Raw genomic sequence first — 57,671 nt, 5'->3', positions numbered from 1 at the left:
AAGAAATAAGTCTTGTATCGGCTGAAAATAAGGAAATAAAACTTATTGTAAGAGGAATCTTTAAGACAGGATTTTTAGATTACGATTCAAATCTTGCAATTGTACCTTTGGAAACAATGCAAATTTTATCAGATCAAGGAAAAGTGGTAACAGAAATTGGAATCAAAGTTGAACATCCTGAAAAAGTTGAAGGAATATTAAGTCAAGTAAGAAATACCGTAAATCCCAAGGAATATAGTGTAATAAGCTGGAAAACAATTAATCAAAATTTATTAAAGGCATTACAATTTGAAAGGTTTGTATTAATTGCTATTTTAAGTTTACTATTGATTATTGCAAGTTTTGCTGTATCAGTAATTTTAAATATGATTGTAAGGGAAAAAATAAAGGATATTGGAATTTTAAAATCAATTGGTTATACAAATAATAATGTTCGGAAAATCTTTACAATAGAAGGTTTAATAATTGGTGTTTTTGGAATGATTTTAGCAAGCGGAATCTCGCCACTTGTTTTGATAGCTTTAAAAAGTTTGTTTAAGATGTATATGAAAGGTGGAACTTATTATTTGGAAGAATTGCCGCTGTATATTTCACAAAAGGAACTTTTGATTATTTATGGAGTAACATTTGTCGTTGTATTTCTATCAACAATTTTCCCGGCAGCAAGGGCAGCTAAACTAAAACCTGTGGAGGCATTGAAATATGAATAAAATAATAGAATTAAAAAATGTCAATAAAATTTATAAGACAAAAGTTGAAAATATCCATATTTTAAAAAATATAAATTTGGCTTTTAATAAAGGAGATTTTATTTCGATTCAAGGTAAATCTGGAAGTGGTAAGACTTCACTTTTGAATATATTAGGACTTTTAGATGAGCCGACTGATGGGGAAATTTATATTAATGGAGAAAAAATCCATTATAGGAATGAGAAGGCTAAAACAGCTATAAGAAATAAAAAAATAGGATTTGTGTTTCAGTTTCATTATCTCCTAAATGAGTTTACAGCGCTGGAAAATGTTATGATGCCTGCACTTATTAATAAAAATATGAATAAAAATGAAATAAAGAAAAAAGCAAAGGAACTGCTGGCACTTGTAGGGCTTGCAAAGCGGATAAAACATAAGCCAATGGAACTTTCAGGAGGAGAAAAGCAGCGAGTTGCAATAGCAAGGGCGATGATTAATGATCCTGATATAATACTAGCTGATGAGCCAACTGGAAATTTAGATACGGAAACAAGTAATATTATAAATAAACTGTTTATGAAGATAAATAAAGAGAGAAACCAATCAATAATAATAGTTACTCATAGTCTGGAACTAGCTAATTTAGCTACTTATAAATATAAAATTGAAAATGGTGAATTTAATATGATTCTGCCAACAATACAATTTTAATGTATTTTATATTATTTAAAATAATAGATTTAATATGCAAAAAGTTGAGACTATTTATTCAATATGTATACATAAAATTTTAAAATTTAAATAATAAATTTATTATGCAAGGGGTTAAGACCCCTTGTTTCCAAATAACAAGTATAGCTTTTATAGAGTTTAGTTTAGTGAAAAAAGATTTAGAGAATAAAAAATAATCAAAAAAGTAATAAAAAAGAAAATAATAATTTGATTTAAAGCAAAAAAAATGGTATTATTTTTATTGCAGAAGGAAATATTATTCGCTATATCATTTTAACGAATATTAACAAGAAATATCTGATTTTTACAAGTGGAGCAGTTTTTGCTGCAGTTAATAGGTAATATAAAAATGAGGCTAAAGTTCTTTGTTAAATGTTCAAGTATAGTGAAAAAATTGTAGGATAGTAGGAAAGAGAGGAAAAATTTATGAAAAAATTGTTGATTTTGGCAAGCACTTTGATGCTTATGGTTTTGAGTTGCGGGAATTCTGGAAGTGAGAGTAAGAGTAGCGGAAATGCTGGGACAGGCTCTAAGAAGTATAGAATTGGAATTACGCAGATTGTATCACATCCAGCACTTGATAGTGCGAGAGAAGGATTTAAAGCTGCATTTAAGGAAGCGGGTATTAATGCTGAATTTGATGAAAAAAATGCAAATGGAGAAACAACTAATTCAAATTTGATTGCTAATAATTTTGTCAGTTCAAAGGAAGATTTGATATTTGCGATTGCGACAAATGCGGCTCAATCGGCTTCACAAGCTACGAATGATATACCTGTGGTGTTTGCGGCAATTACAGATCCACAGTCTGCAGGGATTTTGAAGAATAATGTAACTGGTGTAAGTGATAGAATGGATGTAAAGCAGCAGCTTGAATTATTGAAAAAAATAGCTCCAAATACAAAAAATGTTGGTGTAATTTATAATTCATCAGAACAAAATTCAAAAATCCAAGTGGAAGATTTGAAAAAGGCTGCAAAGGAATTGGGATTGAATATTGTTGAAAAAAGTGTTGTACAAGCAAATGAAATACCTCAAGCAGTGGATAATTTAGTGAGAGAAGCAGATGCTATTTATTTGCCGACAGATAATCTTGTGGCTTCAGTTGTGAGTTTGATTACAGAAAAGGCAACTGCAGCTAAAAAAATAGTATTTGGTGCGGAAGCGGCTCACGTTAAAGGCGGAGCATTGATTACACAAGGTGTAAGTTATTATGAAATTGGAAAAGAAGCTGGTAAAATGGCGATTGAGATTTTGAAAAATGGTAAAAAGCCAAGCGAAATTAAATTTAAGACAATGCCTCTTAGTGAAATTGAAGTAAATGAAAAGACACTTGCGGCACTTGGAATTTCATTGCCTGAAGATGTGAAGTCTAAAGCTAAAATGATTCAATAAAATTAAAAAATATAATCATAAATTTAATAATTTATTCAAATTTTAAATTATAATGGCAAGGGGTTTTGAATTCTTGTCGAAAAAAGATTATCAAAATGCATTTTTGTAAAAGTGTAACTAAAGAAATGTAATTTGGAGAGAAAGGAAATAGAATGAAAAAAATACTGTTAATAATGATGAGCATGTTAATGTTGGCATGTGGAAACAGCAATGATACTGTTAATGGGAAAAAGGATTCAAAGGATTCTGAAAATAAGCAGGTTTATAAAATCGGGATAACTCAATTTATGGAACATCCATCGCTTAACTTGGCAAAGGAAGGATTCAAGGCTGCATTTAAGGAAGCAGGTATTAATGCTGAATTTGATGAAAAAAATGCAAATGGAGAAGTAACGAATGCAAATTTAATTGCTACAAATTATAAGGCAGATAAAAAAGATCTTGTATTTGGTATTGCTACGCCATCAGCACAAGCATTAGTAAATAATATTTCAGACATTCCAGTACTATTTTCAGCTGTAACTGATCCTGCAAGTGCAAAACTTTTAAATTCAAATGTTACAGGGACAAGTGATAAATTGGAAAACGTTGCAGCTCAACTTGACTTGCTGTTAAAAATAAAGCCTGGAGTTAAAAAAATTGGAGTTTTATATAATCCATCAGAACAAAATTCGGTAGTTCAAGTTCAAGAGATTCAAAAAATTGCTAAACAAAAAAATATAGAAGTTGTATTGCAAGGGATAAATAATTTTGGTGAACTGGCACAAGCTACTAAAAATCTATTAGGATCAACTGATGCATTGTATTTGCCAACAGATAATCTTGTAGTGTCTGGAATGAATTTGATTGCTTCAGAAGCTGTTAATGCAAAAAAACCTGTAGTTGTAAGTGAAAATTCTTCAGTAAAAGAAGGAGCGTTGTTTACAATGGGATTAGATTATTATGCACTTGGAAAACGTACTGGAGAAATGGCAATTGAAATTCTTAAAGGAAAACCTGTTTCTCAAATTCCTTTTGAAACTTCAAAACAAATGAAACTTTATGTAAATAGTAAAACAGCACAAGCATTGGGATTGGATGTAAAAAATCCTGCATTTAATGGAGCTGAGTTTGTAGGAAAATAAAATAAATACTGTTTAGCAAAAATTCCTAAAGAACTTATAATGAACCACTATTTATAGGGATAATAAAAAAGTTGCTAAATAGATTTAATAAATTTTTAGAGAAAGAGAGAAAAAGGTAGATGAATGAGTTATTAGTATTTTTACAGAGTCTTCCTGAGGCTTTTAAAACAGGATTTATATATTCAATAATGGTAATGGGAGTTTATTTAACTTATAAAATACTGGATTTTCCTGATATGTCAGTAGACGGAACGTTTCCGCTCGGTGGGTTTGTATTTGCTTCATTTGCACTTTCCAAAAATGGATTTTTTGGAATAACAAATCCTGTCATGGGATTAATTCTTGTTGTTATTTGTGGAATGGTTGCGGGATATGTGACTGGAGCATTACATGTTTATTTAAAAATTAATGGACTTCTTTCGGGTATTTTGGTAATGACAGGGCTGTATAGTATAAATTCCAGAATTGTTGGGATGCCGAATGTGTTTATTTCGCCAGACAGAAGTATATATGAAATAGTTTCATATAAAAAGGATTTTATACCCTTTGTAATTGCATTTTTAATTTTACTTATATTAAAAGGGCTCTATGACTATAAAATTAAAGAAAATAAATATATGATTAGAACACTTTCTGTCTATATAATTTTTACAATTGCATTGATAATTTATGTAGTAAAAACACAAGATGTAAAACTCATGCTTACAGTATTGATTGCATTTATTATAAAAATGGTAATTGATTATATTCTTACTTCTAAATTTGGATTTGCACTAAGGGCATTGGGAAATAATGAGCAGCTTGTAGTGAGTCTTGGGGTAAATGAAAAAAGATTGAAAATATTTGGACTAATGCTTGCAAATGGAGTTGTCGCATTGTCTGGGGCGTTATTTGCACAAAATATTAAAGTTGCGGATTTACAGTCGGGAGTTGGAACGATTGTTATTGGTCTTGCGGCTATAATTCTTGGACTTGGAGTATTAAAAAAATCTCGTGTAATAAATGAAGTTTCAATTGTTACGATAGGATCGCTTATGTATTACTTTATAATAAACTTGGCATTAATGTCAAATAGCTGGACAAGAAGTATTTATGAAAGTCTTCACTTTAGTGATAATGTTATAAAGATACTCGAAGTTAAGCCGACAGATGTTAAATTAATAACAGCGGTAATTTTGGCTGCAATTTTGTGGAATGAACTTATTAATAAATCTAAAAAAGGTAAGAAAAAGGTAAAATTAATTGAGAAGGGAGAAGCATAATAATGATAGAATTAAAAAATTTATATAAAACTTTCTTCTCTGAATTAGGAACAGAAAAGCAGGTATTTAAAGGATTAAACTTTACAATAAATGATGGGGATTTTATAACGATTATCGGAAGTAATGGTGCAGGAAAATCTACTCTTTTAAATGTATTAAACGGGCAAATTATCCCAGATGGCGGAAACGTGATTTTAAATGGAAATGATATAACAAATGTCGTTCAGCACAAAAGAGCAAAATGGATTTCACAAGTTTACCAAAACCCAACAATGGGAACAGCTCCCTCGATGACAGTGCTGGAAAATTTGTCAATGGCTAAAAATAAAGGTAAACGGTTCAATTTTACATTTGGACTGGATGTAAAGAATATAGAATTTTACAAAAAGCAGTTGGCAAGTTTAGGATTAGGACTAGAAAATCAGCTATTTACACAAGTAGGACTTCTATCAGGTGGTCAACGGCAATGTCTGTCATTAATAATGGCAACTTTAAACCGTCCAGATATATTACTGCTAGATGAACATACAGCGGCACTTGATCCTCAAACTTCTAAAATAATTCTTGAAAAAACAAAGGAAATTATTGAAAAGAATAACATAACAAGCCTAATGATAACACATAATATGCAAGATGCCATAACTTATGGAAATAGATTAATCATGCTTCATGCAGGAGAAGTGATTTTTGATATAAAAGGTGAAGAAAAGAAAAAATTGACAGTAGAAAAACTGCTTGAAATGTTTAGAACAAAAGATGCAAAACTGTCTGATAAGGATATATTTTAAAATAAGTGTTGGTTTATTTTGAAAATTTTTAGAAATTTGTTTAAATATGTTTATTATAGGAGGCTTTAATCTATTTTATTAAACATATTTATTTATCATAAAATATATTATAAAAAATTGAGGATGTCTCATAAATTAAAAATAATTTTACTACTATAAATAAATATTATATATTTTTAAAAATTAAAAAATATGATTTTTTTAGTTTTATAAAAATAATAAATATATATAATCTGGTAGTTTTAATACTAAATCCATTTAAAAAATAGAAATCATGTTTTATATTATTTGATAACAAGGGATCAAGACCCCTTGCAAAGAAATTATGACTGGTCTGCGGTTTAATGGAAAATAGTATAATATCTTAATGGGACAGCCTTTTTTTATTATTTAATATTAGTGAGATTAAGTGCAATAAAAATATAAAAATACTAAAAAAATTATAGTAAAGTGGGAAAAAGTATTTGCACTTTTAAAATGATATGGTATAATATTATCAGTGAGGTATAAAAAGTGATTAATTTTTTTTTATTTAAAGGAAATAAAATAATTTTTGTTATAATTTTGCTACTTTTCAGCCAAATGATATTCCCTATAACTTTTAAATACAATACGGGAGAAAATTTAGTAATAAAAAAAAAAGAGGAAGATGCGAGAGAAAAACAAATAAAATTGCTATTTGAGGCTATCCGAAAGCATAATAATAAATATGTGCAGTTTTATCTTGCAACGGAAAAAAATATTAGAACTCGTAAAATGTTGACAGATAAATATATAAATAGGTCTGCAGGAGTATACGGAGTAAACTTAAGTGAATCATCATTAATTGAGGGAGATGGCAGATTAGTTGATATAAATTCTAAGAGTCAGGATGGATATACGCCGATTGTTGTTGCTATTGAAGCAAAAAATCATGAAATCTTAAAGCTCTTGATTGAAAATGGAGCAAATTTATATGAAAGACATCCAATTTTTAATAGAACAACTGTCGGAACAGCTGCGTATTATGAAAATGAAGAAGCAGTGGAAATGCTTTTAAAAAAAGATCCTAAACTTGCAAATATTGGAAGTACGGTAGACGGATGGACTCCACTTGAAGATGCAACATTAAAAGCAAATGTAAAAATTGTGAAAATACTGTTACAGTATGGAGCTAATCCAACAATTACTGACAAGCATGGCGGGACTCCAATGGATATGGCGGTAAAATTTGGAAAAGGGGAAATCGTTAAAATATTGAGAGATCATATAAAAGCTAACCGAAGTAAGTATCATTAAAATTAAATATTATTAGCTTATCGGAAGCTATTTTAAATTTACTTAAAAAAATTTTATATATAAGGAGAAAAAAATGAAAAGAATGACAGGAATTGGTGCTTCTGAAGGAGTATCTATAGGTAAAGTATTACTTTTTATAACAGAGGAAATTGTTGTACCGGAAACTAAGGATGAAAATTCAACAATTGAAGCTGAACTTGCAAAATTGGAAAATGGATTAAAAAAATCTAAAACTCAGTTAATCGCAATTAGAGAAAAAGTAAAAGAGAAAATGGGTGAAGATAAAGCAGCAATTTTTGATGGTCATATTATGCTTCTTGAAGATGATGATTTGATTACGGAAGTTGAAGATAAAATTAAAGAAGATGGACTTCCAGCTGCAAAAGCATTGCATGATGGAATTAATGAATATTGTGATATGATTTCACAATTGGATGATCCATATTTAAGAGAAAGAGCTGCTGATTTGAAAGATATAGGTAAAAGATGGCTTAAAAATTTACTAGGTATGAAAATTCATGACTTAAGTAACTTGGAATCTGGAACAATTGTTGTAACTGAAGATTTGACTCCATCTGATACAGCTCAATTGGATTTAGAAAACTGTATTGGGTTTATTACAGAAGTTGGAGGAAAAACAGCTCACTCAGCAATTATGGCAAGATCACTTGAATTACCAGCAGTAGTTGGAGTAAAAGGGATTCTGAAAGAAGTTAAAGATGGAGAAATTGTTGTTATGGATGGAGAAACAGGAGAACTATACCTAGAACCATCTGATGAACTGGTTAATGAATATGTTAAAAAACAAGAAGCATTAAAAAAAGAAAAAGAAGAATTAAGAAAATTAATTCATGAAGATGCAATTACTCTTGATGGAAGAAAAGTTGATATTTGGGGAAATATTGGAAGTCCTAATGACGTTGATGCTGTAATTGAATCTGGAGCAACTGGAATTGGATTATACAGAACAGAATTCCTATTTATGAATTCTGATCACTTCCCAACTGAAGAAGAACAATATCAAGCATATAGAGTAGTTGCTGAAAAAATGCAAGGAAAGCCTGTAACAATAAGAACAATGGATATTGGTGGAGATAAGGAATTACCATATTTAGACTTGCCAAAAGAATTAAATCCATTCTTAGGATACAGAGCAATTAGAATCTCATTGGAAAACAAAGATATGTTCAAAACTCAGTTAAGAGCTATCTTGAGAGCATCTCAATATGGACAAATTAAAATTATGTATCCAATGATAAGTTCAATTAATGAAATCAGAAAAGCAAATGCCATTTTGGAAGAATGTAAGAAAGAACTTGATGAAATCGGAAAAATTTACGATAGAAACATAAAAGTTGGAATAATGGTTGAAACTCCTTCAACAGCTATTATTGCTTATAAATTTGCAAAAGAAGTTGACTTTTTCTCAATTGGAACAAATGACTTGACTCAATATTTCTTAGCAGTAGACAGAGGAAATGAAATGGTTTCAAATTTATATAATTCATTTAACCCTGCTGTATTGGAAGCAATTCAAAAGGTAATTGATGCTGCACATGGAGCTCATATAAGTGTAAGTATGTGCGGAGAATTTGCAGGAGATAAGAGAGCAACTAAATTACTTTTAGGAATGGGGCTTGATTCATTCAGTATGAGTGCTTCATCTGGTTTAACTGTTAAAAAAATAATTAGAAATAGTAGTTACGCTGATGCACAAAAATTTAGAGATTTAATTTTGCAACAAGATACACCTGAAGGTGTTATAGAAAAATTAGTTTAATAGATAAAAAAAGGCTAGTGATACATTTATTAGCCTTTTTTGTCTTTATAATTTTATTTGTTTTTTTAAATAAAAATTATTAATGTTATTTTTTATTAATAAATTTTTATAATTTTTTGTTAAGAAGTAAAACTTATTGTCATCAAATAAATTAAATAATACAATGAAGGAGTGAAAAATATTATGAAAGAAAAAAAAGTTGCAGTATTTTTAGCAAATGGATTTGAAGAAATTGAGGCAATAACACCTGTTGATTTGCTTCAAAGAGCTGGAATTGATGTGGATACGGTTTCAATTACAGATGATAATCTTGTGGAAAGCGCAAGAAAAGTGAGAATACTAGTTGATAAAGTTATTGGAGAAATTGAGTTTTCAGACTATGATATGCTTGTAATGCCTGGTGGACCAGGAACGGAAAATTATTTTAAATCACAGCTTCTTTTGGATAATATTTTGAAATTTTCAAAAGATACTGAAAATAAAAGAGTTGCTGCTATTTGTGCTGCTCCAACAGTGTTATCGAACCTTGGAATTTTGGAAGGAAAAAATGCGGTGTGCTTCCCAGCTTGTGAAGATGATTTGTTAAAGGGGAAGGCATTATTGAAAAATGAAAGAGCTGTTGTGGATGGGAACATTATAACTAGTAGAAGTGCTGGGACTGCAATGGATTTTTCACTTGTGATTATTAACGAACTTTTAGGGAAAGAAGCGGCTGAAAGAATTGCAAAGGAAATTGTGCTTTAAAATAAAAAATAAAAAATTTAAAAAGTTATATGGAAAAAATAAGAAAAGTATGATAAAATGTTTCAGTAATTGTAAAAGAAATAAAATGCTTTGATAATTAACTAGATTACAAATTGCTAATTTAATTGCAATGTACAAAATTTGAAATTTTAAAAATATTAGGAGGGAGGAGTATATGGAATATCATAAGCCTGTGCTGTTTGACGAAGTAATGGACAATATAATAACAGATAGGGATGCAGTTTATGTTGATTGTACGCTTGGCGGCGGTGGGCATACACAAGGTATTCTAGAAAATTCTTCTGAAAATTCAAATGTTATTGCAATTGATCAAGATATGCAGGCTATTGAATTTGCTAAAACAAGACTAGAAAAATTTGGAAATAAACTTCAGATATTTCAGGATAATTTTAAAAATATTGATACGGCTGTTTATCTTGGAGGGTTTGAAAAAGTAGATCGAATACTGATGGATATAGGAGTTTCCTCAAATCAGCTGGATAACGCTAAAAGAGGTTTTTCATACAGATTCGAGGCAAGATTGGATATGCGGATGGATAGCAATTTAAAAATAAGTGCTTATGAAGTTGTCAATGAATTTTCTGAAAAAGAGATTGCTGATATTATTTACAAATATGGTGAAGAGCCAAAATCTCGACGAATTGCAAAAAAAATTGTAGAATATAGGAAAAATAAGCCTATTGAAACTACGACAGAACTTGTAGATATTGTTATAAAGTCAATAGGGAAAAGTATGAAACGGCATCCTGCTAAAAGAACGTTTCAGGCAATTAGAATTTTTGTAAATAAAGAACTTGAAGTCTTGAGTGAAACGTTGGATAAGGCAGTTAAATTACTTAATAAAAATGGCAGACTTTTGGTAATTACTTTTCATTCTTTGGAAGATAGGATTGTAAAAGAAAAATTTCGTAAATATGAAGATCCTTGTACTTGTCCAAAGGATATACCAATTTGTGTATGTAATAAAAAAAGTTTAGGAAAGATAATTACAAGAAAGCCGATAATTGCTAAGACATTAGAATTAGAAGAAAATAACAGGGCACATTCGGCAAAATTGAGAATTTTTGAAAGGAGTGAATAAAGGAGTATGAATGGTGTATCTAAAAATAAAAAAATGCATATGGAAATATTAAATGTTCCAAAAATTACAAATACAGCAAGATCACATGAAGAATCAAAAAGAAAAAAAATAGTAGCTCCTACAGAAGTTAAAAGAAAACTTTCCAGAACTGCAGGACTAGACAAAAAACTTATAAAGACCGTTATGTTTTATGTTATGATTGTAACAGCGGTAGCATTATTAAGATCTTTTGCAGGATATGATGTGGTAAGTTTAGGTAGAAAAATACAAAAAAAAGAAATTGAATTAAAGGAATTAAAAAAAGAAGTTGAAAGATTAGATAATAAATTTATCAATAGTGACGATTTGAAAAGTCAAGAACAGAAAGCAAAAGAAAAAGGTTTTTCTATTCCAAATAACCCAACATATATAGATTTACAAAAATAATAATTAAGAAAATATAACATAATAAATCGTGTTATATTTTTTTAATTACAGATTTGATGTAATCTAAGCATGAATAAAAATTTTAAAAATAGTGGGAAAGGTAATTATGATAAAAAAAATAAATACGAAAAGCGGGAAAACAATTTCTTATGTGTATAATTTAAAAGATGAAGATTATAGAATTGTGTCTGAAAGATTGGAGATGGATGAGGAAAAAATAAAAAATGTAATTGATGAAGAAATTTTTACTCCAAGGATCTCAAAATCAGACTGGGAAATTTATAAATTGTATTATCCGACTGTGAAGAAACCTGTGATAGATAAAGAGGTTACATCTTACGAAATTAATCCAATTGTAATTTGTATGAGAGAGAATAAGATTGTCATTTTAGATGATGATTATTATGAAGATTTTTATGATTTTGTTGAGGAATATGCTGAGTTAAGAGATGAGATTCTTGAAGAAAATCGTTTTTTTCTAAATATGCTTCATAAAGTTTCTCAAAGTTTGTATAAATATGTACGAATTTTAATTGGAGAACACGACAAGATTGAAACGGTTTTGAGGGAGCAGCAAAGTAATGAGAAACTGATTTCACTTTCGGAAGTGGAGCAAGGTTTTTATGTTTACAATATTGCAATGAGAAACTTGGATTATGTTGTTGAGAATTTGAAAGAAGATGAGCAATTTCAGCAATTTGAGGAATACATGACGAGAATTTTACAAGAAATAAATTTTACACTTGATTTGTCGTCTTCGTATTGTGAAATTTGTAAAACAACACGGGAAACATACTCTTCATACATTGGCAATAATATGAATATCACAATGAAAGTTTTAGCTGCAGCGACAATATTAATTACAGTTCCAAATATGATTTTTGGCTTTTATGGAATGAATGTGAAATTACCGCTTCAGGATACAGGATTTTGGGCATTAGTAATAATTTTTATAATAATGACAGTATTAATGATAGTTTTGTGGAAATATTTGAAAAAGAAAGTTTTGTAAAATATAAATGTAGTATAAAACAAAAAAATTTTCCCGCAATATTAAGATTTGTATTTAATTAGTGAAAAAATCTATAATGAAAATTTATTGTAAGATTAAATAAATGTTGAAAAAATAAGCTGCACCTAAAATTTTGGATATAAACAAGATTAGAGGTGCAGTCAAAAGAATAATATTTAGTTTAAATCAAGAATAGTCTATTTAAAAAACTGTACATTTAAACTAATAACATATTTTCAAGAAATATTTTAAATTAAATCAAAACAAATAACTTTATCAATCAAAGTATTCTTTTAAGAAAAAGTTTAAATAAGTTTATAATTGTGCTGTTGGATAAAGTGTGATTTCATTCATACTTACTTCTTCAGGCAAGTCAATCGCAAATTTTACAGCTTCGGCAACTATTATAGGATCTGCTCCAATTGTGTCGTAAAGAAATTCAATTCTTTCCTTGATTGCTTTGTTTGTGATACGTGTTGCAAGTTCAGTTTTAAATGCTCCTAAATATAATGTTGTTGTACGGACATTCATTTTTTCATTGGCACTTTCTTTTCTAAGCACTTCCATTAGAGCTTTTACACCATGTTTTGTGGCACAGTAAACTCCTGCTCCAAGATATGTATTTAATCCAGCAACAGAAGATGTGCTAATAACGTGTCCAGATTTTTGTTTTATAAAATGAGGAAGTACAGCTTCTATGCCGTTTAGGACACCTTTTAAATTTACATCAATCATCTCGTCCCATTCGCTATTCTTTAGTTCAGACAATGGTGCATTTGGCATTAATCCTGCATTATTGAAAATAACATCTATTTTTCCATATTTAGAAATTGTAAAATCAACCAATGCTTTTACTTCCTCTCTTTTTGACACATCTGTCACTTTGTAAGTGGCTTCTCCTCCTTTTTCCTTTATTTCAGCAACAACTTGCTGTAATTTTTCCTTATCTCTTGCAGCAAGTACGACTTTTGCTCCACTTTCCCCTAATAATTTTGCAGTAGCTTTTCCAATTCCTGAAGAAGCTCCTGTAACGATAACGACTTTGTTTTTAACAGCCATTTTAAATCATCTCCTTTGAGTAATTAATTTTTCTTACAAACTTATTATAACATATCTTTTTAAAAAGTCAATACATATATATAGATGTTTTAGAAAATGAAAAAGATATATTGTGGTTGTTATTTTAAATAAATTAAAGTATAATATATTAATTACTATGGAAAGGTATTGTGAAATGAGTAAATATAAGGAAGTTTATAAAAATATAAAAAAACAAATAAAAGATGGAAAATTAAAGTCAAAAGACTATCTAAAAAGTGAGGCTGATTTGGCGATAGATTATTCCTGTTCGGTGCTTACTGTGAGAAAGGCACTTGCATTATTGGAGTCTGAGGGATATATTCAAAAAATAAAGGGAAAAAAGTCGATTGTGCTGGAAAAAGGGGATTTGAAAAATATTTCGCTTACTTCGATACAGACGTTTCAGGAATTGAATAAGATAAAAAATATAGATGTCAAGGCAAATTTAGTTAGTCTATATATAGTACAAGGTGTCGAGGAACTGATGGAAAAATTTAATGTTTCTAAAACTGCTGATTTTTACAAAGTTGTACGTACTTATTCCTTAGATGGCGAAGTTGTGCAGTATGCCACTTCTTATTTTGATAGAAAAATAGTAACCTATCTCAATGATGAAATAGCCAGCAAATCTATTTATGAATATCTAGAAAATGAACTGAATTTAAAAATATCGTATTCAAGGCGGGAAATAAAGTTCAGAAGTGCAACAGATGAAGAAAGACGGTATATAAATCTGGAAAATATTGACAGAGTTGTAGTTATTGAAACTTACGCCTATTTATCCAACGGAAATCTTTTTCAATACGAAACAATAACTTATCATCCTGATAAATTTACTTTTACGGCAATTGCTAAAAGGTAGTTGCTAAAAGGTTAAAAAGTCGGTATACTTATAGTAGTAATGGAATAAAAACAACAAATAACAAATTAAAGAAAGGAAATGATAATAATGGAAATAAACAAATTTATCGATCACACAATTTTGAAGGCGAGTGCTACGAGAGAAGATGTAAAAAAATTATGTGAAGAGGCTAAAAAATATGGATTTTATTCAGTTTGCGTGAATGGGGCAAATGTTGAGTATGCTTTTAGTCAAGTTAAGGATAGTGATGTAAAGGTTGCAGCAGTAGTTGGGTTTCCTTTGGGGGCTATGGCGACTGATGTAAAGGTATTCGAGGCGAAAAAGGCGATTGAAGATGGTTCTTCAGAAATTGACATGGTTATTAATGTTGGAGCATTGAAAGATAAGGACTACGATTTGGTGGAAAACGAAATTAGAAGAATTAAAGAAGCGATTGGAAAAAATATCTTGAAAGTGATTATTGAAACTTGCTATTTGACTGATGAGGAAAAAGTGAAGGCGTGTGAATTGGCTGTTAATGCGAATGCTGATTTTGTGAAAACTTCGACAGGTTTTGGAACTGGAGGGGCTACATTTGATGATGTGGAACTTATGAAAAAAGCAGTTGGAGATAAAGCTAAGGTTAAGGCAAGTGGTGGAGTGAGAGACTTTGAAACTGCGAAAAAATATATTGAACTGGGTGCTGAAAGATTAGGAACAAGTTCTGGAATTGCGATTGTGACTGGGGCTGAGAACGAAGGTTCTGGATATTAAATTTTTGTATTTTCTTAAATAAAAAAAGAGGTGGGAAAGATGAAATTTAAAAATTATTTATTTTTTGTATTTTTACTATTAATTTCTGTAATTAGTTTTGGAAAAAATACGAATGCTCAAGAAATTTTATTGACTGATAACGATGTAATTTTGAATTTAAGAGGGATTTTTAAGATGGATTGGGATAAAAGTGATCCAGAGGTGCCTTGCTCGGGTACTGGATATGGCGAAATGCTGTTTTATCCTGAAAATAAGGATATTGTGAATGGGAAACCGTTAGTTTTGAGGCTTAGAGATTTTGACTATAATAATCCAGATGTGAATGTGGATTATGAAAAGGAAGCAGCTAAGGATGAGAAAATTATAACTGAAACATTGAAGAAAAGTTTTCCAGAAGAGTACAAAAAAATGCAAAAAATTAGTAAAGGGAAATTTGAAGTTCCAGCGACAGTTAAGATAAAAAAGGTTTTGCCGTATACAGAATGTGATTTTACGACTGTTTACGCTTATGCTACAGAATTAAAGAGAGTTGATGGTGCGAAATCGAAAATTACTGAAGTTAAAACGAAAAAATCAAAGGATTTGGAAGAAGAATTTACAGATCCGAATGAACCTTTTGATTTAAAAAAATATGAAGTGAGTTCAAAGGATGGATATGCGAATTTGCGTGAAAAACCGACAAAAGAATCAAAAATTGTTTCAAAAATGGATAATGGAACTGTTGTGAAATATATTACAAAATTTGGCGACTGGTATTATATTTTTGATGTTGAGTATCCTGATGAAAGTAATAAGCTCTCAAAAATAAAGGAATATCGAGGTTTTATTCATAAAAGTCAGTTGAAAAAATATATTGATTAAAAATTTGAAAATACAAAAATTTCATACAAAAATTTTATATTAAATATCATTTGAAAAATAGGAAAATATTTTATTTATTTTTTGCTAAGGAGTTTTAATCTCTCATTAAATAGAATTCCTATCTAATGGGAAATAGTATGGAAATATAAAAAAAGGAAGAGAAAAAATGACTTTTGAAGAAATAGAGAAATTTTATAAGAAAGACACTATTATGGTAGCAAAGGACTTACTTGGAAAAATTTTGATTTCAAAGAATAAAAATGAAATATTTGCTGGATACATTGTTGAAACAGAGGCGTATTTGGGTGAATTTGACAGAGCGGCTCACGGTTATGGGAAAAAACGGACTCCAAAAGTAGAAGCGTTATTTGAAAAAGCTGGAACTGTTTATATTCATTCGATACACTCTCATAAAATGTTAAATATTGTCACTTGTGAAAAAGGAAATCCGCAAAGTGTGTTAATTAGAGCGATAGAGCCAATTTTGAATGTCGAAAGAATGGAAGAAAATCGTGGGAAAAGTGGAATTTTAGTGAGTAATGGTCCGGGAAAATTTACAAAGGCATTTGGGATTGATGATAGATTTTATAAGATGAAAATTCAGATTATTGAGAAAAATATGTTTGAAATTGAAAATTTTTCTGAAAAATTAGAAAATAAAAATTTTGGAATTAAATATGACATTTCTAAAATAGATGAGAAATATTTGTATCTTGATTTTGAAAATGCTAAAAATCCTAAGAAAATAGGTACTTCTGCGAGAATTGGAGTTCCGAATAAAGGTGTTTGGACTGAGAAAAAGTTGCGATTTTTTGTGGAAGGAAATAGATTTGTTTCAGGGATGAGGAAAACGGAGATGAAAGATGATGTTTGGAAGTGAGATATTTTTATTGTAATTTTTGTTTGAAAAGAAATTTATAAAATTTTGGGTTTGAATCGAAAGGAGAATATGTGAAGAAAAATATCTTAAAAGTATTGTTATTTCTAGTTTTGGCAAATGTGGGTTTTGGAGATATTATTCAAATTTTAGGAGATAGTTATTCAATATACAAAGGAAATGTTTATTATGGAAATAAAATTTTGGAGGGAGCAAATCCGAAAACTGCTGAGTTGATAGGATTTTCTCTTTTAAAAGATGATAAGAATGTTTATTACATGGGTGAAAAAGTAAAAGATGTAAAAATTAAAAATTTTGAAAAATTAGGTAAAAATTATTGGAAAAATGATAATAAAATTTATTATCGGGATAAAAGAATAGAAAATGCTGATATTATGAGTTTTAAAGTTTTAAATGAATATTTTGCGAAAGATAAAAATAATGTGTATATAGGAAATAGCAGCATAGGACTTTGGAAACTTGATAAAATTGAAAATCCTGAAACATTCGAATTTTTATCAGATACTGTAAATACTGATTCATTTTATGGAAAAGACAAATATAATGTTTATTATGTAAATAGGATATTTTTAAGTAGTTTTGGTACATATACTTGGATAGGGTTTAAAGTAGAAGGGATTAATAAAGATAAAGTAAAATTCTTGAATAAAAAATTTATAAAAGATGATAAAAACATTTATTTTGAAGGTAAAATTCTAGAAGATGTTGATTACAATACATTTGCAGTGCTTCCAAATGGAAATGGAAAAGATAAAAATCGAAGTTATGAATATTTGACTAAAGATGAATGGAAATGGTTTTAATCAAGAAAAAATTAATTATTTATATAAATAAAATAAAAAGGATAGGAAATAAAAAATGGAATTTAGAATAATGACTTATAATATTTATGGAGCAAGGCTTGCGGATGGCAAGAAATTGGCAAAAAGCATAAAAAAATACAAGCCTGATTTTGTTGCATTGCAGGAAGTTGATAAAAATACGAAAAGAAGTAATTTTCGTGACGTAACCCAGGATTTTGCACTTGAACTTGGGTATAATTATTATTATTTTCAAAAGGCAATAGATTTTGACAAAGGGGAGTTTGGAATTGCGTTTGTTTCAAAATATGATGTGAAAAATATATATGTTCACGAGCTACCATCTGCTGGAAATGAAAAAAGACAGGTTTTGGCAGCACAAATTAACAGTTCAAAATATAAAAAACATATTTTGGTTATAAATACTCATCTAGATTATGAGCTTGCAGTAAAAAGTACCCAAATTGACGATTTGGTGACAGTTATAGATTATTTTAAGGGAGATATAAAATTTCTATGTGGTGATTTTAACCTTTTGCCAACAACAGAGCATTATTGGGAAATTTGTAAAAACTGGAATGACACTTATTTTGAAGGCAAGGACTTGGAAAATAAATCAAATCTTGAAAACAGAAATCTTGAAACACAGAGAATTGATTATATAATGGCAAAAAAAGGTGAAAATTACAGAACTAAGCAAAGTTTTTTTATAAATGATGATTCGCAGGAATGGACAAAACTGTCGGATCATTTGCCGTATATGGCGGTTTTGGAGATTTAATGAGAGAGGAAAGTGAAAAAATTGGAATTATCAAAAGGTGAAAAAAGTTTTTTGAAAAATGTTGTAGAAGATTTAAGAGAACTTGGAAAATTTTCAATTAAATACAAAGAAATATATGAATTTGAAGATGAAAATTTAAGTTTAGTATGTAGTTCTTTTCAAAATTGGTTGAATAATATTTTTAGATATATGAATAGTCAATTACAATCTAGGTATTTTCATGCAGATGATTCAAGAGAGTTTATAAGTTTAGATAGTGAAATAGATATTTTTATTTCTAATTTGTATAGTCAAAAAATAGAACTACAGAAAGAATATAAAGATAAAATAGCAGAAATAAATGTATTTATCTGTAAATCTGGTGGAACATCTGTTCCAGAGACTTTTTCGAAAATTAATATAATAGAAACAGAACCAATATTTTATTTTAACGAAACAATAATCAAAAAAAATAAAAGTATAAAATTGCAGCCTGTTGGTGAAGGTTCATATGCTAAAGTGTATAAATATTATGATGAGGATTATGAGGAATGGTTTGCAGTGAAAAAATTAAAAGGTGAAGATTCAAAAGAGATAGAACGCTTTAGAAGAGAATTTAGTACAATGAAAAGATTAAATTCGCCTTTTATAGTCAAAGTATATAAATATTTAGCATCTGAAAATAAATATATTATGGAGTATTTAGATATAACATTATTTGATTATATTCAAAAAACTAAACCAAATATGGAAAAAATTAAGCAAATAATTCACCAAATTTTAGGATGTTTTTTATATTTATCACAAAATGATATTTTGCATAGAGATATAAGCCCGTATAATATATTAATTAAAAAATATGATAATAATGTTTTGATAAAAGTAAGTGATTTTGGATTAGTGAAAACAGAAGAAAGCTTTTTAACTTCAACAAATACAGATATAAAAGGTTCATTAAATGATCCTCAGTTAAAGGTGGTAGGATTTAAAAATTATGAAATAAGGCATGAAACATATGCTTTAAGTCAATTAATAACATTCTTATTAACTGGAAAAAGAAATTTTTCCAATATAAAGAATAAAAAAATTAGAGCTTTTTTAGAAAAAGGAATAAGTGATATAGAAAATAGATTTCAAAATATGGAAGAATTTTCTACAGAAGTAAAAAAATTATTAAGAGAATTAAATTAATTGTACTAGAAGCATAGTAACAAGAGAATTGTTGGAGTACCATTTGAAAGACCGTTTTTAAACTACCAAAATTGATTTTCAGATTCAACAGCAAGAAGATTTTTAAATAAACTTGTAAAAGGTGGGATTTTGAAACCGATTGGAGAGAAGAAAGGGAGAAAATATAGAAAGAAATAGTAAAATTTGGAGATAAATTATATGGAAATAAAATATTCAAAGTTTGAAATTAATATGTGGGATATATTTTTTCTAGTAATATATTTAAGTCATTTATTAGGAGGAATTGATATTTTATTTAATAAAAAAGAAAAGGTTGGAATAATTTTTTTGGTTATTGGAATAAGTTATTTAGTATACAGATTTCTTTTGGTAATGATTATTAAAAGCAAGATGAAATTTGATTTTTCTGATTATAAAGTGAAAATAAAAGGTCTATTTTTTGAGAAAACTATTGCATATAATGATATAAAAACTTTGACAGTGAGAAAAAATATATTAGGATCGTATGATATTCTTTTAAATTTTGACAGCTCAATAAATATTTATAAGTATTTCTGTAATTTAATAATGGATGTTTCAATAGAAAATAATCATGAGAAAAGTTATATTTTTTGTGACATAAAAAATAAAGACGAAATTTTGGAATATTTGTTGGAGAAAATAGGTTATCCAAAAAAAGAAATTCGTGAAAAAGTAAATGTAGAAAAATTATATGTGAAATATTCAATTTTTGAAAAGCATTATATGATGTGTTTTGCAGTATTTTGTATAATAGTAATTTTTTCAGTTGGAATTGCTTGGGGGTATTTAGAATTAATGATTGAATTATTTGTAATAATAATATTATTACTAGTGATGACTATGATAAAATTTTTTAGAAAAGATTATATTATGAAAAGATACAATAATTACAGTATATCAATATCTGAAAAGAAAAAAGAAATTTATATTATGGATGATTTTTTTGAAACAGATAAAAAAGTAATAATTAATTATGAAAATACAAATTTTGATAGTGTAAAATTTAATTTCTATTATGTTCAGAATAATGTTATGCCTAAAAATTATAAAAAATATACTAATTTAGAAAAATAAAATGAAAAATTTTAAAATTAATTGCTTTTAAAACAGATAAAAGATATAATTAACTAAAAAAGAAAGGAAGATAAAAAAATGAAAAAAATAGAAAGAATAACAATAATAGTTTTAGATAGTGTTGGAGCAGGAGAATTGCCTGATGCGAATTTGTTTGATGACTGTGGATCGAATACTTTAGGGAATATGGCGAAAGCTCATGGTGGAATGAGTTTGCCTAATATGGGTAAATTAGGACTTGGAAATATTACTGAGATTGAAGGGACTCCAGCTGTGGAAAGTGCTGAAGGGGCCTATGGAAGAGCGATTGAGGTATCGCATGGGAAAGATTCTACGACTGGGCATTGGGAAATTGCTGGTGTGCCGCTAGAAAGACCATTTCCAAATTACCAAAATGGATTTTCAGATGAGGTTATAAAGGAATTTGAAGAGAAAACAGGAAGAAAAGCTATGTTGAATAAGCCAATTTCAGGGACTGTAGCGATTGACCAATATGGAGAAGAACAAATTAAAACTGGAAATTGGATAGTTTACGGTTCAGCGGACCCTGTGTTTCAAATTGCTGCAAATGAAGAAATTATACCATTAGAAGAACTTTACAAAGCATGTGAAATTGCACTTGAAATTTGTAATGAAAAATCGCCTGTGGCAAGGGTAATTGCAAGACCTTATGTTGGTAAAAAAGTTGGAGAATTTAAAAGAACTGCAAACAGACACGACTTTTCGATTGATCCGCCAAAAGAAACAATGCTTGAAAGATTGGAAAAAGCTGGACTTGATGTAGTTGGAATTGGAAAAACAAGCGACTTGTTCAATGGAAAAGGAATTACAGATAATAGAAAAGCTAACCAGGATAATTTGGATGGAATTAAGAAAACAATTGTGGCATTGAAAGAAGATACAAAAGGATTGATTTTCACTAATTTGGTTGACTTTGATGCAGTTTATGGGCATAGAAGAAATGTGGAAGGTTATGTAAACGCTTTGATTGAATTTGACAACTGGCTGCCTGAAATTGAGAAAAACTTGAAAGATGATGAAATCTTGATTATCACTGCCGATCACGGAAATGACCCTACTTATAAAGGAACTGATCACACAAGAGAGTACATTCCAATATTGATTTACGGTAAAAATGTTAAAAAGAATGTAAATATTGGAACTAGAAAAACTTTTGCTGATATTGCGGCAACTGTTGAGGAAATTTTGTTGGGGACTGAAAATGAGGGGAGTTTTGCGAAAGAGGTTTTGGAAGACTAGGAAAAATAGGAAAGGAGATTAACTATGAATTGTCAAGCCCTTTTTAAAAAAGAAAAAATGAGGAAATTATGCTATTCTTTATTGTACATTATTGTTGGAATTTAGGTTATTTTATCATTATTTTTTTCTAAGAGTTTAGACATAAATTTTACTTTTATAATTACTTTAAAGATTATAGATTGGATAATATTGTTTCCAATAGTATTATTAGTTCCATTAATGTTTTTTATACAAATTAAAGAAAGTAAAATAAACAAACCCAAGAATAATAAATTAATAGGGATTAAAGAAATTGTTTTGATTAGTGGATTTAGCGTTGCATTTGTTATAAAAATGATGTTACCTCTGTGTCCAAAATTACAATTGATATTCATTATTATAATTATATGTATGATGTTTTATGTATATATAATATTACCAATTTTATGGATAAAAAAGAATGGATGCGAGAAAGCAGCAGTATTGGTTTTAACTGTTGTATCTCTTATTGTGGTAAAATTTTTGGATTCTGATTTTAATCAAAAATCAAATTTAGAAATTTTAAATTTATTTAATGTAATAATAACTATTTTAGAACAATTTTATTTATATTTTTTAGTAGAATTTTTTCTAAAGAAAAAAAAGACAATCCAATCAATTAATCAGTTAATGATTTTTTTGATTGTAATTATAGATATTCGTATAATATTAAGTGCTATAATTTGGAAGGAAAATCCGAAAGTTTTATCAAAAGAAATAATAATAAAACTAATTACAACAATAATATTTTATTTTATAAAAGAACGCCTTTGGAATCCAAAGAGTAATGTAAAAAAAATATTAGAGACTCAAACTAACCTTATTATAACTGAAAAACCAGAAACTTGGAAAAAATTAAAAGATTATTTCAAAAGATTAAAGAAAGAAGACAAAAAAATGTATAAAAATAGGAAATTAAAATTTTTAAAATATGAATCATGTTTATTAGAATCAAATGAAGAAAACTTTAATGAAAGTGAGATATTGTTATCAATTTGTGAATATAATAAACTTTTTAAAAATAAAAATTTTCGTATTTTTGTATTTGATACTGATAATTTAGAAATGGAGGAAAGATTTAAGGATAAATTTGATAGTAATAATTATTGTAAATTAGGAAATAATGTATATGTAGTAAGATATTCTGTTAAAAATAATGATAAAGAGTTTTTTGATATTTTAAGTGAGATATTAAAAGAAAAAAAATGATTAGACAGCTAGATATGAGAAATAAATAAAATTTTAAGAGGGGGGATTTTATGGAGAAAAAAGCAATACCCATAGAAATTGAAAACTTTGAAGATATTATAAAAGATAATTATTATTATGTAGATAAGTCAATGTTAATAGAAGATATTCTTGTAAATAGAGCTGCTGTGACACTTTTTACAAGGCCGAGAAGGTTTGGGAAAACGCTTAATATATCGATGATTAAGTATTTTTTTGATGTGAGAAATAAAGATGAGAATAGGAAACTTTTTGAGGGATTGAAGATATTTGGTAGCGAATATATGAAAGAGCAAGGGAAATATCCTGTTATTTTTGTTTCGTTGAAGGATTTAAGGGCGGATACTTGGGAAGGTACTTTTGAAAATTTAAAATCTTTTATTTCTGATTTGTATGCTGAATTTGAAGATATGAGAGAAATAATGAATAAGCGAGATAAAATAAAATTTGATAAAATATTTTATGAAGAGGAAAAAGGTGATTATGAAACTGCTTTAAAATTATTATCAAATTATATTTATAAGTATTATGGAAAAAAAGTAATAATTTTAATTGACGAATATGATGCACCAATAATTAATGCTTTTGATAAAGGTTATTACAATGAAGCAATAAATTTTTTTCAAGTATTTTATAGTTCGGCATTAAAAACTAATGATTCTTTGAAATATGGGATTTTGACTGGAATAACTCGGATTATAAAGGAAGGGATTTTTTCTGGTTTGAATAACCTTTATGTGAACACGATACTTAGTAAAAATTATTCAGAATATTTTGGTCTTCTTGAAAATGAAGTGATTGAAATGCTGGATTATTTTCAAATGAAGTATAAAACAAAGGAAGTTAAAGATTGGTACAATGGATATCGATTTGGAGATAAGGAAATTTATAATCCTTGGTCAATTATTAATTACATAAAAGAGAAAGAATTGAAAGCATATTGGGCAAATGTTTCTGGGAACACGCTTTTAGAAAATATGTTGGATCATGCGGGAGAAGATGTTTATACAGATTTGAAGCGATTTACTGATGGAGAAAGTATTGAAAAGTATATTTCAGATGGGACAACGATAAAAAGTCTTTTGGGTAATGAGGATGAAATATGGCAATTGTTTTTGTATAGCGGATATTTGACGAAGGCGAAAGAGCAAATTGAAATTGATGAAACTTTAGAATATACAAATATTTATAATTTAAAAATTCCAAATAAGGAAATTAGAAAATATTTTGGAAATATGTTTTTAAATAGATTTTTTGGAACAGAATTGAAAACAAGTATTTTGATAAAAGCATTGGAAAGTGGAGATATTAAGAAATTTGAAAAGACATTAGGTGAAATAATGGTAAATATGCTTAGTCATTTTGATTTGGATAGTGAAATGGAGAAAATTTATCAAGTGTTTATGATAGGACTTGTAGGATTTTTAATGGGAAAATATGAAATTATTTCAAATAATGAGAGTGGATATGGAAGATATGATCTTGCGATGATTCCAATAAAAAGCAATGAAAAAGCGTATTTAATGGAATTTAAAATTTCTAAAACGGAAAATAGGATGACTTTAAAGGCAGAAGAAGCTCTAAAACAGATTGATGAGAAAAAATATGACACGAGATTAAAGGCTAGAGGAATAAAAAATATTTTAAAGATAGGGATAGCATTTTATGGGAAAAAAGTGAAAGTTTTTAGTAAATAAATTAGATATTTGTAAAAATATTGAAGAATAACAGTTAATTAATAACTTTAAAACAGTAGGTGATAATCAGTGAATAAAAATGAAGAAGAAGAACAAAAATGGCTAGACTGGGCAATTGAACTTCAAAGTCTAGCACAAGCAGGACTTGCTTATGGGAAAGATAAATTTGATATTGAGCGGTTTGAGAGAATTAGGGAAATTTCGGCAGAAATGGTGGCACACAAAACTGAGATTTCGGTGGAAAAGGTAAAGGATTTATTTTGTAATGAAGGTGGGTATCAGACGCCTAAGATTGATGTGAGAGGCGTGATTTTTGAAAATGATAAAGTTCTTTTAATTCAGGAAAGTAATGGAAAATGGGCATTGCCAGGTGGATGGGCGGATGTTTATCTTTCTGTGAAGGAAAATGTGTTGAAGGAAGTTAAGGAAGAAGCTGGGATTGAGGCTAGTGCTGAGATGATTATAGCTTTGCTTGATGTTACAAAAAATCAAGGCAAAAAGATACCGTACGGTATAACGAAAGTATTTGTTTTGTGTGAATATGTGAGTGGAAAATTTGAGAAAAATATTGAAACGGTTGACAGCAGATATTTTGGGATTGATGAATTGCCTGAACTGGAAACAAAGAAAATCACAGCTGAGCAAATAAAAATGTGCTTTGAGGCGAATAGAAATAGGGATGAATGGAAGGTTGTCTTTGATTAGAAGTATCTAAAATTAGATAGAACATTTTATAAGTTAAAAATTTTTTAGAAACAGGGATATTGATTATTTTGAAAAAAATATTAATTTTGTAAATCTTGAGAGTACTTAAATTTTTTTTAAGTTGTATACTATTTAAATTAAGATAGTTTTTTGATTATTCAGAAAAATTTAAAATCTCTTAATAAAAAAAAATTTTAGGCAATTGTAAAAGTAAAAGCGATAAATATTGAACAACAGCAGTATTTGTGATTGCAAGGGGTCAAGACCCCTTGTCAGGAAGCGGAGAAAAACAAGAAAAATCAAGCATAAAAAATACTGTGTTTATTGCATTTTTAGACTTTTACAAATGGCTATAAAAAAATTAGAAAAGGAAAAATAAAGAATGAAAATTAGAAAAGCGACAATTAATGATTTGGAAGAATTGACGAAAATAGAGGCAGAATGTTTTCCAGCTGCAGAGGCGGCAACTGAAGAGAGTTTTCGTGGGAGATTGGAAATTTATCCAGATTTTTTTTGGATTTTGGAAAATGAGGATGGTAAAATTGTTTCGTTTGTAAATGGAATGGCTACGAATGATTATATTTTGACTGATGAAATGTTTGAAAATCCTAATTTACATGATGAAAATGGCGATTGGCAGATGATTTTTGGAGTGAATACGATTCCAGAATTTCGACATAGAGGCTATGCTGAAAAGGTTTTGAGAAAAGTTTTGGAAGATGCGAAAAACGATGGGAGAAAGGGTGTTGTATTGACTTGTAAAGATAGGCTTGTTCCGTTTTATGGGAAGATTGGGTTTATGAATGAAGGGTTATCGGAGTCGACTCATGGGGATGCGGTTTGGTATAATATGAGGATTATTTTTTAAAAAATTGAGAAATAAAAAAGTAGTATCGCTAAAAAATAGTTAATGTGATATAATAGGTTATAAAATAAAAAAGAACGGAGATAAGAAATGACAACAGGAGGAATAGAGACTTTTATAACATTTGGAGTATATTTACTATTTCTGATGGCGATAGGAGTATATTTTTATGTAAAGACAGATACTCATGAAGAATATATTTTAGGCGGAAGAGGTGTAGGATACTGGGTAACAGCAATGTCAGCTCAAGCAAGCGACATGAGTGGATGGCTGCTCTTAGGATTGCCGGGAGCTGTTTATTTATCAGGATTAAAGCAAATTTGGGTTATAATAGGGCTAACTATAGGAACTTATATAAATTGGAAATTGGTAGCACCGAGATTAAGAATGCAAACAGAAGAACACGAAGCATTAACAATTCCGACATTTATATCGAGGAAGTCAAATGATACGAAAGGTTATGTAAAAACTTTTTCAGCAATTGTAATTTTATTTTTCTTTACAATTTATTCAGCTTCAGGTTTAGTTTCTAATGGTAAGTTATTTGAATCGCTTTTAGGAATTGATTATCGGCTAGGAGTACTGATAGGTGGAGGGACAATAATATTCTATACATTTTTAGGTGGATATCTGGCGGGTGTTTGGACAGATTTTTTTCAAGGGATATTGATGTTTTTTGCGATTATAATTGTCCCAGTTGTGGCATATTTTGCAGTTGGAGGAAGTGGTGCGATTGATGTTGCGATGACTCAAAAAAATATTTCAATTAATTTGCTGAAATATCCGGAAGCACTTAGCATACCAGTAATTATTTCTGGATTAGGGTGGGGGCTTGGATATTTTGGGCAGCCACATATAATTGTAAAATTTATGAGCATAAAAAGTGTAGATGAATTATGGAAAGCTAGATTGATTGCAATGGTTTGGGTTGTTATTTCACTGATTGGTTCAATTGCGATAGGTCTTACAGGAATTGCTCTTTATAAAACAGTTCAAGATCCAGAAAAAATCTTCATCTACATGATAGGGAAATTATTCAATCCTTGGGTAGCAGGTGTTTTATATGCCGCAATTTTATCAGCGATAATGTCAACAATTTCAGCACAGCTATTGGTTGCTTCAAACACATTAACTGAAGATTTTTATAAATATATTGTAAAAAGGGAAAAGTCAAATAAAGAACTTATCTGGGTTGGAAGAATTTGTATAATAATAATTTTTGTGATTGCAACATTACTTGCAATGAATCCCAATTCAGAAGTACTATCGCTTGTGTCTTATGCATGGGCTGGATTTGGAGCTGTCTTTTCTCCAGTGATTTTATTTGTTTTATACAAAAAAGAAATATACTGGAAGAATATTTTAATTTCGATGACAGTTGCTACAGTTACAGTAATTTTATGGAATCAAAGCGGACTTGGTAAAATAATTTATGAAATTGTACCAGGATTTTTGATGAATGTGATAGTTTTATATATTTTGGAAAAGATTAATAAAGATAAAAAATAAAAAATTTAAAAAAGACTAATTTTAAAATCTAAAATAGTCTTTTTTTATATATCAAGGTTTATTTGTTCTTAAAGTATTTATTTTTTAGATATAAGATTAACGAGTACCTTTTTTATTGTGGTCTTTTTGTTTTTCTTTATACTTTCTAACTTGTCTTTCTAGTCTGTCTGATAAGTCATCAATTGCTGCGTATAAGTCTTTATTTTCAGCTTCTATTTTTATTTTTGTACCACTTGCAAAAACTAATCCGTCAGCTTTGTGAACTGGACCTTCAGATTTTGTATCTTCAACAGTCAGAACAACATCGACTTCTGTGATAGCATCTGAATACTTGGAAATTCGGCTTATTTTTTCTTCAGCGTAAGTTTTAATTGCATCTGTGACTTTAAGTTGTTTTCCACTAATAATGATTTTCATAAATCATCACATCCTTTCATCTATGTCAATAATATTGTACCTTGAAAATTCAAAATGTCAATAGTAAAAATAAAATAATTAAAATTTTTTAGTAAAATATTATAAATAATATTATAAAATTCTATTAAATTAAAGAAAAAATAGTAAAATAAGAAATTGAGATTTAAGAAATATTGGGAAAATATGTTATGAAAAGAGTAATTTATTTTGGCACAGAAATAATTTTTGGGTATTGAAAAAATAGTAAAATTTTGTTATACTTTTAATAGGTAGAAGATTTTACAGTAATGTGAGATTTTTTTAGGGAAATATTTTATTGGAGGAAAGATGAAAAAAAATTTTTTTGTCAGAAGAGCGATCAGGATATTTTTTAATAGACAAATTGTAAAATTGTCTGCTTTGTTATATAAAAAATATAAAAAATTAAATATACAAATATATGGAAAATCTAGGTAATTTTTTTGCTTGGATTTTTATTTTTTATAAAATATGAAATAGAGAAGGAGAGATAAAGATGAATTATAGAATCTTTGTGGAAAAAAAGAAAGATTTTAGAGTAGAAACACAGAATTTATTCAGTGATTTGAAGGAAAATATAGGCATAAGCGGGCTTAGAGATGTGAGAGTTCTGAATATTTATGATGTGTTTAACTTGGGTGAAAATGATTTGGAAAAATTGGAAACAACGGTATTTTCAGAAATAAATGTTGACAATGTTTTTAGATCGCTGGATGAAGTGTTTGAAGAAAAAGATTCAGAAAATGTATATTTCTCAGTAGAATTTTTGCCAGGTCAGTATGACCAGAGAGCAGATTCTGCAATTCAATGTGTAAATTTATTAATCGATAAAGACAATAATATTAACGTAAAGAGTGGAAAATTGATAATTTTATACGGAAAAATTTCTCCTGATGAACTTGCGAGAATAAAAAAATATTATATAAATGAAGTTGAGGCAAGAGAAAAGGATTTGAACATTTTAAGTGAAAATGTTGAAACTGAAAATAAAGATGATGTTATTGTGTACGATGGATTTACTGAAAAAACAAAAGAAGAAATTGAAAATTTAAAAAATAAATTGGAACTGGCAATGACAGTAAATGACTTGTTATTTATTCAGGAATATTTCAAAAATGAGGAAAAAAGAAATCCTACAGAAACTGAAATTCGTGTTCTTGATACTTACTGGAGTGACCACTGCCGACACACAACTTTTGAAACAATCATTGACGATATAAAAATTGAAAATGAAACTTACAAAAATATTATAGAAAAGGCTATTAATGAGTACTTGGAAAGCAGGGAGTACGTTCATGCTGACAGAATTTCTAAAAAGCCGATGACTCTTATGGATATTGCTACAATTTTTGGAAAAGAGCAGAGAAAAAATGGGAATTTGCCAGATTTGGAAGTTTCAGATGAAATAAATGCTTGTTCAATTTATATTGATGTGCCAATTGAAAGAATCAATGAAGATGGGGAAAAAAATATAACTACTGAAAAATGGATTTTGCAGTTTAAAAATGAAACTCATAACCATCCGACAGAAATTGAGCCGTTTGGAGGGGCTTCTACTTGTATTGGTGGAGCAATCCGTGATCCATTATCTGGAAGAACTTATGTTTATCAGGCTGTGAGAATTAGCGGTTCTGCTGATCCAACTGAAAAAATTGCAGATACAATGGCTGGAAAATTACCGCAAAAGGTTATTACACAAGTGGCTGCACATGGATTTTCTTCTTATGGAAACCAGATTGGGCTTGCAACAACTCACGTAAATGAAATTTATGATGAAGGCTACAAGGCTAAAAGAATGGAACTGGGGCTTGTCGTAGGAGCGGCACCTGCTGAAAATATTATTCGGGAAAAGCCTGAAAATGGAGATATTGTAATTTTACTTGGTGGAAGAACTGGAAGAGATGGAATTGGTGGAGCAACAGGGTCGTCTAAGGAACATACAACAGAATCTTCGGAAAAATCAAGTGCAGAAGTTCAAAAAGGAAATGCAATTGTAGAAAGAAAAATTCAAAGACTTTTCAGAAATAGAAATGTTACAAAATTAATTAAAAAATGTAACGACTTTGGAGCTGGAGGAGTTTCGGTCGCAATTGGAGAATTAGCTGACGGGCTTGAAATTGACTTGAATAAGGTAAGAGTGAAATATATTGGGCTAAATGGTACAGAACTTGCTATTTCAGAGTCGCAGGAGAGAATGGCTGTTGTTATCGAAAAACAAAACTTGGATAAATTTATAGAATTTGCAAACGAGGAAAATCTGGAAGCGTATCAAGTAGCTGAAATTAATGATTCAAACAGACTTGTTATGAAATACAACGGAAAAGCGATTGTTGATATTTCCAGAGATTTCCTAAATACAAACGGAGCTGCTTCAAACATCAATATTACAATTGAAAATACACCAAAATTGAATTTGAACAGAGAAATTGAAGGAAATGACTTTAGAAGTAAATTTATAAATAACTTAAAAGACTTGAATGTAGCTTCGCAAAGGGGATTAGTTGAAACTTTTGATTCAACAATTGGAGCAACGACGGTATTAATGCCATTTGGTGGAAAATATCAGTTGACTCCTGCGGAAGTTTCGGTGCAAAAAGTGTCGGTAATCAATGCAGAAACTGATGTTGCTTCAATGGTTGGATACGGATATAATCCTTATGTTGCAAAACAAAGCACATTCCACGGCGGTGCTTATGCTGTGATTGAATCAATGGCAAAAGTTGTTGCTGGTGGAGGAAATTACAAAAATATCAGATTTACATTTCAGGAATATTTTGAAAGATTGGGACAGGATTCTAAAAAATGGGGTAAACCGCTGTCAGCATTATTAGGGACATTGCATATACAAAAAGCCTTTGGATTGCCGTCAATTGGTGGGAAGGACTCAATGAGCGGAACATTTAACGAAATTTCTGTGCCGCCAACATTGGTATCATTTGCTGTGAGTGTTACGGATGCGGAAAATGTAATTTCTAGCGAATTTAAGAAGGCTGGAAACAATGTGTACTTGATTACAACGCCAAATGATGAAAATGATTTGCCAGAACTTGACGAGCTAAAAGCAAACTTTGATTTTATAACTGAAAATATAAGAAATAAAAAAATTATTTCTGCTGTGGCTGTAAAAAATGGTGGAATTGCTGAAAGCATTGCAAAAATGGCATTTGGAAATAAACTTGGTGTAGATGTTACAGCGCAAATTGATGAAAATGACTGGTTTAAGGTAAATTATGGAGCATTTATTGTAGAAACTGCTGAAAATATTGAAAATAAAAATGCTGTTTTACTTGGAAAAGTTATAGATAATGCGAAAATTACTATAGATAATACAACTTTTGACTTGGATGAATTAATTGGAAATTGGGAAAGTAAACTTGAAAAAATATTCCCAGTTAAGAAAAAAGTCGACGAAGAACATAAAACTGCACATTGTAAAGGTATAAAATATGAAAAACTTGAAAAAATCGAAACTCAAAATGTAATTAGTAATATTTCTAACACTTATGCAAAACCAAGAGTATTTATTCCAGTATTCCCTGGAACGAACTCAGAATATGATTTGGAAAGAGCTTTTAATAGAGAAGGCGGACTTGCAAAAATTGGTGTATTTAATAATTTGTCACATAGAAATATTTTAAGCTCAATTGATAATTTTGTCAAAGAAATTAATAATTCGCAAATTTTAATGTTACCTGGTGGATTTAGTGCGGGAGATGAACCAGATGGATCAGCTAAGTTTATGGTTGCTGTGCTGAAGAATAAAAAGGTTAAAGAAGCAGTGGAAAATCTGTTGAAGAGAGATGGATTAATTTTAGGAATTTGTAACGGATTCCAAGCGTTGATAAAATCAGGATTACTTCCTTATGGAGAAATTCGTGAATTGAATGAAACTTCACCAACATTGACATTTAATTCAATTGACAAGCATATGTCAAAAATTGTGCAAACAAAAATTATTACAAATAATTCGCCTTGGCTTTCTAGCATGAAAGAAGGGGATATTCATTCAGTAGCAATTTCTCACGGTGAAGGAAGAATAATTATTACAGAAGATGAATACAAAAAATTATTCAAAAACAATCAAATTGCTACAAAATATGTTGATTTGGATGGAAATTCGACAATGGATTCACAATTTAATCCAAATGGTTCATATTATGCGATTGAAGGAATGTTAGCTTATAACGGTAGAATCTTTGGTAAAATGGGACATTCTGAAAGAAAAGGAAAGAATGTTTATAAAAATATTTATGGAGATAAAGAACAAAATATCTTTAGAAATGGAATTAAATTTTTCAAATAAATAATAAATTTTTAACCGAGAGGAATTTTTATAAAATTATGAATAAAAAACGATTATTCTTAGTGATTATAACTTTTCTGTTTATTATAAGCTGTCAGTCAAATCAGGAAGATGGAATACCAATAGAGCAAATATTACATTTTCCAGAAAAAACTGAAAATAAGAAGATAAATTATTATGATAAAGAATACTCAAAGGAACTAGATATAAGAAATAAAAAAGGTGAGTATAGCCTGATTTTATCAGGTTATGCTTATTCACCAGATAAAGATGCCTATTATAATGTTTACAGGTCAAGCTTCCTAGATGGAAATGATAATTTTGTAAAAGGAACACCTAAGAATATTGAGGATTTTCTTGTATATGAAAAAGTAATGGATGTTGGATTAGAAAAGTTTTATAAAGAGATTGACAATCTTGAAAAAGTACAAAAAAAAGAGCCTAAATTAGCAGATCTCGATAAGTATGTACAGGATTGGATAAATATTCTACGAGAAGAGAGAGCAAAAATAAAAGAAATTAGAAGTTATTATGAAACTGGAGAATATAAAAAAGATGATTATTCAAAAGGCAAAATTTTAAATGATGAATATTTAAAAATTTTATATAAAAGAAAACAAATATTTAGAACACTTAATAAGAAAGTGAAACAAGAAGATTACGAGGAAGAAAAAACAATAATATCAAATTCCATATCTGATGATAATTTATACATGAATTTAAGAAAATTAAATCTATTAATGGGAATTTTTGATGACAGATTATATGACTGGAATGAGATTTCTATTGGAAAAAATGAAAAATTTAATGTTGATATAAAGAATCAGAAGAAATACAGGGCAGAATTAGAGTTAATTTTAATGGAAGTAGAAAAACAATTAAAAAAAACAAAAGAATTAACAACAGATTCTAAAATATATTCAATGTATTTAAAAAAAGATGTGTATATAAAAATACTTGAGCAAGGGGATAAGGGTGTGGAATTATCTAAAAAAATATTGGATAAAATAGATAATAAAAATTATGATAATTTGAATGCGCTTGCAGTTGACAATGTTGTAAATACGCTTGAGATGTATATAAATATACGGCAAAATCTAATAGTAAAATAATAAACTTAGAAGGAGGAATTATAATGAAAGTAGCAATATTTTTTGGAAGTCAGTCAGATACTGATAAAATGAGAGGTGCAGCAAATTGCTTGAGAGAATTTGGGATTGAGTTTGAAGCTTATGTATTGTCAGCTCACAGAGTTCCTGAAAAATTGGAGGAAGTTTTAGCTGATGTTGAAAAAAGAGGTGCAGAAGTGATTATCGCTGGAGCTGGACTTGCGGCACATTTACCAGGAGTTATTGCTTCAAAAACAATATTGCCTGTAGTTGGAGTACCTTTAAATGGTGCAATTGAAGGATTGGATGCACTTTATTCAATTGTTCAAATGCCAAAATCTATTCCAGTGGCAACTGTTGGAATTAATAATTCATACAATTCAGGAATGTTAGCTGTGCAAATTCTTGCGATTAAATATCCTGAAATTAGAGAAAAATTGGTTACATTTAGAAAAGAAATGAAAGCTAAATTTATTGCTGATAATGAGAAAAAAGTTGAGCTATAATCTTTAATATTTGTCTAACATAACTTAATTTAAAAAATAAAAGCGATAAGGGAATTTTGATTCCTTGTGTGAAAGTATAAAAAATTTAAAATAAAAATGTAAAAAATGGAGGAAATAAAAATGGAAAAAAGAGAACAAATTTACGAAGGAAAAGCAAAATCAATTTTTGAAACAGATAAAGCAGATGAAATAATTATGTACTTTAAAGATGATGCGACTGCATTTAATGGGATTAAAAAAGATCAATTGGAAGATAAGGGGATTTTGAATAATAAAATTTCTACATTACTTTATGGATATTTAATTAAACATGGTGTAAAAACTCACTGGATTAAAACTTTGAATGAAAGGGAACAGCTTTGTAAAAAGGTGGAAATTGTTCCTTTGGAAGTGATTATTAGAAATAGGGCGACTGGAAGTTTTGTAAAAAGATATGCGGCTGAAGAAGGGAAAATTTTTAAAAGACCTACTTTTGAATTGTCTTACAAAAATGATGATTTAGGAGATCCGTTGTTGAATGATGATCACGCTTTAGCATTGGAATTGGTTACTGAAGAAGAATTGGCTGAGATAAAAAAACAAACTTTCTTAATTAATGATTTGTTGTCTACATTATTTGACAAAATGAACTTGATTTTAGTAGATTATAAAATTGAATTTGGAAGAGATAAAGACGGAAATATATTGCTTGCAGATGAAATTAGTCCAGATTCAATGAGACTTTGGGATAAAGATACGCTTAAAAAATTGGATAAAGATAGATTTAGACAAGATTTGGGAGATGTAATGGGAGCATATCGTGAAGTGCTTCGTCGTCTGGAAGAAGTTTTAAAATAAATTTCTAAAATTAAATATTAGCAAGAGGTTAAGACCCCTTGTCATTTAAATAAAATTAGAAAATACTGATAAATTATAAACTAAAATATTTATAATAAAAATGGAGGAAAACTACAAATGATTAAGAGTTTGAATGAGGAATGTGGAGTATTTGGAGTTTATGGACATCCTGATGCAGCAAGACTGACTTATTACGGACTTCACAGTCTTCAGCACAGAGGGCAAGAAGCGGCAGGAATTGTGGTAAGTGATGGTAAACGTGTAAATGGACATCGTGGGCCTGGATTAGTGTCGGAAGTATTTAATGATGACAGAATTTTTAACCGTTTGAAAGGAAGTTGTGCTATTGGACACGTTAGATATGCAACTTCTGGAAGCGGTAGCGGACGTAATATTCAGCCATTTTTATTTCAATTTTTTGATGGAAGTATTGCTTTGGCACACAATGGAAACTTGATTAATGCAAAAACATTAAAAAAAGAGCTGGAAGAACATGGTGCGATTTTTCATTCTACATCAGACACAGAAGTGTTGGTTCATTTGATTAGAAGAAGTAAAGAAAAGAACTTTTTAAGCCAATTGAAAGATGCGTTAAGACAAATAAAAGGCGGATTTTCTTTCTTAGTTCAAACTCAAACGGAATTATATGGTGCAGTTGATCCCTTTGAATTTCGTCCATTAATTTTAGGGCAAACCAAAAACGGAGCGTATATTTTGGCAAGTGAAACATGTGCATTGGAAATCGTGGGAGCAGAATTTATTAGAAATATTAGATCTGGAGAAATAATTATCATTAACAAAGAAGGATATAGAATTGAAAAATATACTGAAAATACTTCAACTGCCATTGCGGCAATGGAATATGTGTATTTTTCAAGACCTGATTCAGATATTTCAGGAGTAAATGTTCATTCTGCCCGTAAAAGATGTGGTAGAAGATTGGCACAGGAAGCCCCAGTTGAACATGCAGATATGATAATCGGAGTTCCCAACTCATCATTATCAGCGGCAAGCGGATATGCAGAGGAAATTGGAAAGCCTTATGAAATGGGACTAATAAAAAATCAATATGTAGCCCGTACTTTTATTCAGCCAACTCAGGAATTGCGTGAGCAAGGTGTCAGAATGAAGTTATCTGCTGTAAAAAGTGTTGTAAAAGATAAAGTTGTGGTTATGATAGATGACTCAATAGTCCGTGGAACAACTTCAAGCCGTATAGTTCAACTGTTAAAAGAAGCAGGAGTAAAAGAAGTGCATGTCCGTATTGCCTCTCCAGAATTTAAATTTCCTATCTTTTACGGAATAGATGTTTCAAAATCCTCTGAATTGATTTCAGCGAATAAAACTGTTGAGGAAGTAAGAGAGTATATAGGGGCAGATTCACTTGCATTTCTTAGCATAGATGGACTGATTGATTCGATAGGGCTTGATTTTGATGCACCTTATACTGGGCTTTGCATGGAGTGCTTTAATGGAGATTATCCTGCTGGATTGGGAGATTATGAGGAAGAATTTTATGCTTCGTTGACACCAATTCAAAAAGAGGCTTTGAAAGAATTAAAAAAATAGAAAATTTATATGAAAGAAATTAATGAGAATATGAAAAAGTTTATTTTAATAATGTCAATAGTAATAGCAAGTATTGGGTATACTGATACATATAATAAAAATATAGAAAGTGATGTACCGCATTTAGATGTGAATTATGAAGTTATTTTTGATAAAGTAAAAAATGTTAAGACATCAGAAGGTATAGCATATAATGAATATAGAATTATGTTACCTGTAACAAAGATAAAATGGGTGAATGACATTTTAGTTAAAGAATTAAGTAATGCTATATTTGATGGAGAAAAAAATGTTTCTGATAAAGAAAAATTAAAAGAAATGATTTCAAATAAATTCAATAAGTTAAATAATGAAAACTATGAAAATGAAAGTGCTTATAATTATACATTCGGTGCAGCTATAGTATATTTAGGACAAAAAGGAAATATTGTTTCATTTAAAAGTATAAGTCGAGGTGCTACATTGGCTGTGAGAGACTATGGCGATGTTAATTATATAAATATTGATATTAATAAAAAGAAAAAATTAAAATTAAAAGATATAATAATAAATTATAAGGAAAATGATGGCAGAATTTCAAGGTTATTGAAAGAAAATTATGATCAAGGGCTTGAATATGAAGAAAAATCAAGATATACAGGAAATGTTCCAGAAAGATTTTATTTTTCAGATGAAGGCTTAACATTTGAATTTGCTACACTTGAACTAACAGATACATTTAGTGATGCAGGAAGCATATTAACAATACCTTGGAAAAAAATAAATCCATTGTTATATCCAGAGTATAGAGAAAATGAAGTATCAATTTTTGATCGTTGGTGGGATTAATTAAAAACATTGATGATAAAATAATAAATATGAAATATCAATACAATAAAATTAGGAGGAGAAAATGTCAATTTCTTATAAAGATTCGGGAGTAGATAAAGAAGAAGGATACAAAAGTGTAGAAAAAATAAAAAATGGTGCAAAAAGTACGTATAATGCCAATGTTATGAATGATTTAGGAAGTTTTGGGGCATTGTACAAATTAGGAGATTATAAAAAGCCTGTGCTGGTTTCTGGAACTGACGGAGTTGGGACAAAATTAAAAGTTGCATTTGAAACAGGAATTTACAACACAGTTGGAATAGACTGTGTGGCAATGTGTATAAACGATATTTTGTGTCACGGAGCAAAACCGCTATTTTTCCTAGATTACTTAGCTTGTGGAAAATTAGATTCAAATGTATCGGCTGAAATTGTAAGTGGAGTTGTGGAAGGATGCTTGCAGTCAGAAGCTTCCTTAATTGGTGGAGAAACAGCGGAAATGCCGGGATTTTACACACCAGGAGAATACGATATAGCAGGATTTGCAGTAGGTGCAGTAGAAGAGGATCAAATTGTCAATGGTTCAGATGTTAAAGAAAACGATGTTTTAATTGCAATTCCATCAAGCGGAGCTCATAGTAACGGTTTTTCACTAATTAGAAAATTATTTACTGACTTTACTGAAGTTTACAATGGGAAACCAATTGGAGAGCATTTATTGACTCCTACAAAGATTTATGTAAAACCAGTTCAGGCTGTAATGAAGGAAGTAAAAATTAACGGAATGGCTCATATCACTGGTGGAGGGCTAATTGAAAATGTTCCAAGAACAATACCTGACGGACTTTGTGCAAATATCGAAAAAGCGAAAGTAAAAGTTCATTCAATATTCAAGCACGAAACATTCTCAAAAGTTCCAGAAGAAGAAATGTGGGGAACATTCAATATGGGAGTTGGATTTGTTGTTATTGTAAATAAAAATGATGCTCAAACAGTTATTGATATCTTAGCTGAAAATGGAGAAGAAGCCTATGAATTAGGAACTATCGTTAAAGGCGACAAAAAAATTAATTTATACTAAAATTATAAATAAAATACATTTCTAAAACAAGGGGTCTTGACTCCTTGTCAAAATTTAAAAATTTTAAAGAGAGTGAAAAAATGTTTAATAAAAATAAAAAAAGAATAGCAGTTCTAGTTTCTGGTGGAGGGTCGAACTTACAATCAATTATTAACAATATTGAGCAAGGAAACTTAAATTGTGAAATTTCTTATGTAATTGCAGATAGAGAGTGCTATGGATTGGAGAGAGCAGAAAAACATGGTATAAAAAATGTTTTGCTTGACAGAAAAGTATTAAAAGAAAAATTATCTGATGAAATTAGCGATATCCTTGAAAATGATGACAAAAAAACAGATTATATCGTATTAGCAGGATATCTGTCAATTTTATCGCCAGAATTTATAAAAAAATGGTCAAGAAAAATTATAAATATCCATCCATCATTGCTTCCAAAATTTGGTGGAAAAGGAATGTATGGAATGAATGTTCACAGAGCAGTTATCGAAGCAAAAGAAACTGAAAGCGGTTGCACAATTCATTTTGTTGATACAGGAGTTGATACGGGAGAAGTAATTTTACAGATGAAAGTTCCTGTGCTTAGTGATGATACACCTGAAATCTTGCAGAAGAGGGTGCTTGAGAAGGAGCATGTTTTGCTGATTGAAGGAATTAAGAAGTTATTAGGAAAATAATTTTGAAAGTAAAGAAAAAGGTGAAATATGGATTTAGAAGAAATACTAGTAGTTATTGCAGTGATTACTGGAGGATTAACTGGATTTTTGCTGGTAAAGTTTATTCAGAAAAAATTAAAAGATAAAAATGAAAACAGATAGAAATTGGAAGTGTGATACTAAATTTTATTTAAAAACTAAAATATTTTTAATAATAAGGGGCTTGTCCCCTTGCTGAAAAAATTCATAACAAATACACTATCCAACTGAACGGCAATAGAAGTTATTTATACAAAAAATCAAAAAAAATTTTGAAAAATTAGAAAAATATGGTAAAATAAGACTGTGGAAAAAATTCCTACCACTATAAGAAATGAAAAATAAGAAGAAAAATCCACTCAAAGCCAATAAAAATGAGCATTAGGAGTTACGGAAAATGATAAAAAAACAGCAAAAAATAATAAAAATTAAGCAAAAAAATGTGATTTTAATGTCTGAAAAAATCGCTGTAATACTAATAAATAAAGGATTTTCTCAAAAGACGGGGTTAAAGTAGAGTATCCATTAAAACAAGGATTGAAACGGTGTCCATATTTCTATTCTTCCTTTTAATTTATCTATAGGTTAAAGTAGAGTATCCATTAAAACAAGGATTGAAACTTCATTTCTCTCTCCTATATAAACTGGCACGTTGTTGTTAAAGTAGAGTATCCATTAAAACAAGGATTGAAACCATATTCTATTTTTTCGAAGTAAATTTCTACGTATGTTAAAGTAGAGTATCCATTAAAACAAGGATTGAAACTTTCTTACAGATGGGTCTACGGGATCTGAAATTGGAGTTAAAGTAGAGTATCCATTAAAACAAGGATTGAAACAAGTTATCTTATGTTTACTTTGATTTGATTTTAAAAGGTTAAAGTAGAGTATCCATTAAAATAAGGATTGAAAATAATATTTAAAAACAACTTTTTATAAAGTTGTTTTTTTTTGATTACTGTCAAATATGAAAAAAAAAGCAAAAAAAATAGAGAGTCAATACAAATTTTGTATATTCTCTCTATTTTATTTATCATAAATTGTATAATTTCAAAAAAGTTTACAAACTATCTTGAGTAAACTTTTGTTAATTTAGCAATTCTTTCTGCCAATTCATCTGTCAATACACCATCTTTTAATCTCCATTGCCAGTTTCCGCTAGCAAGTCCAGGAGTATTGATTCTAGCTTCGCTTCCTAATCCTAAAAAATCTTGAATTGGAGCGATTGCCATGTTTGCAACAGAGCTCCATGCACCTCTTATTGCATCCCAATGGATTTCATTATCCGATCTTGAATTTAAATAGTTTCTTGCAAATTGTTTATCGTCTTCATTGGCTTTTGTAAACCATCCAATTAATGTGTCGTTATCATGAGTTCCTGTATAAACTACACAATTTTTGGTATAAGTATGAGGCAAGTAGTCATTTTCTTCTTTGGAATCAAATGCAAATCCTAGAATTTTCATTCCAGGGAATCCAGTTGCTTCTCTCAAATCAATAACACCTTGCGTCATTGTTCCTAAATCTTCAGCAATTATAGGTAATTCTCCAAGTTCATTTTTAATGGCGTTAAATAAGTCCGTTCTAGGCCCTGGACACCAAGTACCATTTTCAGCTGTTTTATCTCCATAAGGAACAGCCCAATATTCATCAAATCCTCTGAAATGGTCAATTCTTATGATGTCACAAGTGGAAAGGTTGGCTCTAACTCTGTCTACCCACCATTTGTAGTTTAACTCTTTTAATTTGTCCCAGTCGTACAAAGGATTTCCCCAAAGTTGTCCTGTGGCACTGAAATAATCAGGCGGAACACCAGCTACTTTAACAGGTTTTAGTTCAGGATCGAATAGGAAAATTTCTGGATTTGCCCATGCGTCTGAGCTGTCTACTGCAACGAAGATTGGTATATCTCCGATTATTTTTATTCCATTGTCATTAGCGTATTTTTTTACATTATTCCATTGAGTAAAGAATAGGAATTGAATAAAATTATGATATTCAATTTCATTAACTAATTCAGCTTTGTATTTATTTATAGCAGCTTCTTTTCTAGTTCTAATGTCATCTTCCCATTCATTCCAAGGAAGTCCGTTAAAGTGATTTTTTAAAGAAATATAAAGGCTGTAATCATCTAGCCAAGAGCTATTTTCAGTTTTAAAAGTTTCCAATTTTTCTTTTAATTCTTTATTTCCGTTAGCTTTAAAGTTTTCATATGCTTTTCTTAACAAAGGATATTTTTGATTATAAATAGCACCATAATCAATATATTCTTCATTTCCTCCAAAATTAACATCTTTCAAATCTTCCTCAGTTAATAAATTTTGCTCGATTAACAAGTCAAAATCAATTAAATATGGGTTTCCAGCAAATGATGAAAAACATTGGTAAGGCGAATCACCATATCCAGTCGGTCCAAGTGGGAAAATTTGCCATAATTTTTGATTTGATTTTTTTAGGAAATCAACAAATTTATATGCTTCCTTTCCTAAACTTCCAATTCCATATTTTCCAGGAAGTGAAGTAGGATGTAACAAAATACCAGAACTTCTCTCAAACATTTCTATTTCCTCCTTAAAATTATTAATAAAATTAAATTTTTCTTTCTCAATACTAAATATACTATATTTTATGCCAAAAGTCAACATATACGTAAATGTTATTTTAATTTTTATTTTTGGCATTATTTCGTTGACAAAGTAAAAAAAATATTGTAACATTAAATTAACATAATAAAAATATGATTTATTTTTTCTGTAAAAAAAAACTATAAATTTTATTAAAAATAAAATTTAAGAATGAATGAGGAGAATATTATGAAAATATTAACAGTAAATGTTCATGCATGGCTGGAAGAAAATCAAATGGAAAAAATTGATATTCTGGCAAGAACCATTGCGGAAAAACAATATGATGTTATTGCGATGCAGGAAGTGAACCAGCTTATGAACAATAAAATTATTTTTGATGACATAAGAGAAGGAAACTATGCCTGGGTACTTCTGGAAACATTGCAAAAATATACAGATACAGATTACTACCTTCATTGGAGCAATTCACATATAGGTTTTGGGAAATATAATGAAGGCGTGGCAGTCATTACAAGACATAAAATAAAAGCCGAGGATGAATTTTACTGTACTTTTGCACAGTCTGTGAGAACAATTTCCGCAAGAAGAATTGTCAGCATCACAATAAACTATGAAGGTCAGGATATCGAATTTTACAGTTGCCATATGAATCTGCCAAATTGTGAAACTGAAGATATGGGGAAAAATATTCAGACAATTTTAAATAGAACTCAAAATAATAATTTGAAAATATTAATGGGTGATTTTAATACAGATGCAATTGGAAATAAAAAAGATTATGAAAATATATTAGCTCAAGGACTTTTTGATACATACACCATGGCTGAAAAGAAAGACAACGGAATAACTGTAGATAAAAATATTCATGGCTGGGACAATGATAAAGCCCAAAACGGCTAGATTATATATTTAGTAACAAGAAATTAAAAGTGAAGGAAAGCAAAGTCATATTTAATAACAAAAATAAGGAAATAGTGTCAGATCATTTTGGAATAGAAGTTAAAATTGAATTTTAAATTTAAATTAAAAAATTAATAATTTTAAAAGAAAATAATAACTGTAAAATAAAGAAAAGTCTTAAATAATCGCTATTTTTAACTTGGCGATTATTTTTTTGAAAAAATTTTTTAAAAAAGATATACGTAAATGTCTTGACAATTTAAAAAAGTGTGGTATATTTAAAATAAGGAAAAAATAAATCAAATATATAAAATTTTTAGGAGGTATTCAACTATGATGAAAAAAATTCAACGATTTGGTGGGGCGATGATGGCACCGGTTTTATTATTTGCGTTCACTGGGATAGTCGTAGGATTGTCTTCAGTATTTACTAATACGCAAGTTATGGGAAAAATTGCTGAAGAGGGAACAATATGGTATAATTTTTGGTTCGTGATACAAGAAGGTGGTTGGACAGTATTTAGACAAATGCCAATAATGTTTGCGATTGGATTGCCAATTAGTCTTGCAACAAAAACAAATGCCAGAGCATGTATGGAAACATTTGCATTATATACAACATTTAATTATTTTGTAAGTGCAATATTAAAAGTATTTTATGGAATAGATGCAGCTGAACAAATAACTAACAAAGTAACAGGATATGCTGCAATAGGTGGAGTTCCAACATTAGATACAAACTTATTTGGTGGTATTTTAATAGCAGCGTTAGTAGTATATCTACATAATAAATACTTTGATAAAAAATTGCCTGATTTCTTGGGAGTATTCCAAGGTTCAGTATTTGTATATATAGTAGGATTTGTAGTTATGATTCCTTGTGCTTTCTTAACAGTATTAATTTGGCCTAAGATTCAAATGGGAATTGGTGCATTGCAAGGATTTATGAAAGCTTCAGGAATATTTGGAGTATGGATTTATACATTCTTAGAAAGAATATTAATTCCTACAGGATTACACCACTTTGTTTACACACCATTTATATTTGGGCCAGCAGCAGTTCCTGATGGAATTCAAGTTTACTGGGTTCAACATATAAAAGAATTTGCTCAAAGTGCACAATCATTGAAATCTTTATTCCCGCAAGGTGGATTTGCATTACACGGAAATTCAAAAATATTCGGTGCACCGGGAATAGCACTTGCTATGTATGCTACTGCAAAACCTAATAAAAAGAAAGCTGTAGCAGCATTATTAATACCTATAGTATTTACAGCAATAATTTCAGGTATAACTGAACCATTGGAATTTACATTCTTATTTATAGCTCCAGTGTTATTTGCAGTTCATGCTTTCTTGGCTGCAACAATGGCTGCAACAATGTATGCTTTCGGAGTTGTTGGAAATATGGGTGGAGGATTACTAGACTTCTTATTCCTGAACTGGATACCAATGTTTAAAAATCACTCTGGAACAGTAATTATTCAAATAGTAATTGGATTAATATTTACAGCAATATACTTCTTTGTATTTAGATTCTTAATTCAAAAAATGAATCTGAAAACACCAGGTAGAGAAGATGAAGATGAAGAAATGAAACTCTATACAAAAGCTGACTATAAAGCTAAACATGGTGAAGATGGAGCGCAAGGTGCAGCAGCCATAGCTGGTGGAGATGAATATGCTCAAAAAGGTGCAATCATTCTTGAAGCATTAGGTGGAAGAGAAAATATCGAAGAACTTAATAACTGTGCAACTAGACTTAGAGTAAGTGTAAAAGATCCAAGCAAATTATTGCCAGATGCAGCATTTAAAGCAGCAGGAGCTCATGGTGTAGTTAGAAAAGGATCAGCTATTCAAGTAATCATCGGATTGTCAGTACCTCAAGTAAGAGAAAGAATTGAAGACATGATGAAAAAAGGATAAAAATAAAATTTGATAAATAATTGAAATTAAATTTTATAAAAAAAATTAAGAAAGAATTTTCAAAAGTCAAAAATTTTAAAGTTTTAGAATACGAGACTTGAGAAAGTTCTTTCTTTTTATACAAAATATTAAACTCTATTAAAAAATTGAAAACATATTTTATTTATTTTCTGGTAAGACAACAGGATTCCTTGCTAAACAGGATTTATAATAAATTCATCAGAAAATAGTATAAGTTTATTATCCAGCAAGAAGCATTTATTATGTTATCTTTTAGCAATAGCAGTGAAAGTAAATTTTTCAGGATGATGAATTATTGTTTCATATTGAAATAATGTGCCATTTGATAAATAGGCATGAGTTTTGATAACAACAACCATATTTATATCTTCTAATTTAAGGTATTTCTGTTCTTCGGGAGTAATTTTTCTAAAATTGATGTCTCTTCGGGAATAACCAATCTTTAGCTTTAATTCCTTTTCCAAATATTCATATATTGACTTTTTAGCAATCTCTTCATTCAAAAAAGGTACAATTCTTCTATCAAAAAAACTAATAGAATAATTTAGGACTTCCCCATTCAAGGAATTTGTACGAACAATTTTATAAAAATCAGCACTTTCAGAAACTTGAAATTCTTTCATTAATTTTTTATTCCCTTGAACAATATATAAACTGATTAAGTCAGTTTCAAGATTAATATTTTGAAGTCTACTAATTTCCTGTACAGTTTGAATTGAAGTCAGAGAAATATTTTCCAAATTTTTTTTCTCCAGTACAATTGATTTTTTTCCTTTCACTTTTTGAATATAACCTTCCGTTTCCAGCATAGCAAGAGCTTTTCTTACAGTAAGTTTGGAAAAATTATAGTCTTTTGCAAGATCAGCTTCCTTTTTTAAAAAATCTCCTGATTTTATGATACCATTTTTAATTTTGTCTTTTATGTCATAATAGACTTTTTCATATTTATTCATTTATATAAACCTTTCTTACAATTCTTAAATTCGATTTTAATTATTATTACTATGATTATACAATAAATAATAATAAATAGCAATAAAAAAAGGTTTATATAAATCTTTTTAAATCTTTAAAAAGAATTATATAAAAGTATTGACTTTTTAAAAAAAGTGTGTTATTATAACAATGTAAATAGGAAATAAAAATTAATAAAATATAGAAATGGAGATGATTATTTATGAAGAAATTTTCAATTGCAGTAGCTGGTGGAGGGAGTACATTTACTCCGGGAATTGTGTTGATGTTACTTGAAAATTTAGATAAATTTCCAATTAGACAAATAAAATTTTATGATAACGATGCAGAAAGACAGGAAGTTATAGCAAAGGCTTGTGACATTATTATAAAGGAAAAAGCACCTGATATTAACTTTGTTTATACAACAGATCCTGAAACAGCATTTACAGATGTTGACTTTGTTATGGCACATATAAGAGTTGGAAAATATGCAATGCGTGAAAAAGATGAAAAAATACCTTTAAGACACGGAGTATTGGGGCAAGAAACTTGTGGACCTGGAGGAATTGCTTATGGAATGCGTTCAATCGGTGGAGTTATTGAATTAGTTGATTATATGGAAAAATATTCACCAAATGCGTGGATGTTAAACTATTCAAATCCTGCAGCAATTGTAGCAGAAGCAACTAGAAGATTACGTCCAAACTCTAAAATATTAAATATTTGTGATATGCCAATCGGAATTGAAATAAGAATGGCTGAAATGCTTGGGCTTGAATCAAGAAAAGATATGGTAATCAGATACTTTGGATTAAATCACTTTGGATGGTGGACAGACATTAGAGATAAAGAAGGAAATGATTTAATGCCTGCTTTAAGAGAAAAAGTGGCAAAAATTGGATATAATGTAGAAATTGAAGGGGAAAACACAGAAGCAAGCTGGAATGATACATTCACAAAAGCGAGAGACGTATTTGCAATTGACCCTACAACAATGCCAAATACTTACTTAAAATATTACTTTTTCCCTGATTACGTGGTAGAACATTCAGATCCTAATCACACAAGAGCAAATGAAGTAATGGAAGGAAGAGAAAAATTTGTATTTGGAGAATGTAGAGCAATCGCTGAAAAAGGAACAGCAAAAGATAGCAAACTTCACGTAGACGATCATGCTTCATACATAGTTGACTTGGCAAGAGCAATCGCTTATGATACAAAAGAAAGAATGTTATTAATCGTAGAAAATGACGGAGCAATCTCAAACTTTGATTCAACTGCAATGGTTGAAGTACCTTGTATAGTAGGTTCAAATGGTCCTGAAAAAATTGTTCAAGGTAAAATTCCTCAATTCCAAAAAGGATTAATGGAACAACAAGTATCAGTTGAAAAATTAACAGTAGAAGCATGGATTGAAGGTTCATACCAAAAACTTTGGCAGGCAATCACATTGTCAAGAACTGTACCAAGTGCATCTGTTGCAAAAGCTATTTTAGATGACTTGATTGAAGCTAATAAAGACTTCTGGCCAGTATTAAAATAGATTACATTTGAATAATTTTAAAATGAAAATAAATTTTTAGTGCTTGAAATGTTAATCAGTTTATGATATAATTATTTAGAAAAATAACCATTCGGCGTGGTATGGTAAAATAAATTGCAAAAATAAAGGCACTACTATTGAAGTAGTGTCTTTTTTTGTGATATAATATCATATTGTCAAGAATGCAAACTTGGCAATGAATCCACGCTGAATGGAGGTGATAAAAATGAATTGGGATTTTACTATTTTGATAGCTATAGTCATTTTGTTTTTGATTATTAGTAAAAAATAGTTAAAATTCATCATCGGCATCACCTTAATGCCTGTCAATCTGCATATTTAGATTGGCAGGTTTAAAAAAATGACTTTATTGAATATGAAGGAGAAAATATGGATACAAAAAAACTAGATAAAAAATGGTGGAAAAAAGAAGTTGGATATCAAATATATCCAAGAAGTTTTTATGATAGCAACAATGATGGAATTGGAGATTTGAATGGAATTACTGAAAAATTGGATTATCTAAAAGAACTAGGGATAACTCTTATTTGGATTTGTCCTGTGTATAAGTCACCAATGGATGACAATGGATATGATATTTCTGATTATTATGATATAAATCCTGAATTTGGAACAAAGGAAGATTTGGAAAGATTAATTTCAGAGGCAGAAAAAAGAGGAATAAAGATAATTCTAGATTTAGTAATTAATCATACTTCTGATGAGCATGAGTGGTTTATAGAAGCATTGAAAAATCCTGAAAGCAAATACAGAAATTATTACATTTTTAAGAGAGGGAAAAATGGACTGCCACCGACAAACTGGAGAAGTCACTTTGGAGGTTCTGCTTGGGAAAAGGTTGAAGGGGAAACTGATGAAAACGGAAATGAAATGTATTATCTGCATTTATTTACAAAAAAACAGCCTGACTTGAACTGGGAAAATCCAGAAGTTAGGCAAGAACTTTATAAAATGGTAAATTACTGGCTGAAAAGAGGAATTGCAGGTTTCAGAGTAGATGCTATAAATTCAATAAAAAAAGACAAAGATTATCTAGACTTGCCTGTTGATGGAGCCGATGGCTTTGCATTTAGCATAAAATATACGTTAAATCAGCCAGGAATTGAGGAATTTTTAGGAGAACTGACAGAAAAAACATTTAAGAAGTACAACTGCATGACTGTAGCTGAAACACCTTTACTTGAATACGAAAGATACAATGATTTTATTGGTGAAGATGGATTTTTTTCAATGATTTTTGATTTCAGCTATTCTGATTTGGATATGGCGAAAGAAGGTTTTTACTATTCAGTGCAGGATGTGAAAATTAATGAATTGAGAAAAAAAATTTTTGAAAGTCAGCTGACACAGCAGAAATATGGATGGGGAGCACCATTTTTGGAAAATCATGATTTACCTAGAAGTTTGAATAAATTTTTAGGGAAGAAAGCAAATGAAATAAATGCAAAATTACTTGCGACATTGTTTTTCTTTTTACGTGGGACACCGTTTATTTATCAGGGACAGGAAATAGGAATGGACAATTTTGAGAGAACTGATATAGCACAGTTTGATGATATTGCCAGCAAAGATCAGTATCAACGTGCATTGGGAGAAGGATTTTCTCCTAAAGAAGCACTATATTTTGTAAACAAAAGAAGCCGTGACAATTCAAGAACACCTTTCCAATGGAATAGCAGTAAAAATGCTGGATTTTCAAAAAATGAAAATGTAAAAGCGTGGATAGAATTAACTGGAAGTCAAGATAAAGTAAATGCAGAATCTCAAATAAATAATGAAAATTCAATTTTTGCCCATTATAAAAAAATGATTGAGTTACGGCAAAATGGAAAATATTCAGATTGTTTGACTTTTGGAGAATTTATTCCAGTAGAATTGGAAAATGATGAAATAATCGCATATATAAGAAAATATGAAAATCAGAAAGTTCTTTGTATCAATAATTTTTCTGAGTTGAAACAAGAAGTTAAGTTGAGTGAAATTGCAAAAGTTCTTGAAGAAAAAGAAATTAAAATTGGAAAGATTTTGATTAATAATTTTGATGGGATTGAGAATGATGGGGAGAAAGTTGTTCTTGAAGGATTTCAAAGTTTGTTAGTTGAGATTTTATAAAAAATATGAACTGCACCTAAAAAATTATTTGTAATTTAGAAGGTGTAGTTTTTTGCATCTTAAAAGGAAGTTGTTACTATTATAATTTTGGTTATTAAAATAAGTTTTTTTTAAGTAAAATATAATTTAAATCAAATGTGGGGGGTATAATATAGTAGATTTAGTTTTTATACTAGTTAGTTACAAATAATTATTAAATTAAAATTTTAAGGAGAAATAAAAAATGAAAAAATTTTTACTATTAATGACTTTTTTTACTTCTATGGTAGCTTATGCAAGAGCTGGGGAAGTGGGAACTAAAACATTTGAAAATGTTACAGGTTATTGTGAAAATGGGAAAGTAACTTCTATTAAAGAAGATCCAAATACCGAAAATTATCTTGCTTATGTAAGAGTAACATATCCATTATGTAAAATAAATGGATTACGATATAGAAATATAAAATTTTCATATCGTACAAGAGATGATGGAAAATTTGTTGCAAAACAAGTAAAAAACATAAATTTAGATGGATATGATATTGAAATTAACTATGATACAAGAACTATATATGTAAGACATTAATAATATTTTATTAAATTTAAGATATCTTACTGTTTAATTAAAATATAATTTTTATTCTGTAAATAAAGTTTATATTAATACTATTTAATTTTAATGAAATAAAAAACTGCCTTATATTCTTAAAAATAGGAATATCAGACAGTTTTTTTGTTTTTAATACTCAATTTAACCCAATAATTTAAAATTCAATTCAGAAATTCTAAATATAAATTTTATCCCTTTTATCTATTTGAACAATCAAAATAACTAGTTCACTTTCTTCAATTTTTACAATAATTCTATAATTTTCAACTCGATATCTCCAAAATCCTTTTAGATTATATCTCAAAGGTTTTCCAAATTTTTTTGGATTATCTGTATCGAAAAGATTTTGATCGATATATTTTAAAATTTTTGATTTCATAGAATTATCTAGTTTATTTAGCTGTTTCTGTGCTTTTTCAGAGTACATTAGACTATATTTCATTTTCCAACCCTAATTTTTTTATTAAATCTTCGTGGCTAATCCAGTTTCCTCTGTTGTCTTTTTCTTCTTTATAAGCCTCAACAGCCAATTTATAGTCCTCTTCATCTTCGATTTTTTCAAGAATTAAATCTAACATTACTTGGTTTAAATTGATATTGTTTTCCTTAACATAGTTATTTATTTTATTTTCTATGTCAGGATTAGCATTTATAGAAACGGTTATCATTGATTTCACACCCTTTCTTGTTATTTTAGTTAATAAAATTTTAACATAAAAGATAATAAAAAGCAACGAAAAGGTTTTATTAAACTATTTTATTTTAATACCTTCCAGTTCCAACAAAAATTGCTTAATATGAAGTCCGCCACCGTATCCAACTAACTTCCCATCCGCACCAATCACACGATGACATGGAATAAAAATAGCAATTTTATTTCGATTATTTGCCATTCCAACTGCACGAACAGCTTTTGGATTGTCAATTGCGATTGCAATATCTTTGTAAGAACGAGTTTCGCCATAAGGAATTTTTTCAAGAGCGTTCCAAACAGAAATTTGAAATGGTGTTCCTTCTTTCAAAAGTGGCAAATCAAAATTTTTTCGCTTTTTTTCAAAATATTCAAAAAGCTGTTTTTTCGCTTGTTTAATCAGTTCAGTTTCACAAATTTGAAAATTATTTTCTTTTTTTAAATTTTCAAAATCAGATTCCCAAGTTAAATCTGTGATGTGAGAGTCATTTTCTGTCGTAGCAATCCCAATTTTTCCAATTGGAGTATTTGTTTCATAAAATAGATATTTTTCTCATTGTTTTACCTCTTAATTTTTTCATGATTAATTTAAAAATTAAATTCAAATCATAAAAGATTTTTCATAAATTATTCTCTCGCAAATTTTACTTCAAATTCTTTTCCAAAAAACGCAATTCCAATCTTTAAAATATTGTCAATTCCAGCATTTTTCAAAATTGAAGTATACTCTTTTTCTTCAATTTGATGTAGTGCGACTTCACATTCGTTTAACAATTTTTCGTGAATTTTTTCTGAATTTAATTTTAAATTATCTGTATTTATTGCTTTTAATTCAATGATAATTCCTTCTTTTCTTTCAAAAATATTTTTAGGTTTCAAAAGTAAATCGTATCGACCTTTTCCAGCGAAACTATTTGATAAAATTTCGTATTCATTTTTTAATTTTAAAATTAATCCGAGTATTAATCCATGATAAAATTGTTCTTTATAGATTCCAGACACATCAAAAATACTTGTATTTTCTAACAAAATTTTATTTAGTTCAATTTTAAAATTTTCGATATTTCCATTTTTTAATGCATTAGTTAATTTTGAAAAATTATTAGAATTTCCAAAATATACTTCAATAAACATATTTGAGAACATTTTTAAAATTTCTTCATTTGGAATTTTTAAATATGTTTCTTCGTTATTTTCATTATATTCTCTAGCTAGTGTTAAATAGCCACTATGAAAAAATAGATTCCAAATGTTTTTCTCAAAATTCGCTTCTAAATTTCCAAAAGTCATACTATCGTTAATTATTTCAAAAATTTCTTCTTTATTCAAAAGTTTTGAAAAATCATCGAAAATTTCTTTTTTCATTTTTTGTAAATATAGCTTTATAAACCCATTTTCACTTGTATTTACCCAATAAGGCTTTAATTTTCCGTTTTTTAAAAAATTAATAATCGACCAAGGATTATAAACTTTTTTTTCGCCGAATAAATACCCATTGTACCATTTTTGAACATCATTTAATTCATATTTTAAGTCAAAATCTTCAAGAGATTTTTCAACTTCATTTTCCATAATTCCAAAGTATTCTGTAAATTCATCATCTAAAATTGTGTGAACTTCTAAATTATTCAAACCTGAAAAGATGTTTTCCTTTGCGACTCGCAAAATACCTGTCAAAATCCCCATTTCCAAGTAATTATTATCTTTCAAAACTTTTCCATAAAATGCTTTAAAAAACGCGATACATTTCTCATAATTCCTTTTTATATAGGAATCAATTATTGGCTGGTCATACTCATCTATTAAAACAACTACTTTTTTTCCAGAAAGTTCGTATAAATATCTGGTCAAATTAAATAAAGAATTAATCCAGTCAGCATTATTTTTTTTCAGCCAAATAGCGTCAAAATCTGCTAAATCACTTTGATTCAAATTATCTCTTATCAAATAAAATTCGTTATATAGTAATTTTATCTCATTTTTAATCGTGTTAAATCCGCTTTCCCAGCTTTCTGCATCATAATTTTTGAAAGAAATAGAGATTACAAAGAAATTTCCCTGCTTTTCAAAATATTCACTTTTAGAAATTTCTAAATTTTCAAATAATTTTCTATTTTCGCCTTTATTTTTAATATCAAAAAAATATTTTAACATCGACATATTCAGTGTTTTGCCAAATCTTCTCGGACGAGTAAATAATTTAACTTTTGAGCCATCTTCTAAAATATTTTCTATAAATTTTGTTTTATCGAAATAGTAGTAGTTATTTTCGATAATCTCTTTAAAATCAGATATTCCGATAGGTAATCTCTTTTTTCTGCGATTTTTCATCTTTAGTACTCCTTCCTTTTTAATTTTTATTTATTAATAATTTATTGTTTTAAGTAAGTGAATATATTATAATATGAATTGTAAAAAAAGTAAATTGTTTGATTGTTATAAAATAGTTTTAAATTTATAAAATAGACTGTATAGTAAAATGCAATAAATTTATAAGAAAAATTTTGTATTTATTATTGTAATTTGAAAAGTAAAAGGGAGTAGAAAAATGAATTTATTTGATAAAGTATATGAAAATAAGAAACCACTTGCCTTTAGATACCGACCAAAAAGTTTGGACGATTTTTATGGACAGGAAAAGCTGGTTGGAGAAAATGGGATTTTGAGGAAGATTATTGAGCGTGGAAATTTTATGAATGCGATTTTTTGGGGAGCACCGGGAACAGGGAAAACGACTCTTGCGGAAATTGTTGCTGAAAAAATGAATTATCATTATGAATATTTGAATGCGATAAAGGCATCTGTGACTGATATAAAGGAGATTTCTGATAAGGCACACAACAGATTTCATACGAACGGACAGCAGACACTTCTGTTCCTGGATGAGATTCATAGATTTAATAAGTTGCAGCAGGATTCACTTTTACAGGATTTGGAAAATGGAAATATTATTTTGATTGGTGCGACGACTGAAAATCCTTATTATAATTTGAATAATGCGTTGTTGTCACGATGTATGGCATTTGAATTTAAAAAATTGAGTGAAAAAGATTTGCTTAAAATTTTGAAAAATATTAATGAGAAAGAGAAAATTGGAATTTCAAATGAGATTTTAGAATATATTTCGGAAATTATTGAAGGAGATGCAAGACAGGCTATAAATATTTTGGAATTGATTGCGAATGTTGGGGTGGATTTTACGCTTGATGAAGTGAAGGGAGTGCTGAATACGAAAAAATCTTATCACAAGACGGAAGACAAATATAACACAGTTTCTGCGATGATAAAAAGTATTCGTGGGAGTGACCCTGATGCGGCGATTTATTGGATGGCAAAAATGCTTTCTGGTGGTGAAGATATTTTGTATATTGCTAGAAGACTTGTAATTTTGGCTTCTGAAGATATTGGACTTGCAAATCCACAGGCTTTATCAGTTGCTGTGGCAGGGCTTAATGCAGTAAAGGAAATTGGAATGCCAGAAGCAAGAATAATTCTCTCGGAAGTTGCAATTTATTTGGCAATTTCTCCAAAGAGCAATTCGGCTTACAATGCGATAAATTCAGCACTTAGTCACATTGAGAATGAAAAAATTCAAGATACGCCAATTCATCTTACAAAAGTTGGGAAAAAAGATTATAAATATCCTCATAACTATGAAAATCACTATGTGGAGCAGGTTTATATGAATGAAAAAATTAAGTTTTATGAGTTTGGGGAGAATAAGTTTGAGATGGCGGCGAAGGAATATTTTAAGAAAATAAAAAAGAATGAAAAATAAATTGTCTATTGAATTTTGGAAAATAGTTGGTATAAAAAATACTCAAACAATGATATAGCTTATTGCAAGAGTATTTTTTTTAATCTCTAATAACAAGCTGAAGGGTCATAACTTTGTATAAAATTTCTTGCAGTATCACGTCCACAGTCGTATTTTACTGCTGAATCATGACCAGATAACTTGTAATCTATCAATTCTTTATTTAAATTGTAACTATAAATGTCTGAACCAGGATGATGAAGAATTAAACCGTATTCCATTTCAACTCCGTTATTAACACCAGTTGCTGCCCAAGTGCTGCCAATTAATGATCTTAAGGCAGAATTAGTTATATTTTTGAAACCTTTTAAATTAATATATCCTCTTTTACCTTTATTATTTCCTTCCAAAACACGGACTAAAACTTTATTCCCATCTCTTACACCTTTAATTTCTACAAGTGTATCATTCATATCAGAAGCCGTAAATCTTCTTTCATACGGATCAACTTCTTTAGTTTCAGTTTTAGCTTCATTGGTTTTGGTTTCACTTGATTTATTATTTTCTTTAGTTTGAGTTTGTACTGAAGCCATCATTTGATTTTCTAACTGTCTTTTTTCCTGTTCCTTTTGGACTTTTTCCATCTCGCTTATCTTATTTTTCATACTTATAAATTGGTAAATACCACCACCTATGATGATAAAGCCTATAACTAGAACAAGAGCAATTATTATTCCAATTAGAATTTTTACTAAATTTTTATTTTCAATATTATTATTTTCCATTTATATTTCTCCTAAAATTCAAATTTAATGTACCTAAACATTTATTTTTTTTCCAAATATTTCCAATTAATATATCCAAATTTATGTTGTCCTAAAACTTCAACATATACTCCTTCGACATCAAAAGGACTTATATCAATTGGATCTATGACCACAATTGTTCCATTTTTTATTTTATCACGAATAGTTGAATTATCATACGCTTTTCTAGTAAGATTGGCATAACCATTTGGAGATTTTACTATGAATTTTTCTTTTTTACAATTTTCTTCACTAATACTTTTACTTGCACATACAGGAATATCATCTTCTTCATAATCTTCGCCTATTATTATTCTTTTATAATCATTTCTTTTTTCAACGTCAACTATATTTCCATAAATTTCAATATCCTGAACTTCTTGATTAAATGAAATTCCCACAGGATTTCCGTTAATGTCTGCATCTTTAGAAATTTTACAAAATTGATGATTTTTCTCAAGACACGAATCATAATCTATTTTTATGTCCTGATCATTATTATACACACCATCCAACATTTCGTCGTACATCGCATTGATAAATAAACCGTGTTCAATATGAAATTCTGTTATTTTTGGATCAAGAATACAATTATTTAAAATCCTATTTTCATCAAAGTGAATTGCCTGTACTTTATTAGCATTTTTACCAAGTTTTATCATAATTGTTCCATCTTTTTTGTTTTGTCCAAAATAACTTCCATTTAAATCATTTACACTAATTTCATAGATTGTTTTAGGATTACATTTCTCATAAGCCAATCCAACAATATTTATAACGAACAAACTTAAAATTAACAACAATTTTCTCACAATTCTTCTCCAATCTTTTAAAAATTTATTTTTACCAAGTAATATCATTTAATTTTTCCGCAATTTCTAAAGTTGATGAATTTTCTATATTTTCAATATTTAAAAGGGATTTTAATTCATAGTATTTATTTTTTCTTAATCCTCTTGAAGTTAATTTTTTAAATTTTGTTGGACAAAAATCATTATCATCAAATAAAAAGAAGATATGTCCTTTTGAAATATCGCCATAGCCATAAATTTCTGGGAATGCCCTTATTGTATTGATAATTCTATTTTCCTCCTCGCTAGTAATTTCCCCATTGCCTGAAATTTTTTTAGTAATTAATGTTCCTTCTTTTGTAAGTTCAGCCAAAAAAACTTTGTTTACTTTTCCAATATATTTCACTTCTTTTGCAGTATATATTCCAGTAAATTGATGGTTTGAATATCCTCTGAACTCAGGTTGAAAGTATAAACGATATTTTTTGTTTAATTCAAAACTTTTATTGCATGGAACGATTCTGAATACGTTTTTTATTAGACCCATTGAACTGCAATAATAATAAAAATCTTTGGATAAACGGCATAGTTCTTCATTAAAAGGATATTCGTCCGCAATTTCCTGAAGGGAAGAAATTAATTCGGAAAAAGTTATTGAAACAAAATTAAAATTATAAATTCCTATTTTTTGATTTATAGATTTTATGGTAGCTTCATCAAAGGTAGAATGACTTATGTGAATTAATATGTTTGTTTCAGATGGATTTTCGTTTTTGCAGTAATTAATAAGTTTTTTTGTATTATCTAATCCTGTAACTTTGGTTTCAATAATGATTTTTGTTGCTTTTGTCTGAATATGACCGTCAATAATTCCTCCTTCCTTTTGTGATTTTTGCTGTGTAAAAACAGGGATAACTTGATAATTGATATTTTCTGGAAGAATACTGTTTATAAACAATTCATAGATTTTGGGGTTTATTCTATACAAGTTTGATAGAAGTAATAGAATATTATTTGTAATAGTATTTTCTTCTTTAGAGTAAATTTGAAATGGATTAATAAATCCCATAAAAAACCTCCTTATTTACTTTAAAGTTATATTTTTATATTAATTATAACATTTTTTATCATAAATAAATTAAATTAAAATTAATTTTATAGACTATTATAAAGTAATTATAAATTTATAATTTTTAAAAAGTTAATATTTTTGGCAACCTTGATAAATACAATACTTTATGATAAAATAAATTAACAAAATGTATTGGAGGAATGATACCAAATGAAAAAAAGAGCTTTGATTAGTGTTTTTGATAAGACGGGAATTTTAGAATTTGCACAGTTTTTAGATCAAAAAGGTGTGGAAATCATCTCAACAGGAGGAACTTATAAATATTTAAAGGAAAATGGTCTTTCTGTAATAGATGTTTCAGAAGTTACTAATTTTAAAGAAATGCTCGATGGGAGAGTAAAAACTTTGCATCCAAATATTCATGGTGGAATTTTGGCGATTAGAGATAATAAGGAACATATGGACACAATTGCAAGAGAAGGAATTGAAACAATTGATTATGTTGTTGTTAATCTTTATCCGTTCTTTAGAGAAGTTCAAACTGACAAAACTTTTGATGAAAAAATCGAATTTATTGATATAGGTGGACCTACAATGCTTCGTTCAGCTGCAAAATCATTTAAAGATGTAACAGTTATTTG

Annotated in this window: 52 protein-coding genes, 1 pseudogene and 1 CRISPR repeat array (2 of these 54 running past the window's edge); of the genes and pseudogenes, 41 read left to right on the top strand and 12 right to left on the bottom strand. The window is 29.0% G+C overall.

Going from position 1 to position 57,671, the window contains the following annotated elements:
• From F1564_RS06680 to F1564_RS06625, 12 genes are all read left to right on the top strand, one after another.
• Nucleotides 1–710, top strand: partial view of an ABC transporter permease gene (locus tag F1564_RS06680; RefSeq protein ID WP_018449673.1) — the 3' portion only. Its footprint begins 454 nt before the window's first position; only the last 710 of its 1,164 coding nucleotides appear in the window; its start codon lies off the left edge, out of view; its stop codon occupies nucleotides 708–710.
• Nucleotides 703–1,401 carry an ABC transporter ATP-binding protein gene (locus F1564_RS06675; protein ID WP_018449674.1) on the top strand — a complete coding sequence of 233 codons (699 nt, stop codon included), beginning with the start codon at nucleotides 703–705 and terminating at the stop codon, nucleotides 1,399–1,401. Before F1564_RS06680 ends, F1564_RS06675 begins: the two co-directional genes overlap by 8 nt.
• Nucleotides 1,402–1,848: 447 nt before the next feature.
• Nucleotides 1,849–2,817 (top strand): ABC transporter substrate-binding protein, encoded by a 969-nt coding sequence (locus F1564_RS06670; protein ID WP_018449675.1) that lies wholly within the window; start codon nucleotides 1,849–1,851, stop codon nucleotides 2,815–2,817.
• Nucleotides 2,818–2,969: 152 nt separating this feature from the next.
• Complete coding sequence (locus F1564_RS06665; RefSeq protein WP_018449676.1) at nucleotides 2,970–3,941, top strand: ABC transporter substrate-binding protein; 972 nt, start codon at nucleotides 2,970–2,972, stop codon at nucleotides 3,939–3,941.
• A 119-nt stretch (nucleotides 3,942–4,060) separates the two neighbouring features.
• Complete coding sequence (locus F1564_RS06660) at nucleotides 4,061–5,203, top strand: ABC transporter permease (protein ID WP_018449677.1); 1,143 nt, start codon at nucleotides 4,061–4,063, stop codon at nucleotides 5,201–5,203.
• A gap of 2 nt (nucleotides 5,204–5,205) precedes the next feature.
• Nucleotides 5,206–5,991 carry an ABC transporter ATP-binding protein gene (locus F1564_RS06655; RefSeq protein ID WP_018449678.1) on the top strand — a complete coding sequence of 262 codons (786 nt, stop codon included), beginning with the start codon at nucleotides 5,206–5,208 and terminating at the stop codon, nucleotides 5,989–5,991.
• Nucleotides 5,992–6,504: 513 nt separating this feature from the next.
• Complete coding sequence (locus tag F1564_RS06650; RefSeq protein ID WP_018449679.1) at nucleotides 6,505–7,269, top strand: ankyrin repeat domain-containing protein; 765 nt, start codon at nucleotides 6,505–6,507, stop codon at nucleotides 7,267–7,269.
• A gap of 73 nt (nucleotides 7,270–7,342) precedes the next feature.
• A complete protein-coding gene (gene ptsP / locus F1564_RS06645; protein WP_018449680.1) occupies nucleotides 7,343–9,049 on the top strand; it encodes a phosphoenolpyruvate--protein phosphotransferase in 1,707 nt (568 codons plus the stop codon).
• 183 nt (nucleotides 9,050–9,232) lie between these two features.
• Nucleotides 9,233–9,793, top strand: a complete 561-nt coding sequence (locus tag F1564_RS06640) for a DJ-1 family glyoxalase III (RefSeq protein WP_018449681.1) — start codon at nucleotides 9,233–9,235, stop codon at nucleotides 9,791–9,793.
• 175 nt (nucleotides 9,794–9,968) lie between these two features.
• Complete coding sequence (gene rsmH / locus F1564_RS06635; protein WP_018449682.1) at nucleotides 9,969–10,895, top strand: 16S rRNA (cytosine(1402)-N(4))-methyltransferase RsmH; 927 nt, start codon at nucleotides 9,969–9,971, stop codon at nucleotides 10,893–10,895.
• A 6-nt stretch (nucleotides 10,896–10,901) separates the two neighbouring features.
• On the top strand, nucleotides 10,902–11,321 hold the full coding sequence (locus tag F1564_RS06630) for a hypothetical protein (protein WP_018449683.1): 420 nt from the start codon (nucleotides 10,902–10,904) through the stop codon (nucleotides 11,319–11,321).
• 106 nt (nucleotides 11,322–11,427) lie between these two features.
• The gene (locus F1564_RS06625; RefSeq protein WP_018449684.1) at nucleotides 11,428–12,333 is read left to right on the top strand and encodes a CorA family divalent cation transporter; all 906 of its coding nucleotides are present in this window, start codon (nucleotides 11,428–11,430) and stop codon (nucleotides 12,331–12,333) included.
• 315 nt (nucleotides 12,334–12,648) lie between these two features.
• Here F1564_RS06625 and F1564_RS06620 read toward each other — a convergent pair whose 3' ends face one another.
• Nucleotides 12,649–13,392, bottom strand: coding sequence for an SDR family oxidoreductase (locus F1564_RS06620; RefSeq protein ID WP_018449685.1), 744 nt, complete (start codon nucleotides 13,390–13,392; stop codon nucleotides 12,649–12,651).
• A 175-nt stretch (nucleotides 13,393–13,567) separates the two neighbouring features.
• On the opposite strand from F1564_RS06620, the gene F1564_RS06615 reads away from it, so the two are divergent.
• The 14 genes from F1564_RS06615 to putP all read left to right on the top strand — a co-directional run bounded on the left by F1564_RS06615 (nucleotide 13,568) and on the right by putP (nucleotide 27,914).
• Entirely contained in the window at nucleotides 13,568–14,275 is a 708-nt protein-coding gene (locus F1564_RS06615) for a GntR family transcriptional regulator (protein WP_026231171.1), read from the top strand.
• Between the two features lie 87 nt (nucleotides 14,276–14,362).
• Nucleotides 14,363–15,028 carry a deoxyribose-phosphate aldolase gene (deoC, locus tag F1564_RS06610; RefSeq protein ID WP_018449687.1) on the top strand — a complete coding sequence of 222 codons (666 nt, stop codon included), beginning with the start codon at nucleotides 14,363–14,365 and terminating at the stop codon, nucleotides 15,026–15,028.
• Between the two features lie 39 nt (nucleotides 15,029–15,067).
• Complete coding sequence (locus tag F1564_RS06605; RefSeq protein WP_018449688.1) at nucleotides 15,068–15,889, top strand: SH3 domain-containing protein; 822 nt, start codon at nucleotides 15,068–15,070, stop codon at nucleotides 15,887–15,889.
• Between the two features lie 166 nt (nucleotides 15,890–16,055).
• On the top strand, nucleotides 16,056–16,769 hold the full coding sequence (locus F1564_RS06600) for a DNA-3-methyladenine glycosylase (RefSeq protein ID WP_018449689.1): 714 nt from the start codon (nucleotides 16,056–16,058) through the stop codon (nucleotides 16,767–16,769).
• A gap of 71 nt (nucleotides 16,770–16,840) precedes the next feature.
• The gene (locus tag F1564_RS06595; protein ID WP_018449690.1) at nucleotides 16,841–17,590 is read left to right on the top strand and encodes a DKNYY domain-containing protein; all 750 of its coding nucleotides are present in this window, start codon (nucleotides 16,841–16,843) and stop codon (nucleotides 17,588–17,590) included.
• Nucleotides 17,591–17,645: 55 nt separating this feature from the next.
• Nucleotides 17,646–18,368: an endonuclease/exonuclease/phosphatase family protein gene (locus F1564_RS06590; RefSeq protein ID WP_018449691.1), complete on the top strand. Its 723-nt coding sequence runs from the start codon at nucleotides 17,646–17,648 to the stop codon at nucleotides 18,366–18,368.
• Nucleotides 18,369–18,380: 12 nt separating this feature from the next.
• Nucleotides 18,381–19,538, top strand: a complete 1,158-nt coding sequence (locus F1564_RS06585; protein WP_018449692.1) for a protein kinase domain-containing protein — start codon at nucleotides 18,381–18,383, stop codon at nucleotides 19,536–19,538.
• Between the two features lie 198 nt (nucleotides 19,539–19,736).
• Nucleotides 19,737–20,633 (top strand): YdbT family protein, encoded by an 897-nt coding sequence (locus tag F1564_RS06575; protein ID WP_018449693.1) that lies wholly within the window; start codon nucleotides 19,737–19,739, stop codon nucleotides 20,631–20,633.
• Nucleotides 20,634–20,711: 78 nt separating this feature from the next.
• Nucleotides 20,712–21,893, top strand: coding sequence for a phosphopentomutase (locus F1564_RS06570; RefSeq protein WP_018449694.1), 1,182 nt, complete (start codon nucleotides 20,712–20,714; stop codon nucleotides 21,891–21,893).
• 297 nt (nucleotides 21,894–22,190) lie between these two features.
• On the top strand, nucleotides 22,191–23,120 hold the full coding sequence (locus F1564_RS06565) for a hypothetical protein (protein WP_149201924.1): 930 nt from the start codon (nucleotides 22,191–22,193) through the stop codon (nucleotides 23,118–23,120).
• A 50-nt stretch (nucleotides 23,121–23,170) separates the two neighbouring features.
• Nucleotides 23,171–24,835 (top strand): AAA family ATPase, encoded by a 1,665-nt coding sequence (locus tag F1564_RS06560; protein WP_018449696.1) that lies wholly within the window; start codon nucleotides 23,171–23,173, stop codon nucleotides 24,833–24,835.
• Between the two features lie 69 nt (nucleotides 24,836–24,904).
• Nucleotides 24,905–25,540: an NUDIX hydrolase gene (locus tag F1564_RS06555; RefSeq protein ID WP_018449697.1), complete on the top strand. Its 636-nt coding sequence runs from the start codon at nucleotides 24,905–24,907 to the stop codon at nucleotides 25,538–25,540.
• Between the two features lie 382 nt (nucleotides 25,541–25,922).
• Complete coding sequence (locus tag F1564_RS06550) at nucleotides 25,923–26,408, top strand: GNAT family N-acetyltransferase (protein WP_018449698.1); 486 nt, start codon at nucleotides 25,923–25,925, stop codon at nucleotides 26,406–26,408.
• Nucleotides 26,409–26,495: 87 nt separating this feature from the next.
• Nucleotides 26,496–27,914 (top strand): sodium/proline symporter PutP, encoded by a 1,419-nt coding sequence (putP, locus tag F1564_RS06545; protein WP_018449699.1) that lies wholly within the window; start codon nucleotides 26,496–26,498, stop codon nucleotides 27,912–27,914.
• A 96-nt stretch (nucleotides 27,915–28,010) separates the two neighbouring features.
• On the opposite strand, the gene hpf is transcribed toward putP, so the two are convergent.
• Complete coding sequence (hpf, locus tag F1564_RS06540) at nucleotides 28,011–28,331, bottom strand: ribosome hibernation-promoting factor, HPF/YfiA family (protein WP_018449700.1); 321 nt, start codon at nucleotides 28,329–28,331, stop codon at nucleotides 28,011–28,013.
• A 514-nt stretch (nucleotides 28,332–28,845) separates the two neighbouring features.
• Between hpf and F1564_RS06535 the strand changes: the two genes are divergently transcribed.
• The 8 genes from F1564_RS06535 to purN all read left to right on the top strand — a co-directional run bounded on the left by F1564_RS06535 (nucleotide 28,846) and on the right by purN (nucleotide 39,238).
• Nucleotides 28,846–32,652 (top strand): phosphoribosylformylglycinamidine synthase, encoded by a 3,807-nt coding sequence (locus F1564_RS06535; protein WP_018449702.1) that lies wholly within the window; start codon nucleotides 28,846–28,848, stop codon nucleotides 32,650–32,652.
• Nucleotides 32,653–32,690: 38 nt separating this feature from the next.
• Complete coding sequence (locus F1564_RS06530) at nucleotides 32,691–33,764, top strand: DUF3829 domain-containing protein (protein ID WP_018449703.1); 1,074 nt, start codon at nucleotides 32,691–32,693, stop codon at nucleotides 33,762–33,764.
• A gap of 23 nt (nucleotides 33,765–33,787) precedes the next feature.
• Nucleotides 33,788–34,267 carry a 5-(carboxyamino)imidazole ribonucleotide mutase gene (purE, locus tag F1564_RS06525; protein ID WP_018449704.1) on the top strand — a complete coding sequence of 160 codons (480 nt, stop codon included), beginning with the start codon at nucleotides 33,788–33,790 and terminating at the stop codon, nucleotides 34,265–34,267.
• Nucleotides 34,268–34,387: 120 nt separating this feature from the next.
• The gene (gene purC / locus F1564_RS06520) at nucleotides 34,388–35,104 is read left to right on the top strand and encodes a phosphoribosylaminoimidazolesuccinocarboxamide synthase (RefSeq protein ID WP_018449705.1); all 717 of its coding nucleotides are present in this window, start codon (nucleotides 34,388–34,390) and stop codon (nucleotides 35,102–35,104) included.
• 117 nt (nucleotides 35,105–35,221) lie between these two features.
• Nucleotides 35,222–36,673, top strand: a complete 1,452-nt coding sequence (purF, locus tag F1564_RS06515) for an amidophosphoribosyltransferase (protein WP_018449706.1) — start codon at nucleotides 35,222–35,224, stop codon at nucleotides 36,671–36,673.
• A 9-nt stretch (nucleotides 36,674–36,682) separates the two neighbouring features.
• Nucleotides 36,683–37,501: a hypothetical protein gene (locus F1564_RS06510; RefSeq protein WP_018449707.1), complete on the top strand. Its 819-nt coding sequence runs from the start codon at nucleotides 36,683–36,685 to the stop codon at nucleotides 37,499–37,501.
• A 64-nt stretch (nucleotides 37,502–37,565) separates the two neighbouring features.
• Complete coding sequence (gene purM / locus F1564_RS06505; RefSeq protein WP_018449708.1) at nucleotides 37,566–38,564, top strand: phosphoribosylformylglycinamidine cyclo-ligase; 999 nt, start codon at nucleotides 37,566–37,568, stop codon at nucleotides 38,562–38,564.
• 80 nt (nucleotides 38,565–38,644) lie between these two features.
• On the top strand, nucleotides 38,645–39,238 hold the full coding sequence (gene purN, locus F1564_RS06500) for a phosphoribosylglycinamide formyltransferase (RefSeq protein ID WP_026231174.1): 594 nt from the start codon (nucleotides 38,645–38,647) through the stop codon (nucleotides 39,236–39,238).
• A gap of 525 nt (nucleotides 39,239–39,763) precedes the next feature.
• A CRISPR array of direct repeats spans nucleotides 39,764–40,169; the repeat unit is 37 nt; unit sequence GTTAAAGTAGAGTATCCATTAAAACAAGGATTGAAAC.
• Nucleotides 40,170–40,323: 154 nt separating this feature from the next.
• Here purN and malQ read toward each other — a convergent pair.
• The gene (malQ, locus tag F1564_RS06495) at nucleotides 40,324–41,901 is read right to left on the bottom strand and encodes a 4-alpha-glucanotransferase (RefSeq protein ID WP_269473417.1); all 1,578 of its coding nucleotides are present in this window, start codon (nucleotides 41,899–41,901) and stop codon (nucleotides 40,324–40,326) included.
• Between the two features lie 168 nt (nucleotides 41,902–42,069).
• Between malQ and F1564_RS06490 the strand changes: the two genes are divergently transcribed.
• Together F1564_RS06490 and F1564_RS06485 are read left to right on the top strand one after the other, a co-directional pair.
• Entirely contained in the window at nucleotides 42,070–42,744 is a 675-nt protein-coding gene (locus tag F1564_RS06490) for an endonuclease/exonuclease/phosphatase family protein (protein WP_232053357.1), read from the top strand.
• A gap of 333 nt (nucleotides 42,745–43,077) precedes the next feature.
• Nucleotides 43,078–44,670 carry an alpha-glucoside-specific PTS transporter subunit IIBC gene (locus F1564_RS06485; protein ID WP_018449713.1) on the top strand — a complete coding sequence of 531 codons (1,593 nt, stop codon included), beginning with the start codon at nucleotides 43,078–43,080 and terminating at the stop codon, nucleotides 44,668–44,670.
• Between the two features lie 266 nt (nucleotides 44,671–44,936).
• Here the strand turns inward: F1564_RS06485 and F1564_RS06480 are convergent, their stop codons facing one another.
• Nucleotides 44,937–45,644, bottom strand: coding sequence for a GntR family transcriptional regulator (locus tag F1564_RS06480; RefSeq protein WP_018449714.1), 708 nt, complete (start codon nucleotides 45,642–45,644; stop codon nucleotides 44,937–44,939).
• A 224-nt stretch (nucleotides 45,645–45,868) separates the two neighbouring features.
• Between F1564_RS06480 and F1564_RS06475 the strand changes: the two genes are divergently transcribed.
• From F1564_RS06475 to F1564_RS06465, 3 genes are all read left to right on the top strand, one after another.
• Nucleotides 45,869–47,191 carry a 6-phospho-alpha-glucosidase gene (locus F1564_RS06475; protein ID WP_018449715.1) on the top strand — a complete coding sequence of 441 codons (1,323 nt, stop codon included), beginning with the start codon at nucleotides 45,869–45,871 and terminating at the stop codon, nucleotides 47,189–47,191.
• Nucleotides 47,192–47,581: 390 nt separating this feature from the next.
• Entirely contained in the window at nucleotides 47,582–49,324 is a 1,743-nt protein-coding gene (locus F1564_RS06470; protein ID WP_018449716.1) for a glycoside hydrolase family 13 protein, read from the top strand.
• Nucleotides 49,325–49,547: 223 nt separating this feature from the next.
• Nucleotides 49,548–49,889 carry a hypothetical protein gene (locus tag F1564_RS06465; protein ID WP_018449717.1) on the top strand — a complete coding sequence of 114 codons (342 nt, stop codon included), beginning with the start codon at nucleotides 49,548–49,550 and terminating at the stop codon, nucleotides 49,887–49,889.
• Nucleotides 49,890–50,088: 199 nt separating this feature from the next.
• On the opposite strand, the gene F1564_RS06460 is transcribed toward F1564_RS06465, so the two are convergent.
• The 5 genes and pseudogenes from F1564_RS06460 to F1564_RS06445 form a co-directional block, all read right to left on the bottom strand.
• Nucleotides 50,089–50,355, bottom strand: a complete 267-nt coding sequence (locus F1564_RS06460; RefSeq protein WP_018449718.1) for a type II toxin-antitoxin system RelE family toxin — start codon at nucleotides 50,353–50,355, stop codon at nucleotides 50,089–50,091.
• Nucleotides 50,345–50,581: a DUF6290 family protein gene (locus tag F1564_RS06455; RefSeq protein ID WP_018449719.1), complete on the bottom strand. Its 237-nt coding sequence runs from the start codon at nucleotides 50,579–50,581 to the stop codon at nucleotides 50,345–50,347. Before F1564_RS06455 ends, F1564_RS06460 begins: the two co-directional genes overlap by 11 nt.
• An 84-nt stretch (nucleotides 50,582–50,665) precedes the next feature.
• Nucleotides 50,666–50,944, bottom strand: a complete 279-nt coding sequence (locus F1564_RS10585) for a methylated-DNA--[protein]-cysteine S-methyltransferase (RefSeq protein WP_456298529.1) — start codon at nucleotides 50,942–50,944, stop codon at nucleotides 50,666–50,668.
• A 3-nt stretch (nucleotides 50,945–50,947) separates the two neighbouring features.
• Nucleotides 50,948–51,124 (bottom strand): annotated as a pseudogene (locus F1564_RS10580) (methylated-DNA--[protein]-cysteine S-methyltransferase); the annotation flags it as partial.
• Nucleotides 51,125–51,231: 107 nt separating this feature from the next.
• Nucleotides 51,232–52,935, bottom strand: a complete 1,704-nt coding sequence (locus F1564_RS06445; protein ID WP_018449721.1) for an AAA family ATPase — start codon at nucleotides 52,933–52,935, stop codon at nucleotides 51,232–51,234.
• A 217-nt stretch (nucleotides 52,936–53,152) separates the two neighbouring features.
• On the opposite strand from F1564_RS06445, the gene F1564_RS06440 reads away from it, so the two are divergent.
• Complete coding sequence (locus tag F1564_RS06440) at nucleotides 53,153–54,382, top strand: replication-associated recombination protein A (protein WP_018449722.1); 1,230 nt, start codon at nucleotides 53,153–53,155, stop codon at nucleotides 54,380–54,382.
• A gap of 86 nt (nucleotides 54,383–54,468) precedes the next feature.
• Here the strand turns inward: F1564_RS06440 and F1564_RS06435 are convergent, their stop codons facing one another.
• Genes F1564_RS06435 through F1564_RS06425 form a run of 3 tightly spaced genes read right to left on the bottom strand, consistent with a single transcriptional unit; the run spans nucleotide 54,469 to nucleotide 57,027 of the window.
• Nucleotides 54,469–55,146, bottom strand: coding sequence for a hypothetical protein (locus F1564_RS06435; protein WP_018449723.1), 678 nt, complete (start codon nucleotides 55,144–55,146; stop codon nucleotides 54,469–54,471).
• Between the two features lie 41 nt (nucleotides 55,147–55,187).
• Nucleotides 55,188–56,027 carry a hypothetical protein gene (locus F1564_RS06430; RefSeq protein WP_018449724.1) on the bottom strand — a complete coding sequence of 280 codons (840 nt, stop codon included), beginning with the start codon at nucleotides 56,025–56,027 and terminating at the stop codon, nucleotides 55,188–55,190.
• The gene (locus F1564_RS06425; RefSeq protein WP_018449725.1) at nucleotides 56,011–57,027 is read right to left on the bottom strand and encodes a hypothetical protein; all 1,017 of its coding nucleotides are present in this window, start codon (nucleotides 57,025–57,027) and stop codon (nucleotides 56,011–56,013) included. Before F1564_RS06425 ends, F1564_RS06430 begins: the two co-directional genes overlap by 17 nt.
• 213 nt (nucleotides 57,028–57,240) lie before the next feature.
• Between F1564_RS06425 and purH the strand changes: the two genes are divergently transcribed.
• On the top strand, nucleotides 57,241–57,671 hold the 5' end (the start) of the coding sequence (purH, locus tag F1564_RS06420) for a bifunctional phosphoribosylaminoimidazolecarboxamide formyltransferase/IMP cyclohydrolase (RefSeq protein WP_018449726.1). The gene runs 1,093 nt beyond the window's last position; only the first 431 of its 1,524 coding nucleotides appear in the window; its start codon is at nucleotides 57,241–57,243; its stop codon lies off the right edge, out of view.

Source organism: Leptotrichia shahii (assembly GCF_008327825.1).
Taxonomy (GTDB): domain Bacteria; phylum Fusobacteriota; class Fusobacteriia; order Fusobacteriales; family Leptotrichiaceae; genus Leptotrichia; species Leptotrichia shahii.
Note: the sequence above shows the minus strand (reverse complement) of the source record. Positions and strands in the feature narration are given on the sequence as shown.

Bases quoted from the DNA above. Each gene is read 5' to 3' on its own strand.
- F1564_RS06675 (WP_018449674.1), top strand. From the start codon at position 703: ATGAATAAAATAATAGAATTAAAAAATGTCAATAAAATTTATAAGACA.
- F1564_RS06670 (WP_018449675.1), top strand. From the start codon at position 1,849: ATGAAAAAATTGTTGATTTTGGCAAGCACTTTGATGCTTATGGTTTTG.
- F1564_RS06665 (WP_018449676.1), top strand. From the start codon at position 2,970: ATGAAAAAAATACTGTTAATAATGATGAGCATGTTAATGTTGGCATGT.
- F1564_RS06660 (WP_018449677.1), top strand. From the start codon at position 4,061: ATGAATGAGTTATTAGTATTTTTACAGAGTCTTCCTGAGGCTTTTAAA.
- F1564_RS06655 (WP_018449678.1), top strand. From the start codon at position 5,206: ATGATAGAATTAAAAAATTTATATAAAACTTTCTTCTCTGAATTAGGA.
- ptsP (WP_018449680.1), top strand. From the start codon at position 7,343: ATGAAAAGAATGACAGGAATTGGTGCTTCTGAAGGAGTATCTATAGGT.
- F1564_RS06640 (WP_018449681.1), top strand. From the start codon at position 9,233: ATGAAAGAAAAAAAAGTTGCAGTATTTTTAGCAAATGGATTTGAAGAA.
- rsmH (WP_018449682.1), top strand. From the start codon at position 9,969: ATGGAATATCATAAGCCTGTGCTGTTTGACGAAGTAATGGACAATATA.
- F1564_RS06630 (WP_018449683.1), top strand. From the start codon at position 10,902: ATGAATGGTGTATCTAAAAATAAAAAAATGCATATGGAAATATTAAAT.
- F1564_RS06625 (WP_018449684.1), top strand. From the start codon at position 11,428: ATGATAAAAAAAATAAATACGAAAAGCGGGAAAACAATTTCTTATGTG.
- F1564_RS06620 (WP_018449685.1), bottom strand. From the start codon at position 13,392: ATGGCTGTTAAAAACAAAGTCGTTATCGTTACAGGAGCTTCTTCAGGA.
- F1564_RS06615 (WP_026231171.1), top strand. From the start codon at position 13,568: ATGAGTAAATATAAGGAAGTTTATAAAAATATAAAAAAACAAATAAAA.
- deoC (WP_018449687.1), top strand. From the start codon at position 14,363: ATGGAAATAAACAAATTTATCGATCACACAATTTTGAAGGCGAGTGCT.
- F1564_RS06605 (WP_018449688.1), top strand. From the start codon at position 15,068: ATGAAATTTAAAAATTATTTATTTTTTGTATTTTTACTATTAATTTCT.
- F1564_RS06600 (WP_018449689.1), top strand. From the start codon at position 16,056: ATGACTTTTGAAGAAATAGAGAAATTTTATAAGAAAGACACTATTATG.
- F1564_RS06590 (WP_018449691.1), top strand. From the start codon at position 17,646: ATGGAATTTAGAATAATGACTTATAATATTTATGGAGCAAGGCTTGCG.
- F1564_RS06575 (WP_018449693.1), top strand. From the start codon at position 19,737: ATGGAAATAAAATATTCAAAGTTTGAAATTAATATGTGGGATATATTT.
- F1564_RS06570 (WP_018449694.1), top strand. From the start codon at position 20,712: ATGAAAAAAATAGAAAGAATAACAATAATAGTTTTAGATAGTGTTGGA.
- F1564_RS06560 (WP_018449696.1), top strand. From the start codon at position 23,171: ATGGAGAAAAAAGCAATACCCATAGAAATTGAAAACTTTGAAGATATT.
- F1564_RS06550 (WP_018449698.1), top strand. From the start codon at position 25,923: ATGAAAATTAGAAAAGCGACAATTAATGATTTGGAAGAATTGACGAAA.
- putP (WP_018449699.1), top strand. From the start codon at position 26,496: ATGACAACAGGAGGAATAGAGACTTTTATAACATTTGGAGTATATTTA.
- hpf (WP_018449700.1), bottom strand. From the start codon at position 28,331: ATGAAAATCATTATTAGTGGAAAACAACTTAAAGTCACAGATGCAATT.
- F1564_RS06535 (WP_018449702.1), top strand. From the start codon at position 28,846: ATGAATTATAGAATCTTTGTGGAAAAAAAGAAAGATTTTAGAGTAGAA.
- F1564_RS06530 (WP_018449703.1), top strand. From the start codon at position 32,691: ATGAATAAAAAACGATTATTCTTAGTGATTATAACTTTTCTGTTTATT.
- purE (WP_018449704.1), top strand. From the start codon at position 33,788: ATGAAAGTAGCAATATTTTTTGGAAGTCAGTCAGATACTGATAAAATG.
- purC (WP_018449705.1), top strand. From the start codon at position 34,388: ATGGAAAAAAGAGAACAAATTTACGAAGGAAAAGCAAAATCAATTTTT.
- purF (WP_018449706.1), top strand. From the start codon at position 35,222: ATGATTAAGAGTTTGAATGAGGAATGTGGAGTATTTGGAGTTTATGGA.
- F1564_RS06510 (WP_018449707.1), top strand. From the start codon at position 36,683: ATGAAAGAAATTAATGAGAATATGAAAAAGTTTATTTTAATAATGTCA.
- purM (WP_018449708.1), top strand. From the start codon at position 37,566: ATGTCAATTTCTTATAAAGATTCGGGAGTAGATAAAGAAGAAGGATAC.
- purN (WP_026231174.1), top strand. From the start codon at position 38,645: ATGTTTAATAAAAATAAAAAAAGAATAGCAGTTCTAGTTTCTGGTGGA.
- malQ (WP_269473417.1), bottom strand. From the start codon at position 41,901: ATGTTGACTTTTGGCATAAAATATAGTATATTTAGTATTGAGAAAGAA.
- F1564_RS06490 (WP_232053357.1), top strand. From the start codon at position 42,070: ATGAAAATATTAACAGTAAATGTTCATGCATGGCTGGAAGAAAATCAA.
- F1564_RS06485 (WP_018449713.1), top strand. From the start codon at position 43,078: ATGATGAAAAAAATTCAACGATTTGGTGGGGCGATGATGGCACCGGTT.
- F1564_RS06480 (WP_018449714.1), bottom strand. From the start codon at position 45,644: ATGAATAAATATGAAAAAGTCTATTATGACATAAAAGACAAAATTAAA.
- F1564_RS06475 (WP_018449715.1), top strand. From the start codon at position 45,869: ATGAAGAAATTTTCAATTGCAGTAGCTGGTGGAGGGAGTACATTTACT.
- F1564_RS06470 (WP_018449716.1), top strand. From the start codon at position 47,582: ATGGATACAAAAAAACTAGATAAAAAATGGTGGAAAAAAGAAGTTGGA.
- F1564_RS06465 (WP_018449717.1), top strand. From the start codon at position 49,548: ATGAAAAAATTTTTACTATTAATGACTTTTTTTACTTCTATGGTAGCT.
- F1564_RS06460 (WP_018449718.1), bottom strand. From the start codon at position 50,355: ATGAAATATAGTCTAATGTACTCTGAAAAAGCACAGAAACAGCTAAAT.
- F1564_RS06455 (WP_018449719.1), bottom strand. From the start codon at position 50,581: ATGATAACCGTTTCTATAAATGCTAATCCTGACATAGAAAATAAAATA.
- F1564_RS06445 (WP_018449721.1), bottom strand. From the start codon at position 52,935: ATGAAAAATCGCAGAAAAAAGAGATTACCTATCGGAATATCTGATTTT.
- F1564_RS06440 (WP_018449722.1), top strand. From the start codon at position 53,153: ATGAATTTATTTGATAAAGTATATGAAAATAAGAAACCACTTGCCTTT.
- F1564_RS06435 (WP_018449723.1), bottom strand. From the start codon at position 55,146: ATGGAAAATAATAATATTGAAAATAAAAATTTAGTAAAAATTCTAATT.
- F1564_RS06430 (WP_018449724.1), bottom strand. From the start codon at position 56,027: ATGATATTACTTGGTAAAAATAAATTTTTAAAAGATTGGAGAAGAATT.
- F1564_RS06425 (WP_018449725.1), bottom strand. From the start codon at position 57,027: ATGGGATTTATTAATCCATTTCAAATTTACTCTAAAGAAGAAAATACT.